This window comes from Geodermatophilus sp. SYSU D00779 (assembly GCF_054050595.1).
In genome coordinates this window covers 1-57,671 of the sequence record NZ_JBJGZQ010000031.1, presented here as the reverse complement: position 1 = coordinate 57,671, position 57,671 = coordinate 1, and the positions used below count along the sequence as shown (strand labels likewise).

Here is a 57,671-nt window from a genome sequence, read left to right as displayed (position 1 = left end):
GGTCCTCGGCGTCGACCTGGATGCAGCGCACCGGAACGCTCTCGACCGGACGCACGTCAGTGATGAAGCGGACGCCGCGGGCGGTGAAACTGCGTGCACCACGCTCCTTGTGCGCGAGCTTCTTCCGCTCGAGGCGGAAGACCTCGTCGTCGGTGCTGAAGGTCAGCGTGTAGCAGGTGGACGACGCCTCGCTGCGGCCCTTGACCGGCTTACGGGTCATCCGGACCCGGTACCCGAGGCTGGCGATGAGCTCGCGTGCGTCCTCGGCCAGCCGTTGGCTGGTCACCGCGAACTGGACGACGCCGCTCGGCGCCACCGTCCCGTCGGTGTCCAGGAGGCCGGCCAGCAAGGCGCGTCGCTGGGCCACCGAAGCCCGCAGGTACGCGGTCGGGATGTGCTTGTCGCCGAACACCCCGAGCGTGCGCAGGAGGCCCGGCACGGTGCCGTGGTGGTCCCGGCAGGACGGGCACTGCGCCAGGCCCGCGGAGGGACCACCGCAGTCCGGGCAGGTCGCCTGGCGACCGACACCCCCGCTGGCCCGCAGCCGGCCGCCGCACGTCTTGCCACAGGTCTGTACCTGCGACGTCTTCGGCAGGAAGAGCACGCCGCACATGGGGCACGGGCGGGCGGCGACGGCCGGCCGCGCCGGGAGCCGCAGCGAGTAACGCCGAGCGACGCCCGTCGGCTCGACGACGAGCCCGTCGGCCTCGATGTACACGGCGATCTCGGGGTCGTTGCTGGTGAAGTGCGCGGCACGGGAGGTGCCGTCGCCCAGCCACACGCCGAGTGCGTACGGCGGCAGGGGGAGGTCGGCCTCCGGCAGCTCCAGCGGCGCCGCGTTGGTCACCGAGTGGTTGAGCCGGGCGTCCTCGGTGGCGCAGCGGACGGTGCGGGCGATCGCCTCCGTCGTCCGGACCTCGGCGAAGGTGCGCTGGCTGCGGCAGCGGTTGTAGCCGGTCGCCGCCGCCTGGGCCGACTTCCGGCTGGCGCGGGTCTCGGTCAGCCACTGGTGCTGGGCGTCGGCCACGATCACCGAGCCGTCGGAGAAGTGCACCTCGTAGCAGGGGCGGCCGGACATCACCTCGGTGGCGGCCACGACCGTCGTCGGGCGGCCGTCGGAACCCATGACCTGGTCCCCGACGGCGACCTCGCCCATCGTCGTCCAGCCGGTCGGCGTGGCGATCGGGGTGTCGAGCGCCAGGGCCTTGCCGACACCGGGACGGGCCGCGATGACGACCATCTGGCCGGCCTGCAGGCCGTTGGTGAGCTCGTCGAGGTCGCGGATGCCGGTGGGCACGCCGCGGGCGGTGCCGCCGCGGGAGGCGATGGCGTCCAGCTCGTCCATCGTCGGCTGCAGGACGTCCTCGAGGCGCGAGTAGTCCTCGCTCATGCGCTTCTCGGTGACGTCGTAGATCTCCTGCTGGGCGCGGTCGACGATGTCGTCGACGTCGCCCTTGCCGCCGGCCGCGCCGTAACCCAGCTGGACGACGCGGGTACCGGCCTCGACCAGCCGCCGCAGCACCGCCTGCTCGGCGACGATCGCGGCGTAGTAGCCGGCGTTGGCCGCCGTCGGCGTCGACTGGATCAGCGTGTGCAGGTAGACCGCGCCACCCATCTTCGACAGCTGGTCGGTGCGGTTCAGCTCGGCGGCGACGGTGATCGCGTCGGCCGGCTCACCCCGCCCGTACAGGTCGAGGATGCAGTCGTAGATCACCTGGTGCGCCGGCCGGTAGAAGTCGTTGCCGTGCAGCACCTCGACGACGTCGGCGATCGCGTCCTTGCTCAGCAGCATGCCGCCGAGCACCGACTGCTCCGCCGCGACGTCCTGCGGCGGCTGCCGGTCGTACGCCGGCGCCGTCGGGGACGGGCGCTCGAAGTCGTCGGCCACCGCCACGGGGTCCTCCATCCACTCACGGCGCACCCGCGCACAGGCCCCGGCACGAAGCCGGGGCCTGGTGGGGGAAGCACCAGAACGCTGCACGCCTGACTCGAACGTGTGTTCGGGTCGTTCCTACCCCGGGGCACCGACAGTTCGGGCGGTCACGGGGCCGAGGAGGACGTTAGGAAGTGCGGACGGACCAGTCCAACACCGGTGTGGGCGCGCTTCTGCACAACTTGTGGACAAGTCGGTGGACACAGCCGTGTCGACATGTGGAGACAGCGGGGGACGGCGCGACGCCGTCCCCTGTATCCCGCCTCTGACCTGCGCGGAGACCACCCACCGGGTGTGGACGGGAGAAATCTGGAGAAATCCGGGTGTCGTCGTCCGGCGTGTCGAGTGCCTGGCCGCAGCCGTCCCAGCGGTCACACGTCCACAGGTCGACACACCCGCACGCGGCCGAGGTCACCGGCGGTCCGCGCCGGCGCGGCGGGGACGGCCGGGGACCCGAGACGCCGCGAGGGGCGCCGGACCGGAGTCCGACGCCCCTCGCGAGCGCTGCAGCGGTGCCGCGGCTGCTTCAGCCGGGGACGACCTCGATGGTCAGCTGCGAGGTGACCTCGGGGTGCACCCGCACGGTCACGGTGTGCTGGCCGGTGGTCTTGATGCTGCTGGGCAGCTCGACCCGGCGCCGGTCGAGCTCGGGGCCGCCGGCGGCGGTCACGGCGTTGACGACGTCGGCAGTGGTGATGCGGCCGAACAGGCGGCCACCCTCACCGGCGCGGGCCGGCACCCGGACGGTCATGCCCGACAGGCGCCCGGCCACGGCCTGCGCCTCCTCGAGCGAGCGCACCTCGCGGGCGGCACGCGCCCGGCGCAACGACTCGACCTGCTTCTCGGCACCCCGGGTGGCGACGATGGCCAGGCCGCGGGGCAGGAGGTAGTTGCGGGCGTAGCCGCCCTTGACCTCCACGGTGTCACCGGAGGACCCGAGACCGGTGACCTCCTGCGTCAGGATCAGCTTCTGGGTGCTCATGGTCAGCGCGCCGTGGAGGTGTAGGGCAGCAGGGCCATCTCACGGCTGTTCTTGACGGCCGTGGCGACGTCCCGCTGGTGCTGGCTGCAGTTGCCGCTCACGCGGCGGGCACGGATCTTGCCGCGGTCGGAGATGAACTTCCGCAGCAGGGTCGTGTCCTTGTAGTCGATGTAGGTCGCCTTGTCCTTGCAGAACTGGCAGACCTTCTTCTTGGGCTTGCGGACGGGGGGCTTGGCCACCGGGGTTCTCCAGATACGAGAGGTTCAGGGAGGTGTCGGCCCTCCTGCAGGGTCCCGCTGCGAGCCTGCGAGCAGTGGGGGGCAGGAGGGTCCTCTTTCAGAAGGGCGGCTCGTCGGACGGCGGGGCCGGGGTCGACCACGGGTCGCTGGACCCGCCGCCGCCACCGAAGCCGCCACCGCCACCGCCGCCGAAGCCGCCGCCGCCCTCACCGCGTGAGGCCTTGGTGACCTTCGCGGTGGCGTAGCGGAGCGAGGGGCCGATCTCGTCGACCTCGAGCTCGACGACGGTGCGCTTCTCGCCTTCCTTGGTCTCGAACGACCGCTGCTTGAGCCGGCCGGAGACGATCACCCGCGACCCGCGGGTCAGCGACTCGGCGACGTTCTCCGCCGCCTGCCGCCAGACGTTGCAGCGCAGGAAGAGCGCCTCGCCGTCCTTCCACTCCTGCGACTGACGGTCGAAGGTCCGCGGCGTGGAGGCCACGGTGAAGTTGGCGACCGCGGCGCCGGAGGGCGTGAAGCGCAGCTCCGGGTCCGACGTCAGGTTGCCGATGACGGTGATGACGGTCTCGCCGGCCATGCTCAGTGGACCTCGGGCCGCATCAGCTTCGTGCGCAGGACCGACTCGTTGAGGTTCAGCTGCCGGTCGAGCTCGGCCACCGCGGCGGGCGTGGCCTGGATGTCGACGACGGCGTAGATGCCCTCGACCTGCTTCTTGATCTCGTAGGCCAGCCGGCGGCGGCCCCAGATCTCGGTCTTCACGGTGCCACCGGCGTTGGTGACGACGGTGAGGAACCGCTCGAGGGAGGGAGCGATCGTGCGCTCCTCCAGGTCGGGGTCGAGGATGACCATCAGTTCGTAGTGACGCACGGAGAACCCCACCTCCTCTGGTCTGGGCGGCTGCAGTCGGTCTGCAGCAGGAGGGTCGTACACGCGTCGCGCGCCCCGCCCGGTGACGACCACCGGTGGAACGCGCTCCGCCGATGCTACCAGCGGCGAGCCGCCCGCCAGCCGCCGTCCACGAGGACGGCGCCCGTCGGCCTCCTGCGGGGTCCCGCCGCGAGCCCGCGAGCGGCGGGGGGCCGGGGGTCCTTCTAGGGTCGGCCGGGTGGCAGCTCACCCGATCGGCGTACACGTCGGCCCAGGTCTGACCCAGGACGGCGGGATGGACCACGGCGGCCCGCTGGCCCGGGCCGCGGAGATGGACGCCGACGGCGTGCAGGTCTTCCTGGGTGACCCGCAGGGGTGGAAGGCGCCGCGGCTGTCCGCCGACCAGCAGTCCGCCCTCTCGGGTGACCGCGCCGAGGACCTGTTCCTCGTCGTGCACGCGCCCTACGTCCTCAACGTGGCGTCGACGAACAACCGCATCCGCATCCCCAGCCGCAAGACGCTCGCCCAGCACGCCCAGGTCGCCGCGGCCATCGGCGCCCGCGGCATGGTCGTGCACGGCGGTCACGTGCTGGGGACCGACGACCCGGCCGCCGGTGTCGACAACTGGCGCAAGACCTTCTCCCGGCAGGCCGAGGAGGGCGGCTTCCCCCTCCCGCTGCTCGTCGAGAACACCGCCGGCGGCGGCAACGCCATGGCCCGCGACCTCGACGCCCTCGCCCGGTTGTGGGACGCCGTCGGCGAGTTCGGGGCCGGTTTCGTGCTCGACACCTGCCACGCGTGGGCCGCCGGCTGGGACCTGGCGACCGCGGTGGACGACGTCCGGGCGATCACCGGCCGCGTCGACCTGGTGCACCTGAACAACAGCCGCGACCCGCAGGGCTCCAGCCGCGACCGGCACGCCCCGCTGACCGAGGGCGAGATCCCGACCGAGCTGCTGGTGGAGGTGGCCCGGGCGGCGGACTGCCCGGTCGTGCTGGAGACCCCGGGCGACGCGGCCTCCCACGCCGCGGAGATCACCCTGCTGCGGGGTGCCCTGGCCTGACGCACCCGTCGTTCCACGTGGAGCACGGGGAGCTGGCGACGAGCGGCGCCGGCCGGGACACGGGCAGCGGCCCAGCTCACGTCGGGGACGGCACCTGGCTGCGGTGCGATCCGGAGGATCGCAGGGTCACCGCGTCATCGGCGCCGTCGAGCGGGCCTCCGGCCGGGTCGTCGACGCCGGGCCAGCTGGTGCGGACGACGTCGTCGTCCGGCCGCCGCACCTCGCGGGCGACGAGCACCATGAGCGCGACCAGGACGGCGTCGCGGACCAGGACGGCGGTGAAGAACCACTCCACCTCGACGCCGCGGTTGTCGGTGCCGAGGTAGTAGAGCATCGTCAGGACCCACACCAGGACCTCGCTGACCTGCCAGACCAGCAGCGAGCGCCACCGCGGCCGCGCCAGGACCGCCAGGGGCAGCAGCCACAGCGCGTACTGCGGGCTGTAGACCTTGTTGAGCAGCAGGAAGCCGGCCACCAGCAGGAAGGCCACCTGCGCCACCCGCGGCCGCACCGGGGCGGTGAGCACCAGCCAGGCGACCCAGGCGGCGAGCGCGAGCAGCAGCACGGCCACGACCGCGTTGAGCACCGAGGGCGTCTGGCCCTCGGCGAGCGGCCCGTCGAGCACCCGGTTGTCGGTGGCCGTGAGCAGGACGTTCCAGATCGACTCGGGGTTGGCCGGGCGCTGCCGGCTGAAGGCGAAGAACCAGCTCCAGTTCTCCGGCGCCGCCAGGGCCACCGGCAGGTTGACGGCGAGCCACGCGCCCGCCGCCGCGAGCGCCGTCCGCAGCCAGACCCGCAGCAGCCCGGCCCGCAGGCACAGCAGGAACAGCGCACCCAGCACGAGGACGGGGTAGAGCTTGGCGGCCACGCCGAGCCCGAGCAGCGCTCCGGCGAGCACCGGCCGCTGCCGGGCCCACGCCCACATCCCGAGGGTGGCGAGGGCGACGGCCAGCAGGTCCCAGTTGTTGAAGGCGTAGACCAGCAGCACCGGTGACAGCGCCACCATCGCGGTGTCCCACGGCCGCCGGCCGGTCAGCGGCAGGACGGCACGCACCACCACCAGCGCGCACAGCGACATCAGCAGCGCCGTGACGACGGTGTAGCTCTCCACCGGCGGGACCGCCGGGAGGACGCCGACCGTGGCGGCCAGCCGGTCGTACCAGCCCGAGAGCAGCGCGGCGAGCGCCATGACCGCGCCGGTGAGCACCGGGTACTCCACCCGCGCGTCGAGGTAGGGCAGCGCCCCCTCGCCCTGCCGGTAGAGACCGAACAGCGGGACGGGGTCGGAGTAGCAGAGGTGGGTGTACTGCAGCGATCCGGTCCAGTCGCCGTCGGCGCAGGGCGCCTGCTTGAGCCAGGCGAACGCCAGCACGGTCGAGGCGAACAGCAGGCAGACCCGCAGCGGGGTCCAGAACGGCGCCCGCCCGACGACCGCGTGCCGGCCCCAGGGTCCGCCCACCGCCTCGCTGGCCTGCGCCACGACCGGGTCGGTCCAGCTGGGGACGACGCGGTCGGGGCGGCCGTCCGGGGCCGGGGACGCCGCGGGCCCGTCCGCTGGTGCGGACGGGCCCGTGGGGATCGTGCTCATGCGGGCCAGTCTGCCCGCCGGGGGTCACCCGTTCTGCTGACCGTTGCTGCCGTTGGCGGTGCCGGTGCCGTTCGGGGGCTGGACGGGGGTGTTGCCCGGGACGAACGGTGGGGTGAACCCGCCCGTCGACTGCGGGGACGGCTGGGTCGTGGGGGTGGTCGTCGGGGTCGACGGCGTCGTCGGCGTGACCGGGGTCGACGGCGTGGGGGTCGCGGTCGGCGTCTGGGTCGGCTCCGCCCGCTGCGTCGGCGCGGCGGTGACCTGGGTCGGCGCCTGCGTCCGCGTCTCCGTCTGCGGCGCGGGCACGCCGTTGCCGGTGTCGCCGCGGATCAGCGCGCGGTCGGGCAGGTCCTCCTCCGGCGTCCCGTCCAGCACGTTGTCCATGAACTCCTGCCAGATGGCGCCCGGCAGGCCCGAGCCGTAGATGATCCGGCCGTTGACGTCCTCGATCGGCTGGGCGGGCGAGTCGTTGCCCATCCACACCGCGGTGGAGACCGACGGCGTGAAGCCCACCATCCAGGCGTCGGAGTTGTCCTCGCCCTGGCCCTGCGTACCGGTCTTGCTGGCCACCTCGCGGCCACCGTCGAGCGAGCGCCGCGAGTAGGCGGCGACGTCGGTCATCGCGTAGGTGACGTCGTTGACGACGTCCGCCTCGAAGACCTGGTCGCCGGCGTCGCCGTTGTAGTCGAGCAGGACCGCGCCCTCGCTGTCGGTCACCCGGGCGACGAAGTACGGCTCGTGCTCGACGCCGGTGGCCAGGGTGGCGAAGCCGTGCGCCTGGTCGATCGGGCGCATCTCGTACTGGCCGATGCCGATCGAGGCGCCGGTCCCGCCGGTCTGTGGGTCGGCCAGCGTGTTGCTGCCGGCGAGCACCCCGTAGGCCGGCTCGTCCGGCCAGGCCTCCGGCAGGCCGGTGGCCTCGAGGATGTTCTGCCGCACCCGCTCCGCGCCGACCTCGTAGGCCAGCCCGTAGTAGGTGGTGTTCAGCGAGCGGGTCAGCGCCTCCATGAGCGTGCAGGAGCCGCACGAGGCGCCGCCGGAGTTGCGGACCGGCAGGCCCGGGCGGTCCGGGAACTCCTGCGGCGAGGAGCCGTCGCGCCGGGCGTTGACGCTGATGCCGTCCTCGAGCGCGGTGGCCAGCACGTAGGGCTTGACCGACGAGCCGGGCTGGCGCAGCGCCTGCGCGTAGTCCACCGCGCCGTCACCGGCGCCGATCGGACCGCCGTAGTACGCGCGCACCGCGCCGGTGTTCGGGTCGATGGACACCAGCGCCTCGCGGAGGTTGTCCGGCTGGCCGTCCATCACGTCGTCGACGGCGGAGATGGCGGCGTCCTGGTAGCGCTTGTCGACCGTGGTGGTGATCCGCAGGCCGCCGGCCCGGATCTGCTGCTCGTCGTAGCCCTTGGCCTCCAGCTCGGCGATGGCGCGCTGGACGACCAGGCCCTCCGGCCCGTCGGGGATGCCCAGGTTGGAGCCGGTCCGCGGCAGCACCGGCGGGAAGACCGAGGCCTGCCGCTCCTGCTCGGTCAGCCAGCCCTCGTCGACCATCGCGTCGAGCACCAGGCCCCAGCGGTCCATCGAGCCCTCGGGGTTGGACTCGGGGTCGTAGGTGGAGGGGCTGCGGACCAGGACGGCGAGCACCGCGCCCTGCTGGGCGGTCAGCTGGCTGGCCGGCACACCGAAGTAGGTGTTGGCAGCGGACTCGATGCCGTAGGCACCGCGGCCGAAGTAGATGGTGTTGAGGTAGTTCTCGAGGATGTCGTCCTTCGCGTACTCGTTGTCGAGCTTGACGGCGAGGAAGAGCTCCTGGAACTTGCGGCTGAACGTCTGCTCCGAGGTCAGGAAGGCGTTCTTCACGTACTGCTGGGTGATGGTCGACCCACCCTGCGTCGAGCCGCCGGTGAGGTTGTTCCACGCGGCGCGCACGATGCCGGTGAAGGAGATCCCCGGGTCGGAGTAGAAGCTGCGGTTCTCGGCAGCGAGGATCGCCTCGCGCGCCGGCTCCGAGACCTCGGTCAGGTCGACGTTGGTGCGGTTGCCCCCGTCCACGCCGAGACGGGCCATCTCGGTGGTGCCGTCGGCGTAGTACACGACCGTCGTCTGCGCGTTCTGCACCGAGCTCGGGTCGGGCACCTCGGTGGTCGCGTAGACGACGCCCACGAAGACGCCGAGCAGCACGAGCATGCCGGCGAGGGCGGCGCCGAGGGCCTTCAGCCGGCGACGGCGGCGCTGCTTCGTGGTGCGGACGGCCTTGCCCGCCGGGCGGGTGCCCGTGGCGGCCGCGCCGGTGCGCGACGTCCCGGACGCGGCTCCGCCGCGTGTGGCCGTCGTCCGGCCCCCGCGGCCGGCCGGTGGGCGGCCACCGCGGCCTGCGGGCGGACGCCCGCCTCCACCGCCGCCACCGGCGGTGCGGCCGGACGGCGGACGGCGGACCGAGCCGCTGCGCGGCCCGACCGGTGAGGTCTCGTCGTGGGGAGGCACGCAGGGGCCCCTCTCTGGTTCGGGTCTCGGTGGGCGCACAGACATGACGCGTCCAGCACCCAGGGTGGCGGCTTCAGTACTGCGAGCGAGGACGACCCGCGGCGCAGCGACGCCCTGGTGTATCAACGACCACGTGGGGCACCCCGTGTTCCCCGTGTGACGCGTACTACTACTCGGTGGCCGCCCGCCGACGCGTGCGCCGCGGCTGGCGACCCGGGTCCGGCTCGGCCCCGAGGACGTACGAGCAGTCCAGGTGGTTCCACCCGCAGCCGCGGCACACCTGGACCGCGTAGACGGAGAACTCCTCCTGCGCCGCGTCCATCCGGGCGAGCTCGGCCTGCGTCTTCGCCTGGCCGGCCGTGGGGCCGAGGTGCTCGCCGTAGACGTAGCTCACCAGCGTGAGCTCCACCTTGCGGCACACCGGGCACACGACGTCGGTCGCCTCGCCGTGGTACTTCGCCGCCCGGGTGAGGTACGGACTGGCGTCGCAGACCTCGAACAGCCCCGTGCGGCCGGCGTACACGTCGGCGAGGACGGCTCGCCGCTGCAGCGCGTAGTCCACGACGGATCGACGTCCGGGCACGGCGTCAATGTACGCACCGGCGGGGACACCGGCAGGCCCCCGGCCGCGTGCAGAGGCCGTTCCGGTGCTCCCGACCGGTCCCGTGACGTGTCCGTCGATGTATCGTCCCGATACATCGATCCGCATGACGGCGAGGAGGCGACGTGCTCGAGTTCGCCATCCTCGGCCTGCTCCACCAGTCGCCGATGCACGGCTACGAGCTGCGCAAACAGCTCGCCCAGGTCCTCGGCGGTCTGCGCAGCATCTCCTACGGGTCGCTGTACCCCGCGCTCAAGCGGCTGCACGCGGCCGGCTATGTCACCACCGACGAGCCGGACCCGCGCGCCCTCCTGCCGGCGGACGCGCCACCGCTGACCGGCCGGCGGGGCAAGGTGGTCTACACGATCACCGCCGAGGGCAAGGAGCGCTTCCACGAGCTGGTGAGCCAGGCCGGCCCGGAGGCGTACGACGACGGCGGGCTCTTCGGCGTCCGCCTGGCGTTCTTCCGGCACACCGCCGCCGACGTGCGGCTGCGGATCCTCGAGGGCCGCCGCCGCACCGTCGAGCGGCAGCGCGAGGGCCTGCGGGCCTCGCTGAGCCGGACCCGCGAGCGGCTGGACCGCTACACCCTCGAGCTGCAGCGCCACGGTCTGGACTCGGTCGACCGCGAGGTCCGCTGGCTGGCCGAGCTCATCGACCGCGAGCTGGACGAGAGCCAGCGGCGTCGAGCCGACGGCGCCGCCCCCGGGGACCCCCCGGCACCTCCGGACGAGACGCCGCCGCAGCCCTGAGCGGTCCGTCCCCGACAGACCCGGCGGGAGAGCCCCGCGCCCGCCGCCCCCCAGCAGGACCGTCCGCGGTCCGTGTCCACCGACCGCACCCGGTCTGCGAAGAAGAAGGAGAACCCATGGGATCCGTCAAGGTCGCCATCGTCGGCGTCGGCAACTGCGCCGCCTCGCTCGTGCAGGGTGTCCACTACTACCGCGACGCCGACGAGACGACGTCGGTGCCGGGCCTGATGCACGTCCGCTTCGGCGAGTACCACGTCGGCGACGTGGAGTTCGTCGCGGCGTTCGACGTCGACGCCAAGAAGGTCGGCCGTGACCTCTCCGAGGCCATCGTCGCCAGCGAGAACAACACCATCACGATCTGCGACGTCCCGCCGCTGGGCGTGACCGTGCAGCGCGGCACCACCCTCGACGGCCTCGGCAAGTACTACCGGGCGACGATCGAGGAGTCCGACGAGGAGCCGGTGGACGTCGTCGCGGCGCTGCGCCGGTCCGGCGCCGACGTGCTGGTCTGCTACCTGCCCGTCGGGTCGCAGGAGGCCGCCGAGTTCTACGCGCAGTGCGCCCTGGACGCCGGCGTGGCCTTCGTCAACGCGCTGCCGGTCTTCATCGCCGGCACCCAGGAGTGGGCCGACAGGTTCACCGCTGCCGGGGTGCCGATCATCGGCGACGACATCAAGTCGCAGGTGGGCGCCACCATCACCCACCGCGTGCTGGCCAAGCTCTTCGAGGACCGCGGCGTGCAGCTCGACCGCACCATGCAGCTCAACGTCGGCGGCAACATGGACTTCAAGAACATGCTCGAGCGCGAGCGCCTGGAGTCCAAGAAGATCTCGAAGACCCAGGCCGTCACCAGCCAGGTCGACCGGGACATGGGCACCGACAACGTGCACATCGGCCCGTCGGACCACGTGCCGTGGCTGTCGGACCGCAAGTGGGCCTACGTGCGCCTCGAGGGCCGCGCGTTCGGCGACGTCCCGCTGAACCTGGAGTACAAGCTCGAGGTCTGGGACTCCCCGAACTCGGCCGGGATCATCATCGACGCCGTCCGCGCCGCGAAGATCGCCAAGGACCGCGGGATCGGCGGCCCGATCCTCTCCGCGTCGTCCTACTTCATGAAGAGCCCGCCGGTGCAGTACAGCGACAGCGAGGCCCGCGACGCCGTCGAGGCGTTCATCCGGGGTGACGTGGAGCGGTGACGGCCGCCCTGCAGGGGGGCCAGCCGGCCCCTCTGCAGGGTCCCGCCACGAGCCTGCGAGTGGCGGGGGGCAGAGGGGTCCTCCTGCGCGTGGGACGACGTCGGTGACCTGCCCGGATGCCTACGCTGACCGCATGCCCCCGCACCGCCGTCCGCTGCTCCCGGCGCTGGGGCTGACGGTGGCGCTGCTGGCCGGCTGCGCCGGCGCGGACGAGCGGGCGGAGGGCTCGCCGGTCACCGAGGAGGAGGCCGGCGTCCTCGCCGGGCTGCTGGCCGCGAACCACGACCACGGTGGCGCGGACTTCGTGGTCACCGCCCCCTACGGCGAGGACACCGTGCTCACCCTCACCGGGGAGGTGGACCTCGCCGACGGTGCCGGGCGCGCGCGGGCGGTCACGTCGTACGGCGACGGCCGCGCCGACGACACCCGCACGCTCTTCTTCACCGACGAGGAGCTGTGGTTCGGCGAGGTGCCCGGCCTGGCCGCCGCGCTGGTCGCGGAGGGGCTGCCGGAGGCCTCCTACGTGCGCCGTCCCGTGACCCTGGGGGAGCAGGCGCCGCTGGTCGACGTGCTCACCCAGGTGGTGCTCAACCTCTCCGCCGAGGAGCCGGACGACGCCGGCGACTTCCGCGGCGCGGGCTACACCTGGGAGGGCGACCGCTCGATCGACGGCGAGCTGACCCAGCTCTACGCCTCGGACGCCGGCTGGTCGGTCGCGGTCGACCGCTCCACCGACCTGCTGGTGCAGTACCGCACCCCGCTGCCGGGCCAGGAGTTCGAGGTGACCGTGACGCTGTCGGACCACGGCCCGCGGGAGATCACGCTGCCGGCCGAGGGGGAGTCCGTGGACGGCGCGGCGCACCCCGAGGTGGCGGCGACCGTCGGGCTGTAGGAGGACCACCCTTCCCCGCACGCCCCGCACGCTCGGCGCGGGTCCCTGAGGGGTGGCCGTTCCAGCACCTCACCGGGCCCGGACATGGGGGAGGGGGCGGCCTCTTCCCCAGACCGCCCCCTCCGACGACGTTCCTATCAGATACCGGGCGTCCGCGCACCCGGTGACGCGCGGATCAGTTCACGGTCGGGTCGGCCGGCGCCGTCGACAGCACCGCCAGGCGCCCGGTCTGGCGTCCCATCACCCGGCGCCACAGCTCCGGGCCGGCCAGCTCGCTCAGCACGTCGTCCGGGCGGCCCGGCACGCAGGCCCAGGCGCCCTCGGCGACCTCCACGGCCAGCTGGCCCGGTGACCAGCCCGCGTAGCCGGCGAACACCCTCAGGCCCCGCACCCGGCCGACCAGCTCGTCGGGGTCGGCGTCCAGGTCGACCAGGTGGACGTCGTCGGCGACCTGCCGCAGGCCGCAGTCCTCACCGGGGGTGCGGCAGACCGCCAGGCACAGCGCGGTGTCGGTCTCGCAGGGGCCGCCCACGTGGAACACGCCGGGGTCGACGGCGAGCTCGCACCAGCCGGGCAGCACGTCGCGGATCTCCACCTGGCTCGGCCGGCCCAGCACCACGCCGAGCGTGCCACTGTCGTTGTGGTCGAGCACGAAGACGACCGTGCCCGCGAAGGTGGGGTCGGTCAGGCTCGGCATCGCCACCAGCAGCGATCCGGGTCGGACGTCGTCCAGGGTGCCCGTCGAGAGCGCGGGGACCGCGTCCGGACGGCGTCGGCCCGTCGCGGGCCGGGCCGGCGGCCCCGACTCGGGATCGGGCGAGGACGGGGGAGTCATCGCTCCCAGTGTGCCCCACCTCCGGGCGGTGCGGCGGGAGTGGTCGCGCCCGCAACGGGTGCCGCTGCGGCCCGTCGTCCACCCTGCGGGGAGGGGTGGCCACCGTAGGGTGACCGGGTGCGGTACGCGGGGACGACCGTGCGCTCGCTGCTGGCCGGCCGCGACTTCCGCCGGCTGCTGGCCACCCGGCTCTCGGCCCAGTTCGGGGACGGCGTGCTGCAGGCCGCCCTCGCCGGGACGGTGCTGTTCAACCCGCAGCGGGCCGCCGACGCGGTGGCGGTCGCCGCCGGGTTCGCCGTCCTGCTGGTCCCGTACTCGCTGGTGGGCCCCTTCGCCGGCGTCTGGCTGGACCGGTGGCGCCGCCGGCAGGTGCTGGTGCACGCCGACCTGCTGCGGACCGGGCTGGTCGGCGTCCTGGCGCTGCTCGTGGCCGGCGGGTCGGGCGGCCTGCCGCTCCTGGTCGCCGGGCTGGTGCTGTTCTCGGTCGCCCGCTTCGTGCTGTCGGCGCTGTCGGCGGCGCTCCCGCACACCACCCCCGACCTGGTGCCGGCCAACGCGCTGTCGACGACGTCCGGCGCGGTGGCCACGGTGGTGGGTGGAGCGGCCGCGGTCGCGGTGCAGCAGGCCGCCGGCATCGCGGGGGACGCCGGGTACGCCCTGCTGACCCTCGGCGCGGCCGGCCCCTACCTGCTCGCCGCGGCGCTTGCCGCGGGCTTCCCGCCGGGGGCGCTCGGACCGGACGGGCGCACGACGACGTCGTCCGCCCGCCAGGTGGTCGCCGGCCTCGTGGCCGGCGTGCGGCACGTGCGGGCCCGCCCCCCGGCGGGGACCGCGCTGGCCGTCATCACCGTGCACCGGCTGTGCTTCGGGGTGCTGACCCTCGCGACGCTGCTGTTCTCCCGCGCCGCCGCACCGGCCGGCGCGGGGCTGGTCGGCGTCGGGGCGGCGGTCGCCGCGGGCGCGGTCGGCACGCTGCTGGCGGCCCTGGCGACGCCCGGGGCGGTGCGCCGTCTCGGGACGGCGCGGTGGGTGACCCTGCTGCTGGCGCTCGGCGGCGTCCTGCTGACGGCGCTGGGCCTGCCCTTTCTGCCGGTCACCGTGGTGCTGGCCGGCGCGGTGCTCGGCTTCCTCGGGCAGGGCGTCAAGATCTGCGTGGACGCCACCCTGCAGCGGGCGGTGGACGACGACGTGCGCGGCCGGGTGTTCTCGGTCTACGACATGCTCGTCAACGTCAGCTACGTCCTCGCCCTGCTCGTGGCGGCGTACCTGCTGCCGGCGGACGGCGTCTCCCCGCCCGCCGTGGTCGCCGTCGGCGCGGCCTACGTGCTCACCGCCCTGTACGCCGCCCGCTCCCCGCTGGCGCGCTGACCGGCCGGGGTCGTCAGAGCTCCGGGACGCAGGGCCCCCGGCCGAGGCGGGACAGGCCCGTGAGGTCCCCGGTGGCGTAGTCTGTGACGCCGCGCACGGTCTCGGGGTGGAGCAGCTGCGAGTCGTCGTCCACGTGGCCCAGGCCGACCAGGTGGGCCAGCTCGTGCAGCACGACCCCCGACGCGGTCGCGGGGCTGTCGGCCGTGATCTCGGGGAACTGGCCGGCGTCGAGGGAGACGGTGCCGGTGACGTAGACCCGCGGGCCGTCCCCGAGCGACACGGCCAGGCTGCCGGCCTCGCCGACGGTGTCGCCGGCCAGCGCGGGGTTCTCCCCCTCGGTCTGCCAGGCGACGAGGACCGGCGCCCAGCGGTCGCCGTAGCGGTCGGGCTGGAACGCCGCCCGCTCGGGGGTCGGCGCCTCGTCGCTCGGGCCGTCGTACACGAAGACCAGCCCGGTCACCTGGCTGACCCGGGCGACCGCCGCGTGGACCAGCTCCGCGCCACCCTCGGGGGAGCCGTCGGGCCGGATGGCGTAGTGGACGACCCGGCAAGGGTCGTAGGCCACCGGCGTGGTGCCGTCGGCCTGGGTGAGCGCGAACGCGTGGGGCCCACCCGCCGCGGGCGCCGGCGGGGCCTGCCCCCACGGGTCCGGTCGGGCGCCGGTACCCGGGGTGGGGCGGTCCGCCGGTGCCGCCGCGGTCGTCGGGACGCTGCGGTCCGGCCCCGCGTCGGACGGCGCCCTCGCGGCCGGGGACTCCCAGGGCCACGGCACGGTGCCGGCGAGGACCGCGGCCCCGAGGGCGCCGCCGACCACCAGCGGGACGGCGAGGAGGCTCCGCAGGCGCCGGCGTCGGCGTCGGGGCGGCTCGGGAGCGCGCCACGGGACGGCCGCGACCGGCAGGCCGAGCGCCTCGTCCACCACCCACTGCGGCGTGCGGCCGGTCGCGGAGGTGGGCAGGCCCGGGTCCGGGGCGCCGGGTCCCTGTTCGTGCACGATCCTCCTGTCGGCAGCCGGGGGCTCCGGCTGCAGCGGATCAGCCGTTGCGGGCGGCCCACCAGGCGCGCAGCTCGGCCTCGGCCTCGTCGGGGTCCAGCGGGCCGCGCTCGAGCCGCAGGTCCTTGAGGTACTTCCAGGCCTCGCCGACCTCGCGGCCGGGCGGGATGCCGAGGATCGCCATGATCGCGTTGCCGTCGAGGTCCGGGCGCACCCGCGCGAGGTCCTCGGCCGCCGAGAGCTCGGCGATCCGCCGCTCCAGCGAGTCGTACGTCGCCGACAGCGCCGCGGCCCGCCGCTTGTTGCGGGTCGTGCAGTCCGAGCGCACCAGCTTGTGCAGCCGGGGCAGCAGGTCTCCGGCGTCGGTGACGTACCGGCGGACGGCGGAGTCGGTCCACTCGCCGCGGCCGTAGCCGTGGAAGCGCAGGTGCAGGAAGGTCAGCCGGGCGACCGCCTCCACGACCTCCTTCGAGTAGCGCAGCGCCTGCAGCCGTCTGCGGACCAGCTTCGCGCCGACGACCTCGTGGTGGTGGAAGGAGACCCGCCCGCGCGGCTCGTGCCGGCGGGTGGCCGGCTTGCCGATGTCGTGCAGCAGCGCCGCCAGCCGCAGCACCAGGTCCGGCGACCCGGCCTGCGGATCCGCCTTCTCCAGCGCGATCGCCTGGTCCAGCACCGTCAGCGAGTGCGTGTAGACGTCCTTGTGCTGGTGGTGCTCGTCGATCTCCATGCGCAGCGCCGAGAGCTCGGGCAGGACGACGTCGGCCAGCCCGGTGGCGACGAACAACTCCAGCGCCGCCCGCGGCGCGTCCTGCAGCAGCGTCTTCGACAGCTCCACCTGGACCCGCTCGGGGGTGATCCGCGCCAGCTCGTCGGACATCGCCGTCATCGCCTCGACCACCTCGTCGACCGGCGTCAGGCCCAGCTGGGCGACGAACCGGACCGCGCGCAGCATCCGCAGCGGGTCGTCGGCGAAGGAGTCGGCGGCGGCGCCGGGGGTCCGCAGCCGCTTGGCCAGCAGGTCGCCGAGCCCGCCATAGGGGTCGGTGACGGTGCGGTCGGGACCCAGCGAGACGGCCATCGCGTTGACGGTGAAGTCGCGGCGGGCCAGGTCGTCGACGAGCGAGTCGCCCCACGCCACCTCGGGGTTGCGCGACTCCCGGTCGTAGCGGTCGGCGCGGAAGGTGGTGATCTCCAGCCGGACGCCGTCCACCTCGGCACCCACCGTGCCGAAGGTGATGCCGGTGTTCCACGTGGAACTGGCGAACCCGCGGAGCAGCCGCAGCACCTGCTCGGGCCGCGCGTCGGTGGTGACGTCGAGGTCCCCGGGCACGCGCGGCCTCCCGGACCCCGCGGCGATCAGCGCGTCGCGCACCGACCCGCCGACGAGGTGCACCTCGAAACCGGCGTCGGTGAAGCGCTGCCCCAGCCTGGTCAGGACGGGGGAGAGGTCGACGAGCTCGCGCACGGCCTCCTGGACGGCGGGTGGCACGGGCACGGCAGCTGCCGTCGTCGGACTGTTCACACTGGTCCGACTCCGCGCCCCGGTCCGCTCCTCGCTCGCTGGCGCTCGCTGCGATGCTCCCGGGGCTGTCGTCGGACGGGGGGGCTCACCGGACACGACGGTCCAGGGTAGTGCCGCGCCGAATGGACTCTGGTCCGGCTCCACGCTCCGGTCCGTTCCTCGCTGCGATGGTCCCGGAGCTGTCGCCGGACGCGCGCTACCCTCCTGGCATGGCTGGGACGGGCGGGCGAGGGCGCCCGGGCCGCCGGTTGCGGCGGGTCGACGAGACCTCCGCCGGGGGCCTGGTGGTGGCTGACGACCCCATCACGGGGCCGCGCGCCGCCCTCATCGGCCGCACCGACCGCCGCGGCCGGCTGCTCTGGTCGCTGCCCAAGGGCCACATCGAGGAGGGCGAGACCCCGGAGGACACCGCCGTCCGGGAGGTCGCCGAGGAGACCGGGATCATCGGCGAGGTCGTCGCCCCACTCGGCATCATCGACTTCTGGTTCGTCGCCGACGGTCGCCGGGTGCACAAGACCGTGCACCACTTCCTGCTGCGCGCCATCGGGGGAGCCCTGTCCGACGCCGACATCGAGGTGACCGAGGTCGCCTGGGTGCCCCTCGACGAGCTCGGCGCTCGGCTCGCCTACGCCGACGAGCGGGCCCTGGTGGAGCGGGCGCCCGCCCTCCTCGCCGACAGCGCGTGAGCGAGCTGGCGAGCTCACCGGCAGACACAGCAGGCGGCCCCGTGGCGACGAGCGCCGGCGAGGAGCTGTCGTGAGGCGGCGGTCGGTCGCCGGCCGGTCCGCCGCACGGGGTCACCGCCGCACGGTTCGGGGGACGACGGTCGCCGTCGCGCTCGCCGGGGTGCTCGGCGCCCCGCTCGTCGCGCTCACCCCGGTCGCGGCCGCCGCTCCCGGGGACCCCGCCGCGACCGAGGCGCCCGCCGACGACCGCCCGGTCACCGTCCGGCTCACCCGCCTGGACCCCCGCACGGTGCTGCCGGGCGCGACGGTCACCGTCGAGGGCGAGCTGACCAACACCGGCAGCGAGACGCTCACCGACCTCGACGTGCGGCTGCAGCGCGGTGAGCTGCTGGACTCCCGCGCCGAGCTGCACGCCGTCGACGGCGACCCCGACCTGACGGCCGCCGTCGCCACGCCGTTCCAGGACGTCGCCGGCGAGCTGCGCCCGGGGGACTCGGTCACCTTCACCCTCACCACGACCACCGACGCGCTGGCCATCGACCGCGACGGCGTCTACCCGGTGCTGCTCAACCTCAACGGCGTCGGTGCCGACGGGGAGCGTCGCCGGGTCGGCGAGCTGACCACGTACCTGGTGCAGCCGTCGGCGCTGCCGGCGACGCCGACCAGCGTCGCCTGGCTGTGGCCGCTGGTCGAGCGCACCCACCGCGACGCCTCCGGCGCGTTCCTCGACGACGGGCTGACCGCCGAGGTCGCGGCCGGTGGCCGGCTGGACCGCGCGCTGGCCACGGTGGAGCGGCTGCCCGAGGCCGTCCCGCCCGAGGGTGGGGAGCCGGCGCCGGTGGTCCAGGTGACCCTGGCCGTCGACCCGGCGCTGGTCGAGGAACTGCAGGTCATGGCCGACGGCCCCTACGCCGTCGCCGGGGACGAGGACGCCGGGTCGGGCAGCGACGAGGCCGCCGCCTGGCTGCAACGGTTGCGCGCCGTCGCCGCCGACCACCCGGTGGTCGCACTGCCCTACGGCGACGTCGACGCCGACTCCCTGACCGGCGCGGGCCTGGCCCCGGTGGTGAGGCGCAGCCTGCCGGGCAGCACCGAGGGGACGGCGCAGGACGCCCCCGACGCCCCCGCCGCACCACCGACCGGCGCACCGGCCGACGTCGAGGCCGACGGCACCGCCGGCGCGGACATCCTGCGCGAGGTCCTGGGCGTCGAGGCGCGCACCGACCTGGCCTGGGCGGTGGGCGGCGCGCTGCGCCCCGAGACGCTCGGCGCGCTGCGGGACGGCGGCATCCAGGAGGTCGTGCTCGCTCCCGGCGGGCTCACCGACGGCGCGGCCGCGCTCGGCCTCGAGGGCCCCGCCGCGGCCCGGACGACGGTGCCCACCGAGGACGGCGAGGTCCCGGCCCTGGTCGCCGACCCCGCGCTCGGCGACCTCGCCGGTGGCGCGGCGCGGGCCCCCGGGGGCAGCCGGGCCGCCGAGCAGCGCTCGATCGCCGAGCTCGCGCTGCTCGGCCTGCAGCCCGGCGGCGCGACCGCGCAGCAGAGCGTGCTGGTGGCCCCACCGCGGGAGGTCGACGCCGACCCCGCCGGCGTGAGCGCCGTGATGGCCGCCTCCGCGCAGTTCCCGTGGCTGCGGCCGGCCACCGTGGCCGAGCTCGGCGACGGTCCCAGCACCGACACCGGCGAGCTGGTGACCCCCGCGGACGTGGGCGGACTCGAGGCCGCGGGGCTGACCGACGTCGCCGCCGCGGTCTCGATCCGCGACCAGCTGGCCAGCGCCGTCGCCGGCGACCCGGACGCGGCGCTGGCGCGCTGGGACGCGGCGACCGCCCGCACCACCTCGGCCGCGTGGCGGGACGACCCCGCCGGCTTCACCGCGGCCGCCTCGGACCTGCGGACGACGGTGGACCGGCTGACCGAGCGGGTCACCCTGCTCTCCCCGGCCGCCGGCACCTACAGCCTCGCCTCCAGCGACGCCCCGCTGGTGCTCACCGTGAGCAACGACCTGCCCTTCGCCCTGCGCGTCCAGCTGCGGGTGCAGACCCGCGGCAACGCGCTCTCGGTCGGCGACCTCGGCGACCAGGTCCTCGGCCCCGAGCAGCGGACGACGTTGCAGGTGCCGACCCAGGTGCGCCAGTCCGGTCGCTTCGGCGTCACGGCCACGCTCACCACCCCGGACGGCGCACCGCTGGGCGACCCGGTGCGGCTGCAGGTGCAGAGCACCGCGTACGGGTCGATCTCGGTCGTCGTCACCATCGGCGCGGCGGCGCTGCTCGGGCTGCTCTTCCTGCGCCGGCTCGTGCGCTACCTGCTGCGCCGTCGCCGCGGCACCCCCGGCGACGAGGACGGCGACCTGCCCGGCGGCCCGGCGCCCGAGGGCGCGGCCGTCCCCCTGCCGCCCACGCGGAGCCCGGTGTGAGCGGGCGGGCGAGCTCACACGACGAGCACAGCAGCCCCGCGGACGCGGCCGCCGAGCGCCAGCGGGGCGGACTCGTGAGCGAGCGACGGGTGGGCGAGCAGCAGCGCCGGCCGCTGCCCCCCGTGCCGCCGCCCCCCGCGGCGCCGCGCCGGCCCGCACCCGAGCGCCCCCCGGCGCCGGAGGACGGCACCCGGCGCGAGCCGCCGCCCGCCGAACGCGCCCGTCGGGAGCCGCCGCCGGTCCGCGGTCCGGGGACACCGCCGGCCCGGCCGCTGCCCCCGCCGCCGTACCCCCAGGCCCCGCTCGGCGGACGGCCGCTGCCGCCGGTCCCGCCGCCGGCGCCCCGCGTCCGCGACCTGCCGCCGGTGCCGCCTCCGCGGCGTGCCTCGCGGTGGGTGCCCGGGCCCGACGACACCCAGCTGATCCCGGTGCTGCCCGCGGTGCCGCGCCGGGTGGACGAGACCGACGAGGAGGTCGAGGCCCGCGAGGGCCGGCCCGGCGCCAGCCGGGGCATCCTGCGCGCCGCCGGGACCATGGCGGTGGCCACGCTGGTCTCCCGCATCACCGGGCTGCTGCGCACGATGGTGCTCACCGCGGCGCTGGGCGTCGGGCTGGTCGGCGACGCCTACAACACCTCGAACACGCTGCCGAACATCGTCTACGAGCTGCTGCTGGGCGGGGTGCTGACCTCGGTCGTCGTCCCGCTGCTCGTGCGCGCCCAGGAGCGCGACGACGACGGCGGCGCGGCCTACGCCCAGCGGCTGGCCACGGTCGCCACCGTGGGGCTGGTCGTGGTCACCGGCCTGGCGATCCTGGCCGCACCCCTGCTGACCGCGCTGTACGGCCTGGACGAGGACCCCGACCAGTACCGGCTGGCGACCTGGCTGGCCCGCATCCTGCTCGTCGAGATCGTCTTCTACGGCCTCGGCGCCCTGGCGCAGGCGATCCTCAACTCGCGCGGGGTGTTCGGCCCGCCGGCCTGGGCGCCGGTGCTCAACAACGTCGTCGTCATCGCCACCGGCCTGCTCTTCCTCGCCGCCACCGGCCCCGGTCAGCTCACCCCGGTGACCATCACCGACGGCCAGGTGTGGCTCCTGGGCGCCGGCACCACGCTGGGCATCGCCGTCCAGGCGCTGGTGCTGCTGCCGCTGCTGCGCCGGGCCGGCGTCCCGCTGCGTCCCCGCTGGGGGCTCCGCGACACCGGCCTGGGCGAGGCGGCCAGGCTCGGCCTCTGGGTGATCGGCTACGTGGCGGTCAGCCAGATCGGCGTCGTCGTGGCCACCCGGATCGCCAACGCCGCCGGGCGCGCCGGCGGGCTCGGCTCGATCGGGTTCGCCAACGCCAGCCTGCTGTTCCAGATGCCCTACGGGATCATCGGTGTCGCGTTGCTGACCGCGCTGGTGCCGCGTTTGAGCCGGGCCGCCGCGCGCACCGACGTCCCCGGTGTGGTGCGCGACCTCTCCCTCGGCACCCGGCTGTCGGCCCTCGGCCTGCTGCCGGTCAGCGCCGCGCTGACCGTGCTCGGCCCGGCGCTGGCCGTCGTCGTCTTCGCCCGCGGCAACACCGGCGCCGACGAGGCCCGCGCCATCGGCGTCGCGCTCGCCGTGGGCGCGTTCGGGCTGCTGCCCATGGCGGTCACCCTGCTGCAGCTGCGGGTCTTCTACGCCATGAAGGACTCGCGCACCCCCACGCTGATCCAGGTGGGGATGGTCGCCGTCCGGGTGCCGCTGCTGCTGCTCGTGCCGGTCGTCGTCCCCCCGGGTCGGGTGGTGGCCGGGCTGATGCTGGTCACCAGTCTCACGTACGTGGCCGGCTGGGTGATCGGGCACGCGGTCCTGCGCCGGCGGCTCGGGACGCTGGAGACCCGCGCCACGCTGGGCCCGGTGCTGCGCACCGCCGCGGTCGCGGTCGTCGCCGGCCTGCTGGGCTGGCTGGCGGTGTCCCTGGCCGACGGTGCCCTGGGCCCGTCGGTGGCAGGGTCGCTCGGCACCGTGCTGCTGGGTACCGTGGTCATCGGCGTCGCGACCCTCGGAGGGCTCGTGCTCGCCCGCGTCCCCGAGGTCCAGGAGCCCCTGGCGGCCGTCCGGGCCAAGCTGGGGCGCAGGTGAGCGGCGTGACGCCGCCGCCGGGGCAACCCAGCCGCCGGCACGGAGGGGACAGGGGGCCGGGCGCACCGATGACGTCCACGATCACCGGCCTCCCCGACCGCTACCGCCCGCTCGACGAGGTCGGCCCCACCGAGACCACCGCCACCGGCGTCATCCACTGCTGGCGGGCCAAGGACCGGATCCTCAACCGCGACGTCGCCATCCGGGTGCACACCCCCGGCGGGCCGGCCGCCCGCGAGTGGATCACCCGCGCGCTCACCGCCGGCGGGCTGGCCACGCCCGCGCTGGCCATGGTCTACGACGCCGCCGAGGGCAGCGGGGACGGCGCGGCGCCCGGGGGCGCGGCCTACGTCGTCAACGAGTGGATCGAGGGTCGCACCCTCGCCGAGCGCCTGGCCGAGGGCCCGATGCCCGAGCGGGAGGCCCGCACCGTGCTGCGCCGGCTCGCCGAGGGCGTCGCCGCGGCGCACCGGGTGGGGCTGGCCGTCGGCGGGCTGACCCCGGAGACCGTCGTCCTGCGGCCCAACGGCCTGGTCGGGCTGCGCTCGGTGCCGGCCGCCAGCGGCACCGTCCAGGGGGACGTCGCCGCCCTCGGGGAGCTGCTCGAGTACTGCCTCACCGGTCGACGGCCGGGCACCGCAGCGGCCGGGCGGACGGCGGGGATGCCCCCGGACCTCGCCGCCCTGGTGCGCCGCGCCCGCTCCACCGAGCCCGGCGCGGGCCTGTCCAGCGTCGCGGCCATGGCCGCCCTGCTGGCCGAGCGCCCCCGCACCGGGCACACCGCCGAGCCGCAGCGCGCCCCGGACGAGTCGGACAGCGGGTGGCTGCGCCGGCTGCGGGAGCGCCGCGAGGAGGAACGTGCGGCCGGGGACGTGGCCGTCGACCCCGTGCCGACCCGCGACGCCTCCGGCGGCGCGTACCCGCCGTTGGACGCCCGCGGCCTGCCGCCCGTCCCCGGCCGCCGGGACGAGGACGACGAGGACGACCTGCTGCCGCTGTCGGACGACGACGACGGAGCGCGCCCGCGGGACGACGGGGGCGGGGACGCGCGCCGGCGCCGCCTGCTCGTCGTCGGGCTGCCGGTGGCGGCGCTGGCCGTGGTCATCGCGCTGGCGGTCTGGCTCGGCAACGTGATCTCGCCCGACGACCTCACCGGTGACCAGGCGCCCGTCCCCAGCGCACCGCCGTCCAGCGCGCCGCCCGCGCAGGAGACGGCCGACCCCGGGGACGGCCCCGCGGCCACCATCACCGACGCCCGCGTGTACGACCCGTTCGGCGACGGGGACCCGGACAACCCCGACGAGGTGCCGCTGTCGTTCGACGGCGACCCGTCCACCGCCTGGTCGACGGTGACCTACCGGGGGTCCGCGGCGTTCGGCAACCTCAAGGACGGCATCGGCGTCCTCTACGACCTCGGCTCCGAGCAGACCCTGACCGGCCTCGGCGTCACCGGCACCGCCGGCGCCACCGCGGAGGTCCGGGTCGGCGACCAGCGCGACGGCGACCTCGACTCCTACCGGGTGGTCGCGAGCGGCGAGCTCGGCGACTCGGCCGACCTGTCCTTCGACGAGCCGGCGACCACCCGGTACGTGCTGCTGTGGCTGACCGGACTGGCGCCGTCGGACGGCGGTTTCTCCGCCGAGGTCGCCGAGGTCACCCTCACGCCGGCCGGGTGAACCGCCCGGCCGACACCCTCCCGAGGGGGCCCTGACCGGGAATGCGGCACCTACGATCCTCGTTGTGCCGCCCGTGACGACAGACCACCCGACCCCCGGCCCCGCGGTGACCGCAGAGCACGTGGACCCCGCGATCCCGCCCGCCGAGCACGACGGCGTCCGCGACCTGATCATCATCGGGTCGGGCCCGGCCGGGTACACCGCCGCCATCTACGCCGCCCGCGCGAACCTGCACCCGCTGGTGTTCGAGGGCTCGCAGTTCGGCGGCGCGCTGATGACCACCACCGAGGTGGAGAACTTCCCCGGCTTCGCCGAGGGCGTCCAGGGCCCGCAGCTCATGGACGACATGCGCACCCAGGCCGAGCGGTTCGGTGCCGAGCTGGTCGCCCGCGACGTCACCGAGGTCGACCTCACCGCCGAGCCGAAGATCGTCAAGGTCGGCGACGAGGTGCACCGCGCGCACGCGGTCATCGTGGCCACCGGCTCGAAGTACCGGTACCTCGGCCTGGACAACGAGCAGCGGCTGCTCGGCCGCGGCGTCTCGGCCTGTGCCACCTGCGACGGCTTCTTCTTCCGCGACCAGGACATCGTCGTGGTCGGTGGCGGCGACTCGGCGATGGAGGAGGCCACCTTCCTCACCCGCTTCGCCAAGACGGTGACCGTCGTCCACCGGCGGGACGAGCTGCGCGCCTCGAAGATCATGCAGCAGCGCGCGCAGGACAACGAGAAGATCCGCTGGGCGCTGAACAAGCAGGTCATCGACGTGCTCGGTGACCAGACCGTCTCCGGCGTCAAGCTGACCGACGTCAGCACCGGCGCCACCGAGGAGCTGCCGGTCTCGGGTGTCTTCGTGGCGATCGGGCACGATCCGCGCAGCGAGCTGTTCGTCGGGCAGCTCAAGCTCGACGACGAGGGCTACGTGCAGGTCGAGCACCCCACCACGCGGACCAACATCGAGGGCGTCTTCGCCTGCGGTGACGTCGTCGACCACATCTACCGCCAGGCCATCACCTCGGCCGGCACCGGCGCCGCCGCGGCGATCGACGCCGAGCGCTGGCTGGCCGTCGCCTTCGGCGAGCGCTGACAGCGGACCACCCCTCCCCACACCTCGGAGGAGGACCCCGTCCTCCCCACCACTCGTGAGCTCGCGGCGGGCCCGGGGTGGGGCCGGCGGGCCCCCGGAGGCCGGCCGCTCCGGAACCCGCCACGCTCGCGGCGGGACCCTGCAGGCGGTCCGCCTGACCCGGGCATACATCCACCCGCTCGCCGGTTGACACCGGCGGCACTCGAGCCAGTCGAACCAAGGGAGAGACCATGGCAGGCAACACCGTGACGGTCACCGACGCGACCTTCGCCGACGACGTGCTGGGCAGCGACAAGCCCGTCCTCGTCGACTTCTGGGCCGAGTGGTGCGGGCCGTGCAAGATGGTCGCCCCCGTCCTCGAGGAGATCGCCGCCGAGCACGGCGACAAGCTGACGATCGCCAAGCTCAACATCGACGAGAACCCGCAGATCGCCCGCGACTACCAGGTCATGTCGATCCCGACCATGACGGTGTTCCAGGGCGGCAAGCCGGTGAAGAGCATCATCGGCGCCAAGCCGAAGGGCGCGATCCTCTCGGACCTCGCCGACTACCTGTAGGCCTCGTCCCGAGGCTCGCCCCGAGCGTGCGAGGGGGGAGGAGGACGAGGTCCTTTCTCCCGCAGGCTCGGCGCGGGCCCCTGGAGGGTGGCCGTTCCAGCAGGTCTCGAGGGCCTCCTCCGCCGGTCGGCGGAGGAGGCCCTCGCGCGTGCGGGGGCCCCATCGGGCCGCTCGGGCGCCCGGGGACCACAATCGACCCACGATGGCATCCGACAGCAGCATGCAGCCCCTGGGGCCGGGGGACCGTGGCCCCGCCGTGGCCGACGTGCACGCCGCCCTGCGTGCCCTCACCCTGCTGCCGGCGGGAGGAGCCGCGGAGGAGGCGTCGCTGGACCAGGCGGTCTACGACGCGGCCACCGAGCTCGCCGTCCGCCACTTCCAGCAGGTGCGCGGGCTCTCCGTCGACGGCCGCGTCGGCGAGGAGACCTACCGTGCCCTGTCCGAGGCGCGCTGGTCCCTCGGCGACCGGCTGCTGCACCACGACCCGGTCCGCCCCATGCGCGGGGACGACGTCACCAACCTGCAGGACCGGCTGCACGAGCTCGGCTACGACGCCGGCCCGGTGGACGGCGTCTTCGGCCCGGAGACCGAGAGGGGGCTGCGGGCCTTCCAGCGCGACTACGGCCTGACCTCCGACGGCACCTGCGGGCCGGCCACCCTGCGGGCACTGCGCCAGCTCGGCCGCAAGGTCACCGGCGGGCGCCCCCAGCTGCTGCGGCAGAGCGCCAGCTTCGTGGAGAGCGGCCCGCACCTCATCGGACGGCGGATCGTCGTCGACCCCGGCCACGGCGGCACCGACACCGGCTTCACCGCCGGCGAGACCACCGAGGCCGACCTGGTGCTCGACCTGGCCTCGCGCATCGAGGGCCGGCTCGCCGCCGCCGGTGCCACCGTCTACCTGACCCGCGGCCGCGACCAGGACCCGTCCCCGGCCGAGCGGACGGCGTTCGCCAACGACGCCCACGCCGACCTGTTCCTCTCGCTGCACACCGACGCGCACAGCTCGGAGCACGCCCGCGGGGTGTCCAGCTACTACTACGGCACCGGCTCGGGAGCCTCCTCGACCGTGGGCGAGCAGTTCGCCAACCTCGTGCGCCGCGAGGTCGTCGTCCGCACCGGCCTGCTCGACCTCGGCTCGCACCCCAAGACCTGGGACCTGCTGCGGATGAGCCGCATGCCCGCCGTCCGACTCGACGTCGGCTACCTGTCCCACCCGGTCGACCGGCTGCTGCTGCTCGACGCCCGGCTGCGCAGCACCGTCGCCAGCGCCGTCCTGGCCGCCGTCCAGCGGTTGTTCCTGCCGGCCGAGGCCGACCCGCCCACCGGGACCTTCATCCTGCCCGCGAAGCGCTAGCAGAGCGCGCCGCCCCGCGCGGCGGCGCGAGGAGTGGGCCGGACGGGGCTCGACGCCACAGGGGAGGCACCTGGTCGCGGTGTCGGCCGGTAGGCCGACGATGTCACCGTGACGGTTGGGTCCGTCCCGACCCGTGTCCCCGGCAGGTCCGCCCGCTCCGGTCCCTACACTCGGGATGTGGCCGATCTCCAGCCCGGAACGCCCCCGGGCCCCGGTGTGCACCACCCCGCTCCGCGCCACCCGCGGCTGGACCCGCTGGCAGACCGGTACGCAGCACGCACGCACGGGATGAAGACCTCGGAGATCCGGGCCCTCTTCTCCGTGGTGAGCCGCCCCGAGGTCGTCTCGCTGGCCGGTGGCATGCCCGCGGTCACCGCGCTGCCGCTGGACGCGGTCGGCTCGATGATCGGCGAGCTGGTGTCCGGGATGGGCGCGCAGACGCTGCAGTACGGCTCCGGTCAGGGTGACCCGCGGCTGCGCGAGCGGATCTGCGACGTCATGGCCCTCGAGGGCATCACCGACGCCTCGCCCAGCGAGGTCGTCGTCACCGTGGGCTCCCAGCAGGGGCTGGACCTGGTGACCCGCGTCTTCTGCGACCCCGGCGACGTCGTCCTCGCCGAGGGCCCGTCCTACGTCGGCGCGCTCGGTGTCTTCCAGGCGGCCGAGGCGCGCGTCCGGCACGTCCCGATGGACGACGACGGGCTGGTCCCCGAGGCGCTGGAACAGGCGCTGCTCGAGTGCCGCGCGGCCGGCGACCGGGTGAAGTTCCTCTACACCGTGCCGAACTACCACAACCCGGCCGGCGTCACGCTGTCCGAGCCGCGGCGGCAGGCGGTCATGGAGATCGCCGAGCGCTACGACCTGCTGGTGATCGAGGACAACCCCTACGGCCTGCTCGGCTTCGACCGCGAGCCGATGCGCGCGCTGCGGGCCCGGGACGACCGCCGGGTCATCTACCTCGGCTCGTTCTCGAAGACGTTCTCCCCGGGCCTGCGGGTTGGCTGGGTGCTCGCCCCGCTCGCCGTCCGGGAGAAGCTGGTGCTGGCCACCGAGGCGCAGGTGCTCTGCCCGCCCTCGCTGACCCAGTACGCCGTCGCCCGCTACCTGGACACCCAGCCGTGGCGCGAGCAGATCAAGCACTTCGTCGAGCTGTACCGGGAGCGGCGCGACGCCACGCTCGAGTCGCTCGACGCGCTGATGCCGCCGGGTACCACCTGGACCCGGCCCGACGGCGGCTTCTACGTGTGGCTGAAGCTGCCGCACGGCCTGGACGCCAAGCTCATGCAACCCCGCGCGGTCAACGCGCACGTGGCCTACGTGCCCGGCATCGGCTTCTACGCCGACGGGTCGGGACGCGAGTTCATGCGGCTGTCCTACTGCTACCCCGAGCCGGACCAGATCCGCGAGGGGGTCCGCCGGCTGGCCCGCGTCGTCGAGGCCGAGCTGGACCTGCACTCCACCTTCGACGGCGTGGACACCGGCACCTTCCGGGCCGTCCCGGGGCCGCACAGCGTCGATCCGTTCGTCGGCCCGGCCAACAGCGACCGATACGAGGACCACCCGTGACCGACCCCGCGTCCGCACCGACCGCCGGGCAGGAGGTCGCGGCGCACCCGCTGCGCGCCGTCGTCCTCGCCGGCGGGCTGAACGTCGAGCGGGAGGTCAGCCTCTCCTCCGGCACCCAGGTGGCCGAGGAGCTCGCCCGCGCCGGCGTGGAGGCCGAGCTGCGCGACGCCGACGCCGAGCTGCTCCCGGGCCTGGCCGCGGCGCCCGCGGACGCCGTCTTCATCGCGCTGCACGGCGCCACCGGTGAGGACGGCGCGCTGCGGGCGGTGCTGGACCTCGCCGGCGTCCCCTACGTCGGCTCGCCCGCCGCCGCCTGCCGGCTGGCCTGGGACAAGCCGGCCGCGAAGTCCGTCGTCCGCTCCGCCGGGGTGACCACCCCGGACTGGGTGGCCCTGCCGCACAGCACCTTCCGGGAGCTGGGCGCCGGTGCGGTGCTGGACCTCATCGTCGCCCGCCTCGGCCTGCCGCTCATGGTCAAGCCCGCCTCGGGCGGCTCCGCGCTGGGCGTGCAGAAGGTCAGCCGGGTCGAGGACCTGCCCGCCGCCATGGTCAGCTGCTTCGCGTACGGCGACACCGTGATGGTGGAGCGCTACGTCGACGGGGTGGAGGTGGCGCTGTCGGTGGTCGACCTCGGCGACGGTCCGCAGGCGCTCCCGGCGGTGGAGATCGCCCCCGAGTCGGGGGTCTTCGACTACACCGCGCGCTACACGCCCGGCCTCACCGAGTACCACGCGCCGGCGCGGGTGTCGGCCGAGGTGGCGGCCCGGGCGGCGGAGCTCGCGGTCCGGGTGCACGAGGTGCTCGGCCTGGCCGACCTCTCCCGCACCGACGCGATCGTCACGCCGGACGGCGAGGTGCACTTCCTCGAGGTGAACGTCTCGCCGGGGCTGACCGAGACCTCGATGTTCCCGATGGCGGTCGAGGCGGCCGGCTCCTCGCTCGGCGACGTCCTCGCCCGGCTGCTGACCCGGCGGGCCGCCACCACCCGCTGAGAAAGGACCCTCCTGCAGGGTCCCGCCACTCGCAGGCTCGCGGCGGGACCCTGCAGGAGGGCCACACCAGTCGCTCACCACAGAGGCCCGGTTCCGTCCGTGACGGAACCGGGCCTCTGTCCGTGATCACTCCTCGGGACGGCGTCCGGCGACGTCCGGGGCCATCTGGCCGATGATGCGCTGCAGGTCGTCGACGGAACCGAACTCGACGACGATGCGGCCCTTGGCCCGGCCGATCTGGATCTTCACCTTGGTCTCGAAGGCGTCCGAGAGCCGGCCCGCGAGGTCCTCCACGCCCGGCGCGTTGAACTTCCGCGGCCGCCGCTTGGCCGTGGGCTCCTCGGCAACCGCCAGCGCGACCGCCTCCTCCGTGGCCCGCACCGACATCCCCTCGGCGACGATGCGCGCGGCCAGCGCCTCCTGCTTCGCAGCGTCGGGCAGCCCGAGCAGCGCCCGGGCGTGGCCGGCGGAGATGACCCCGGCAGCGACGCGGGTCTGCACCTTCACCGGCAGCTTCAGCAGCCGGATGGTGTTGGTGACCTGGGAGCGGCTGCGGCCGATCCGGCTGGCGAGCTCCTCGTGGGTGGCGCCGAACTCCTCGAGCAGCTGCTGGTAGGCCGCGGCCTCCTCCAGCGGGTTGAGCTGGACCCGGTGGATGTTCTCCAGCAGGGCGTCGCGCAGCAGCGCGTCGTCCGTGGTGTCCCGGATGATCGCCGGCACGAACTTCAGGTCGGCAGCGCGGGCGGCACGCAGCCGGCGCTCGCCCATGATGAGCTCGTAGCCGCCTTCGGGGCGCTCGCGCACGACGATCGGCTGCAGCAGGCCGAACTCGCGGACGGAGTACGTGAGCTCCTCCAGCGCCTCGTCGTCGAAGACCTGACGGGGCTGCTTGGGGTTGGGGACGACGTCGACCACGGCGACCTCGCGCAGCTGCGCGCCGGGCACGCCGACCGCGGCCACTCCTGCCGACGACGCGGCCTGCGCGGCGACCGTGGCCGCGGCCTGGGCCGCCGGGGGGAGCAGGTGGACCGGGGGAGCGGGCGGCGGGGCCGGTGCGGCCTCGGGGTCAGCGGCCTGACCAGGACCGTCGTCCGCGACGGGCAGCGGGCTCTGCTCGTCCTCCGGGGCACTGGTGGGGATCAGGGCCGCCAGCCCACGGCCCAGACCGCCACGCTTGCTCATGCTCGCTCCTCAGGAGACGGGGGGACGGGGACGGTCGCCGCGTCGGTGTCGGGGAACGCCGTGCCCACGGGCGCGGCGACGGGTGTGCCAGGGGTCGGGCGCGAGGGCAGCGGCGACAGGGAGACGCCGCGGCGGGCGAGCTCGCGCGCGGCCTCGACGTAGCTGGTCGAGCCGCGGGACCCGGGGTCGTAGGTGACCACCGACTGGCCGTAGCCCGGAGCTTCCGAGACTCGCACGTTCCGCGGGATGACGGTGTCCAGCACCAGGCTGCCGAAGTGGTTGCGCACCTCCTCGGCGACCTGGTCGGCGAGCTTCGTCCGCCCGTCGTACATCGTGAGCAGGATGGTCCGGACGGCGATCCCCGGGTTGAGGTGCCGGCGGACCAGGTCGATGTTGTTGAGCAGCTGCCCCAGGCCCTCGAGCGCGTAGTACTCGCACTGGATGGGGATCAGCACCTCGTCGCCGGCCACGAGCGCGTTCAGCGTGAGCAGCCCCAGGGACGGCGGGCAGTCGATGAGCACGTAGTGCGGGCGCTGCTCCGGCGGGAGCTCCTGCAGGTAGGTCTCGATCGCCCGGCGCAGCCGGTACTCGCGGGCGACGACGGAGACCAGCTCGATCTCGGCACCGGCCAGGTCGATGGTCGCCGGCACGCAGGAGAGCAGCGGCGTGGCCGTCGTCGGGTGCACCACCTCGGCGAGCGAGCTGTCGCCGACCAGGGCGTCGTAGACCGACGGCGTCCCCACGCTGTGGTCCACACCGAGGGCCGTGCTGGTGTTGCCCTGCGGGTCGAGGTCGATGACCAGCGTCCGCAGGCCGTACAGCGCCAGGGCGACCCCGAGGTTCACCGACGAGGTGGTCTTGCCGACGCCGCCCTTCTGGTTGGCGATGGTGATGACCCGGATGCGACCCGGCGCGGGGAACGGCTCCTGGTCGGCCGCGTGCAGGACCTGGGTCGCCCGCAGCGCCTCCATCGCGATGGGGCTGTCGAACTCGACGGCGGAGGCCGACTGCTCGGCCGTGAGACTGCTCCGCAGCCGCTGGCCCGGGTCGGTCATCTGAGGTCCTTCCTGCCGGTCCGTTTCACGTGGAACAGACGCGGGAAGTCGTACGGGGTTCCACGTGGAACGCGCGTCACCGCGTCCCTCGCGTCATCACCACCACGGTAGTGGCAGCCTCCCCTAGCCCCGCACCGACAGCCCGTGCGTGGATCTCCCGCATCCCGGCCGCCTCCAGTTCGGGTAGCAGCGACGGCAGCTCCTCCAGCGCGCGGGACCCGACGAGGGCGACCAGCTGGGCGCCCGGGCGCAGCAGCCCGCGGCACCACGCCACGAGCCGGGGGAGGGCCGCCACGGCCCGCGCCGTGACGACGTCCACCGACCCGACCGCGGCGCGCACCGAGCGCTCCTCCGCCCGGCCGCGCACGACGCGCCACGGGGCGCCCAGGTCGGCGACGACCTCCTCGAGGAACTCCACCCGGCGGGCCATCGGCTCGAGGAGGGTCAGCCGCAGGTCCGGCCGGGCCAGCGCCAGGGGGATCCCGGGCAGACCGGCACCGCTGCCGACGTCGACCACCCGGGCGTCGGCCGGGACGGCGTCGGCGACCGCGGCGCTGTTGAGGACGTGCCGCTCCCACAGCCGGGGCACCTCCCGCGGGCCGATCAGCCCGCGGGTGACGCCGTCGGTGGCCAACCGGGCGACGTAGCGCTCGGCGTCGGCCAGCGCCGGACCGAACACCGAGCGGGCGACCTCCGGGGCCGGTGGGACGGCTGGGGCGCCCGTGTCGGACGAGGCGGGCTCGGTCACCGATCCGGCAGCACCACGACGCGACGGTTGGGCTCCTCACCCTCCGACTCGCTGTGCACGCCGGCGACCCCGGCGATGACGTCGTGCACGACCTTGCGCTCGAACGGGTTCATCGCCGACAGCCGCTCCGGCTGCCCGCTGCTCGCGACGCGGCGCGCGGTCTCGGCCGCCAGCGAGGTGAGGTCGGCCCGGCGCCGGGCGCGGAACCCGCTGATGTCGAGCATGAGGCGGCTGCGGACGCCGGTGGACTGGGCCACGGCGAGCCGGGTGAGCTCCTGCAGCGCCTCCAGGACGGCGCCGTCGGGACCGACGAGGTCCTTGAGGTCGCCGCCGACGATCGCCACCGAGGCCCGGTCGCCCTCGACGTCGAGGTCGATGTCGCCGTCCACGTCGAGGATGTCGAGCAGCCGCTCGAGGTAGTCGCCGGCGACGTCGCCCTCGCGGACCAGCAGGTCGTCGGTGCCCCCGTCGTCCCCGACCGGGTCCGCCGGCTCGATGGCGGCGTCGGCGCCGTCCTCGTCCGGGTCGGGCAGGTCCGGCTGCGCCGGGACGGCGGCGTCGGCGGGCGGGCTCAGGACCGCGCCGGAGGTGGCCTCGCTGGTGGGGGCGGCCGGCTCGGTGGGGTGCTGTGGGGCGCTCATGGCGTGTCCTCCAGTCGTGCGGGCGTCCGGGGTCGGCCCCGGTGGTCGTTCACCGGCGCGGGCGCCCGCAGGGGCGCCGCACGCGCCGGCTCAGCGGCGCTTGCGCTTGCCGCGGTTGGCCGGTCCCTGGCTGCCGCGCGCACCGCCGGTGCGTGGGCGGCCCCCCGAGGAGCGGGCGGCGGCCGACGAGCCGCCGGAGCTCGCGGCGGTGGCTCCCGTCGTGGTGGGGGCGTCGTCGGCCGTGGTGTCGTGCGCCGTGGTGTCGCCGGCCGTGGTGTCGCCGGTCGGGTTGGCCGTGTCGACCGTCGAGGCCGGGGCGGCGGTGCGGCCGCTCTTGGGACGGACCGGCTTGGCGCCGGGCCGGGGGGCCAGCGCCTTGGGGTCGACGGCGGGCTTCTCCGCGGCGGCCTTGGCCTTGGCGGCGTCGGAGCCGGGCGGCGGCATCTTGCGCAGGATGAAGTACTGCTGGCCCAGCGTCCACAGGTTGTTGGTGAACCAGTAGAGGAGGACCCCGATCGGGAAGAGGAAGCCGGAGACGAACAGGCCGATCGGCATGACGTAGAGCAGCATCTTCTGCACCATCGCGGCCTGGCCCTCGACCGGCCCGGAGCGGCGCATGATCTGCTTCTGCGTGAAGAACGTCGTGAAGCTCATGATCAGGATGAGCAGGAACGCGACGACCCGGATCTGGCCGTAGCCGCCGGTGATCCCGAGGATCGCCTCCTCCTTGGCCCCGCTCATGAAGAACGAAGAGGAGATCGGCGCCCCGAAGAACGGCGCTCGGGCGGCCTCGTCGGTGAGCTGGGCGTCCCAGCTGTAGAGGCCCTGCGCGTCGGGGGCGAGCCGCCGCAGCACGTGGAACAGCGACAGGAAGATCGGGATCTGCGGCAGGATCGGCAGGCAGCCGGCCAGCGGGCTGACGTTCCGCTCCTTCTGCAGCTTCTGCATCGCCACCGCGAAGCCCTGCCGGTCGCTGCCGTACTGCTTGCGCAACCGCGTGATCTCCGGCTGGAGCTCCTGCATCGCCCGCTGCGACTTCACCTGCTTGACGAACAGCGGGAAGAGGATCACCCGGACGGTGACCACGAGGAAGACGATCGACAGCGCCCAGGCCAGGCCCGACAGGCCCGTCCCTGCCTCGGGGTCGTCGAAGACGAGGCTCCACAGCGAGTGCCACCGGGCCAGGACCCACGAGATGGCGGTGTACAGCCAGTCAAGCAACGGGGGACTCCTCCTGCGGGGCCCGGCGGGGTGCCGACGGGACGGGTCGGTCGGGTGCGGGCGCGGTCGAGCGGGCCGGCGGCACCAGGTCGAGGCCACCAGGGTGCCAGGGGGCGCACTTGAGCAGCCGTCGCAGGGCCAGCCAGCTCCCGCGGCCGGCGCCGTGGACGGCGATCGCCTCGGCGGCGTAGGCGCTGCAGGTGGGCTGGAAGCGGCACCGCGGGGGGAACGCCGGGCTGATCGCCCGCTGGTAGAAGCCGACGACGGCCAGCAGCGCCCGGGCGACCGGACGTCGTCCGTCGCGGGCGGCCGGCGGGTCGGCGGTCACGGGGTGCGGACCCGGAGGACGCGGTCGAGCCCGGCGGTCAGGTCGCGGCGCAGGTCCGCCGAGCTGGCGGTGGCCGCCTCTGGCCGCGCGCGGACCACCAGGTCTGCGGTGGGGGGCAGGCGGTCGAGCTGGTCGTGCACCACCGCCCGCAGCCGCCGGGTCACCCGGTGACGGACGACGGAGTTGCCCACGGCCTTGCCCACCACGAAGCCGGCCCGTGGACCGCCGACCGTCCCGGCGCCGCCGGGAGTCGGGGTCACGGGCCGTTCGGGGAGGTAGTGGAGCACCATGGTCGGCCGTCCGGCACGCCTGCCGGACCGGACGACCGCGGTGAACTCCGGACGCCGGCGCAGGCGTGCCTGCGCGGGCAGCACCTCAGGCGGAGAGCTTCTCGCGACCCTTGCGCCGACGGCCGGCGATGATCGCCCGGCCCGCGCGGGTGCGCATCCGCAGCCGGAAGCCGTGGGTCTTGGACCGGCGGCGGTTGTTCGGCTGGAACGTGCGCTTGCTCACGAGGTACTCCCACTACACGACATCGACGGGGCACGTCCACCGGGAGGCGGGCGCGCGACAGGGACGGGCACACGGCGGGAGCCGGTTCCCCGTCCACGGATCTCCCACCAGCATAGCCGAGGGAGCGCGGAGACCGGCGGCCCGGCCGGACACCGACTCCCCAGGGTCTCCCATCGGGAGGGACGACGCGTGGTGCCGCGCCACGGACGGTCCGCGACACGCCCCGCGGCGCGCCGAGAGCTGTCCCCGACCTCGTTGCCGGGCTGTGGACGAGGCTGTTAGCGTCGCCGTCGCTCCACACCGGACACCGACGTCCGGCACAGGGGCTGCCCCGCTGGTGTCGACCGACCACCACGCACTCCGGACAACCGCGACGACTCCCCTCTGACCAGCGGCGACACCCCCAGCCCGGCGGAACACGCGGGAGCCGGTGCGCATGTGTCGCCGATCGTGCACAGCCTGTGGACACCGGTGTGGACTCCGTGTGTCCGGATGTCCACAGTGGGGGACCGACCGGGGGACGACGGACCCGGCGACGGGCGGCCGCCGCGGGGCCGACGACACACGGGAACCTGGGAGGACGAGGGCCATGGCCGATGCCACGGTGGACCTGGCGACGGTCTGGGACCAGATCCGCGAGCGGCTGGCGACGAGCCTGTCCCCGCAGCAGAACGCGATGCTGAACCTCACCCGCCCGGTGGGCGTCTTCGAGGACACCGCGGTGCTGTCGGCGCCCAACGAGTTCACCCAGACCGTGCTGGAGTCCCGGATGCGCCGGGTGCTGGCCGAGGCGCTGTCGGAGCACCTCGGCCGCGACATCCGCGTCGCCGTCCAGGTGGAGGACAGCCCGGTCGAGCCGCCGGCCGCACCCGCGCCCGAGGTGCCGACCCGCCGTCCGTGGTCGGTGGTCGAGGCGCAGCGGGCCGAGGAGGACCGGGAGACCCGCGACCGCGCCGACGACGGGCGCAGCGCGTTCGGCGTGCGTGCCGACGTCCGGCCCGCCTGGGAGGACGACGGCAGGAGCGCCGCCCCCAGGCCGCCCGAGCGGGAGCCGGAGGAGTGGGCCCCCACCGACTGGAGCCCGCCGGCCCGGCGTCCGACCGGCCGCGGCACCCGCGCCGCCGAGCGCGACTGGGGCGGCACCGACCTCGACGAGGACGGCGTGGCCGTGCTGCCCTTCGACCTCGACACCGGCGACGACGACGGCGGCGTCCCCGAGCCGCCCGCGCCGCCGTCCCGGAGCCGGCGCGGCGGGTCCCGCGGCGGAGGGGACGCCGTCCCGCTGTTCGGTGACCGCCGGGCCCCGGCCGGCGCGCAGGACCCGGGGCTGAACCCCAAGTACGTCTTCGACAGTTTCGTCATCGGCAACAGCAACCGGTTCGCCCACGCGGCGGCCGTCGCGGTCGCCGAGGCGCCGGCCCGCGCCTACAACCCGCTGTTCATCTACGGCGACTCGGGGCTGGGCAAGACGCACCTGCTGCACGCCATCGGCCACTACGCGGCGCGGATGTTCCCCAACGTCCGGGTGCGCTACGTGAGCACCGAGGAGTTCACCAACGAGTTCATCAACCTGGTGCACTCCGGGCGGGCGGAGGACTTCCGCCGCCGCTACCGGGACATCGACTTCCTGCTCATCGACGACATCCAGTTCCTGGAGCGCGCCGAGCGGACGCAGGAGGAGTTCTTCCACACCTTCAACACGCTGCACAACGCCAGCAAGCAGATCGTCATCACGTCCGACCGGGCGCCGAAGAAGCTGACGACGCTCGAGGACCGGTTGCGCACGCGGTTCGAGTGGGGGCTGATCACCGACGTCCAGGCGCCGGACCTGGAGACCCGCATCGCGATCCTGCGCAAGAAGGCCTACGGCGAGCGGTTGCAGGTGCCCGACCCGGTGCTGGAGTTCATCGCCAGCAAGGTGCAGACCAACATCCGCGAGCTCGAGGGCGCGCTCATCCGGGTCACCGCGTTCGCGTCGCTGAACAAGCAGCAGGTCGACCTGCCGCTGGCCGAGCTGGTGCTCAAGGACCTGATCAGCGACGAGCAGGGCCCGCAGATCACCGCGGCGATCATCATGGCCGCCACCGCCGAGTACTTCTCCGTGACGATGGAGGAGCTGCAGGGCTCCAACCGCAGCCGCACGCTCGTCAACGCCCGCCAGATCGCCATGTACCTGTGCCGGGAGCTCACCGAGCTGTCCCTGCCGCGGATCGGGGCCTCCTTCGGCGGCAAGGACCACACCACGGTCATGCACGCCGTCAAGAAGATCACCAACCTGATGAGCGAGCGGCGGGCGACGTACACGCAGGTCACCGAGCTGACGGCCCGGATCAAGAGCCGCGCCCGGTCGTAGGGGACGACATCGCCCGCTGCGCGTCGCCCCGCGCTGATGACACCGTCGTCCCCCGGACGACACCGCGGTCACGTGTCGTCCCCTGGCCGACCCGCGCTGCTGCCCGCTCGCACCGGGTCGGACCCTGGCCGCTCGGCGCAGGTGGCGTGGCACCACAGCCGGGCACGGTGCGTCCGGTGGACAGATGCCTCGGTCGTCCACCTCGGTGTCCCCAGAGGGCCGCTGCGTGTCCACAGTCCTGTGGGTGGGCGGACCGTCGTCGTCCCCGCGTCAGGCGTGCTGTGCAGGTCACTCGCACCGGTGACGCGGGTCGACACGTCGACGAGTTGTCCCCAGCGATGTGCACAGGTTGGGGAGATCTCTCCTCGCCCGCTCACCCCCGGTCACGACGTGCCAGAGATGCCCACCGCTCCATCCACCCCTGGGGATGCCGCCCGTTGACGTCCTGACCTGCGGGTCCACCCGATCGGGGCCGTCGGACGCCGGTCGCCGCGGCGCCGGGCACCCGGACCTGGGTACGGACTGGGGACGGACGCTGGGGGAACCAGGGGACAGGACGTGGAGAGACGGCGGCCGGTGTGGGTGGACGTCGAGATGTCCACGTGTCGACACGGGAGTCCGCCTCACCGCCCACAGTCGGCCAACATGTCGACTCGGGCGCTGAGCTGCACGGACGGCGTCGATCCCCAGGATCCACACCGGTGATGACGAAGATGAGGGAGATAGATCGAGGATTTCTCGAACCACACTCTGGGTGGGGAAGCTCCGCTGCCAGTGACCTGACCGAGGACAGCGGTTACCTCCATGTCCCTCCCAGAGGGCACGATGAGCACCGCACCACGAGGACACCGACGACAGCTGGGGTGGATCAGGTCATGAAGTTCCGGGTGGCACGTGAGGTGCTCGCCGATGCCGTCGCGTGGACGGCGCGCAGCCTGCCGCCACGGCCGTCGGTGCCGGTGCTGGCCGGGATCATGCTCGAGGTCGACGGCAGCCAGTTGTCGGTGTCCGGCTTCGACTACGAGGTCTCCGCCCGCGCCGAGGTGGACGTGCAGGCCTCCGAGAGCGGCCGGGTGCTCGTGCCCGGCCGGCTGCTCGCCGAGATCACCCGCGCACTGCCACCGCACCCGGTCGACCTCACCGCCGAGGGCCCGCGCCTGTCGATCTCCTGCGGGAACGCGCGCTTCAGCCTGCCGACGCTGCCGGTCGAGGACTACCCGTCCCTGCCGGCCATGCCGTCGTCGGCCGGCGTCGTCGACAGCGACGTCTTCGCCGAGGCGGTCGGCCAGGTCGCCGTCGCCGCCGGCCGGGACGACACCCTCCCCATGCTCACCGGCGTCCGGCTGGAGATCGAGGACGACCTGGTGACGCTGGCGGCGACCGACCGCTACCGCCTCGCCGTCCGCGAGTTCGCCTGGCGACCGGAGACCCCGGGTCTGACCGCGGCGGTGCTGGTGCCCGCGCGCACGCTGGCCGACGCGGCGAAGACGCTGACCAGCGGGCCGGAGATCACGCTCTCGCTGTCCTCCGGCGGCTCCGGGGAGGGCATCCTGGGGCTCTCCGGCAAGGACCGGCAGACCACCACCCGGCTCCTCGACGCCGAGTTCGTCAAGTACCGGGCGATCATGCCCAACGAGTCGGCCAGCAACGCCACGCTGCCGGTCGGGCTGTTCACCGACGCCGCCAAGCGCGTCGCGCTGGTCGCCGAGCGGGGCACGCCGCTGCGCTGCGAGTTCACCCCCGGCCAGGTCACCCTGCGCGCCGGTGGCACCGACGACGAGGGCCAGGCCGAGGAGCGCTGCGACGTCGAGTTCGAGGGGGAGCCGCTGACCATCGGCTTCAACCCGACGTTCCTGCTCGACGGGCTGGCCGCGGTGCACACGCCGCGCGCGCGGATGGACTTCACCAGCCCGCTCAAGCCCGCCGTCCTCTCCGGGGTGCCCGAGCCGGCGACCGACGACGAGGCGGCCTCCCGGCCGGCCGAGCGGCCGGGCAGCTACCGGTACCTGATCATGCCGGTGCGGCTGCCGGGATGAGTCGAAGGGCCCTCCTGCCCCCCACCACTCGCGAGTTCGCGGCGGGACCCGGCAGGAGGGCCGTTCCAGCGGTTGCCGACGGGGCCCGGGCGGCAGCGCCCGGCCGGACCGAGCACGATGGACGGCGGAGACGAGCCGGCCCGCCGACGGGCCGGCCGGACCACTGCGAGGAGAGGACTGCGTCGTGCAGCTGGGGCTGATCGGGCTGGGCAAGATGGGCGGCAACATGGCCGAGCGGCTGCGCCGCGCCGGTCACGAGGTCGTCGGCTTCGACCACCACCCGGAGAAGCGGGACGTCGAGAGCCTGCCGGCGCTGAAGGAGGCGCTGTCGGCGCCGCGGGTGGTCTGGGTGATGGTCCCGGCGGGGGAGCCGACCCGGGCGACGGTCAAGGACCTCGCCGAGCTGCTCGAGCCCGGTGACGTGATCGTCGACGGCGGCAACTCCAAGTACACCGACGACCAGGTCCACGACGTGATGTGCCGCGAGAAGGGCATCGGCTACGTGGACGCCGGCGTCTCCGGCGGGGTGTGGGGCCTGGAGAACGGCTACGCGCTGATGGTGGGCGGCACCAAGGAGGACGTGGCCAAGGTCCAGCCGGTGTTCGACGCGCTCAAGCCGCCGGCGCCCAAGGACGAGTCCGGTCAGGAGCTGCCGGGCGCGGGCTTCGTGCACGCCGGGCCGGTCGGCGCCGGGCACTTCTCCAAGATGGTCCACAACGGCATCGAGTACGCGATGATGCAGGCCTACGGCGAGGGCTACGAGCTGCTGGCCGCCGTCGACCTGATCGAGGACGTCCCCGGCGTCGTGAAGTCCTGGACCCAGGGCACCGTCATCCGCTCCTGGCTGCTGGACCTGCTGGTGCGCGCGCTCGAGGAGGACCCGGCCCTCGAGAAGATCAGCGGCTACGCCGAGGACTCCGGCGAGGGCCGGTGGACCGTCGAGCAGGCCATCGAGAACGCCGTCCCCATGCCGGCGATCGCCGCCTCGCTGTTCGCGCGCTTCTCCTCGCGGCAGGAGGACTCGCCGACCATGAAGGCCGTCGCGGCGCTGCGCCAGCAGTTCGGCGGCCACGCGGTGCACGCCGTCCGCGAGCAGGAGGTCGAACGCCCCGCATGATGGAGGACCCCCCCGCCCCCCTCCACCCGCGAGCGCGCCGGCCCCGTCCCGGGTCCCGCCCGGAGCCTGCGAAGGGTCCGGAGGCCTCGGTGCAGGGCCCCACTGCGAGCCCGCGAGTGGTGGGGGGCAGGGAGGTCCTCCTGGGGGTCCTCCTGCTGCAGGGGGGCCGTTCCAGCACCTCGCCGCGGGGATGCTGAGGTGTACCTGCGCCACCTCCAGCTGGGCTCGTTCCGCAACTGGGACCGGGTGGACCTGGCCCTGCGCCCGGGGCCGACGGTCTTCGTCGGCCGCAACGGCGAGGGCAAGACCAACCTCGTCGAGGCGGTCGGCTACCTGGCCACGATGGGCAGCCACCGGGTCGCCGGTGATGCGCCGCTGGTCCGGCAGGGCGCATCCCAGGCGGTGGTCCGCGCGGCGCTGCGCCGGGAGGACCGCGAGCTGCTGGTCGAGATCGAGATCAACCCGGGGAGGGCCAACCGGGTGCGGGTCAACCGGGCGCCGCTGGCGCGGCCCCGGGAGCTGCTCGGGCTGGTGAAGTCCGTGCTGTTCGCGCCCGAGGACCTGGTGCTCGTCCGCGGCGACCCCGCCGAGCGGCGGCGGTTCCTCGACGACCTGCTGGTCAGCCGCACCCCGCGGCTGGCCGGCGTGCGCGGCGACTACGACCGGGTGCTCAAGCAGCGCAACGCCCTGCTCAAGACCGCCCGGATGGCCCGCGGCAACGCGCTGGCCACGCTCGACGTCTGGGACGGGCACCTCGTCGACCTCGGCGGGCAGCTGCTGGCCGCGCGGCTGCGGCTGGTCGCCGACCTGGCCCCGCACGTGACCCGCGCCTACGCCGGGGTCGCGGGCGCGGACGCCGCCGTCGCCGCGCTCGGCTACGCCAGCACCGTGCCGCTGGCCGGGGACGGGACGCCGGTCCCGGAGGGGTCGACGCTGCCCACGGCCGGGGAGCTCTCGGCCGCGCTGCGCGAGCGGGTGGCCGAGCGCCGCAACGACGAGGTCGACCGCGGCATGACGCTGGTCGGCCCGCACCGCGACGACCTGGTCATCTCGCTGGGGTCGATGCCGGCGAAGGGCTTCGCCAGCCACGGGGAGTCCTGGTCGCTGGCCCTGGCACTGAAGCTGGGCTGCTTCGCGCTGCTGCGGGCCGACGGCGACGAGCCGATCCTCGTGCTCGACGACGTCTTCGCCACCCTCGACGCCGACCGCCGCGCGGCGCTGGCGGCCGTAGCCCGCTCGGCGGAGCAGTCCCTGGTCACCGCGGCGGTGCTGGACGACGTCCCGCCGGAGCTGCGCAGCACCGTGGTGCAGGTCGCCGGCGGGCAGGCGGTACCGCTCGACCCGGAGGCCGCCGAGGATGGGGCCGTGCGGGAGGAGGTCACGTGACCGAGCTGGCGAGGTCGCACGGGGGAACAGCACCGCCGGGCACGGGGACGACCAGCGCCGGCGAGGAGGAGCCGTGACCGAGGAGCGGTCGGCGCGGCCCAGTGACATCGCGCGCGCGGCGCTGGAGGCGGCGCGCGCGGCCTCGGCGTCCCGGCCGCGCCCCACCCGGCGGCGGATCGCCGGGCCGAAGCGCAGCTGGAGCGGGCCCCGCCCGGGGGACGACGACCCGCAGCCGCTGGCCCGGCTGGTGGACAACCTCGTCAAGACCCAGGACTGGACCGAGCACACCAGGGTCGGTGCGGTCTTCGGCCGCTGGTCGGCACTGGTCGGGCCCGAGATCGCCGCCCACTGCACGCCGCAGACGCTCACCGAGGGCGAGCTGCTGGTGGTCGCGGAGTCCACGGCGTGGGCCACCCAGCTGCGACTCCTGGCGCCGACGATCCTCGCCAAGCTGCACGCCACGGTCGGCGGGGACGTCGTGAGCCGGCTGCGCGTTGTCGGTCCGACGGCCCCGAGCTGGAAGAAGGGCCCCCGGTCGGTCCGCGGACGCGGGCCGCGGGACACGTACGGATAGGGGTCGCCGCCCGGGGTGGTGGCTCCGGGAGGACGGTGCACATGGGCATGGGGCAGATGGAGACGAGGCAGCGATGAGCAGCCCGCGCGACCGCGACGGTTTCGAGGAGCGCCCCGACGAGGGCAGCGGCTGGCGCGAGCCCGGCCACCTCGGCGGGGACGGCGGGCAGCCCCCGGCCGACCGGCCCGAGCAGCCACCCGCCGACCAGCCGCCGGCCGACCGGACGGGCGCGGGGAGCGGTGGGAGCACCGCCTGGCAGCCGCCGGGCTGGGACCTGCCGCCCGCCGCCCCCGACCGCCCGGCGCAGTCCCCGGCCGCCGGCCCGCAGACGGCGGGCGAGCAGCCCACCCGCGGTGGCCTCTTCGGCAGCCGGCGGCCCCGGCAGCCCGGTGAGCTCGAGCAGGTCTTCGCCTACCAGGGCGACGCCGTCGGCGCGCAGGCCTGGGCGGTGCAGCAGGGCTGGGCCATCTCCGACGGCACCGCGCCGGAGGACGCCGTCCTCGCCGAGCTGGTGCGCACCGCGCCGGTCCGGGCGACGAAGGACCACCGGCCCGCCGGGGTCATGCGCGGCCGCTACGGCACGCTCGACCTGGTCGCCTTCGACGTGCTCTACGCGTCCGGCCGCTACGCCGTCCCCGAGTACGCGGTCACCGCCGCCCCGGTGCTGGGCGCGCTGCCGCCGCTGCGGCTGTCGCCGGCCCGCTTCTGGAAGCACCGCACCGGCGGGTTGGTCCAGGTGCCCAGCGGCGACCCCGCCTTCGACACCCGCTGGGTGCTGCTCGCCGCCGAGGACGGCCCGGCCGCCCGCGCGCTGGTCGGCGACGCCACGGTGCGCGGGCTGCTGCTGGGCACCGACGACGGCGACGAGTTCTGGACGCTGCCAGGGGCCGACGGGGGTGGGTTGGCGGGTGGCTACCTCGCCGCGATCCGTCCCGACGGGCACCGGCCGCAGCTGATCGAGCACCACGCCCGGCTGCTGACCGCGCTGGTCGGCGCCCTCGCCCCGGCCCTCTGAGCCGCGCGCGGCCGTGGCCGAGGAGAGCACCTCCGCGGAGACCGCGGCTCGCGCGACGCTGCGGCAGCTGTGGCCCCTGGTCCGGCCGCACCGCCGCCCGCTGGCCGCGGCCGCCGTCCTGTCGCTGGTCGCGGCCGCCGGCGCGCTGGCCCAGCCGGCGCTGGTCGCCCGGGTCATCGAGGCCGTGGGGGCCGGCCGGGCGTTGTTGCCCGCCGTCGGCCTGCTCGTCGTCGTCCTGCTGGCGTCCTCGGCGCTGGGTGCGGTGCAGGAGTACCTGCTGCAGCGCACCGCCGAGGGCGTCGTGCTCTCCACCCGGCGGACGCTGGCCGACCGGCTGCTGCGGCTGCCGATCGCCGAGTACGACCGGCGGCGCACCGGCGACCTGATGTCGCGGGTCGGCGCGGACACCACCCTGCTGCGCGCCACGGTGACCTCCGGGGTCGTCGAGGTCGCCGGCTCCGCGGTGGTCGCGGTGGGCGCGGTCGTGGCGATGGCGCTGGTCGACGGGTGGCTGCTGCTGGTCACCGTGGGCTCGGTCGCCGTCGGGCTGGCGGTGGTCGTCTCGGTCGCCCGTGGCGTGCAGCGGCTCTCCCGCCAGGCGCAGGAGGAGGTCGGCGCGATGACCGCCGCGGTGGAGCGGGCGCTGTCGGCGGTGCGCACCATCCGGGCCAGTGGTGCGACCGCGCGGGAGGTGGCCGTGGTCGCGGCCAGCGCCGGCCGGGCGTACCAGGCCGGCGTGCGGGTGGCCAGGCTGCAGGCGCTGGTCAGCCCGGCCGGGTCGATCGCGGTCCAGGGCGCGTTCCTCGCCGTCCTCGGCCTGGGCGGCTACCGGGTGGCGACGGGCTCCATCGCCGTCGCCGACCTGGTCGCGTTCATCCTGTACCTGTTCCTGCTGGTCATGCCGCTGGGCCAGGCGATCGGGGCGTGGACCCAGCTGCAGAGCGGGCTGGGCGCGCTGGCGCGGGTGCAGGAGGTGCTCGCGCTCGAGCCGGAGGACGACGCGCGGCCCGAGCGGGGTGGGGCGCTCGTCGCCGTCCCCGCGTCGCCGCCGTCCGCGGAGGTCCCGCTGCTCGAGCTGGACGACGTGTCGTTCCGCTACCCGGACGGCACCGACGTTCTGCACGGGGTCTCGCTGAGCGTGCCGGCCGGTGGCCGGGTGGCGCTGGTCGGGCCGTCGGGGGCTGGCAAGTCGACCGTGCTGGCGCTGGTCGAGGGCTTCTACCCGCTGACCGGCGGGGCGGTGCGGTGGGCCGGCACCGACGTGCGCGACCTGCCGCGGGCGGGCCTGCGGGCACGGCTGGGCTACGTCGAGCAGGAGGCGCCGGTGCTGGCCGGGTCGGTGCGCGACAACCTGCTGCTGGCCGCACCGCACGCGACCGACCTCGAGCTGTGGGCGGTGGTGGCCGACGTCGGGCTCACCGACGTGGTGCAGCGCTCGCCGCGCGGGCTCGACGTCCCGGTGGGGGACGACGGCGTGCTGCTGTCCGGCGGTGAGCGGCAGCGGCTGGCGATCGCGCGGTCGCTGCTGGCCCGCCCGGCGCTGCTGCTGCTCGACGAGCCGACCGCCAGCCTCGACGCCCGCAACGAGGCGCTGCTGCGCGACACCCTGGCCGCCGCGTCCGCCGACCGGGCGCTGCTGGTGGTCGCGCACCGGTTGTCGACCGTGCTCGACTGCGACCGGATCGTCGTCCTCGACGCCGGGCGGGTGGTCGCGAGCGGCACCCACCAGGAGCTGGTGGAGACCAGTCCCCTCTACCGCGAGCTGGCGGCCGCCCAGCTGCTGGTGTAACGCGATGACCGGCTCACCTGGTCACCGCGGTTCCTGGCTCACCACCCGTGCCGGGCCAGGAACCGGAACGGTCAGCTCAGCTGATCGTCGAGGTCGTGCCTCACGCCGCGCGGGCGCGTCTCTGGCCCGCGGCGGCGGCCGTCCCCTCCTCCGCGGCGCGGCAGATGTTGCGCACCATCCCGCCGAAGATCGGGCCGTGGAAGGGCACCAGCACCCACCAGTAGAGGTTGCCGAAGAGCCCGTTCGGCTTGAAGGTCGCCCGTTGCCGCAGCCGGCTGCGTCCGTCCTCCTGTTCCACGTGGAACTCCAGCCAGGCCAGCCCGGGCAGCCGCATCTCGGCGCGCAGCCGCAGCAGCCGGCCCTCCTCGAGCGCCTCGACCCGCCAGAAGTCCAGGGCGTCGCCGACGTAGAGGTCCGACGGCGACCGGCGTCCCCGGCGCAGGCCGACCCCGCCGACGGCCCGGTCCAGCCAGCCGCGCACCTCCCAGGCCAGCGGGAACGAGTACCAGCCGGTCTCCCCGCCGATCCCCTCGACCACCCGCCACAGCGCCTCCGGTGAGGCGGAGGTCTCCCGGGTCTTCTCGTCGAGGTAGAGGGTGCCGCCGGCCCAGTGGGGGTCGGTGGGCAGCGGGTCCGACGGCACCCCGGGTGTGGACGCCGAGGACCAGCGGGTGGCCACGGTCCGGTCCTTGACCCGCTGGATCGCCAGTCGCACCGCCTCGTCGAAGCCGAGCAGCCCCTCCGGCGGATCCGGGACGTACTGCGCGATGTCGTGCTCGGCGCAGACGACGGTGTTGCGCAGCGACTCCACCAGCGGACGGGCGATCGACGCCGGCACGGGCGTGACGACGCCGACCCAGTGGCTCGACAGGCCCGGGCTGAGCACCGGGACGGGCAGGATCCGCCGCCTGGGCAGCCGGGCCACCGCGGCGAAGCGCTGCATCATCTCCAGGTAGGTCATGACGTCGGGGCCGCCGATGTCGAAGCACCGGTGCACGTCGGCCGGCAGCGTCGCGCAGCCGACCAGGTAGCGCAGCACGTCGCGGATGGCGATCGGCTGGATCCGGCTGTGCACCCAGCGCGGCGTGACCATGACCGGTAGCCGCTCGGTCAGGTAGCGCAGCATCTCGAAGGACGCCGACCCCGAGCCGAGCACCACCGCGGCCCGCAGGACGACGGTCGGGACGCCGGAGCCGAGCAGGATCTCGGCGACCTCGGCACGCGAGCGCAGGTGCGGGGAGAGCTCCTCGCCCTGGGGCTCCAGGCCGCCGAGGTAGACCAGCCGGCCCACGCCGGCCTCCCGCGCGGCGCGCGCCATCACCCGTGCCGTCCGCCGGTCGGTCTCCTCGAACTCCTTGCCGGTGCCCAGCGCGTGGACCAGGTAGTAGACGACGTCGACCCCGGCGCAGGCCGCCGCGACCGCCTCGGCGTCGCCCGCGTCGGCCCGGGCGATCTCGACCTGACCGGCCCACGGGTGGTCGCGCAGCCGCTCCGGCGATCGGGTCATCACCCGCACCCGGTGCCCGGCGGCGAGCAGCTCGGGCACGAGCCGCCCGCCGATGTAGCCGGTGGCCCCGGTGACGAGGCAGGTCGTCGCCGTCGGGGTGGAGGTGGTGCCGTCGGTCTCGGCCATGTCCCGAGTGTCCGGCGAGAACGCCCCGCCCGCTCGGGTCGCGGACCACCCCCGCACCCGCCACGCTGGGCGCACGTCCTGGAGACCAACGGCGGTCCCGTCCACCGGCACGAGTCGAGCAGGGGGTCCCCCATGGCCGACACCACCGCAGCACCGGACCGCACCGAGGACGGTCAACCCACCCTCAAGCGGGTCATGGGACCCGGGTTGCTGCTGCTGTTCATCGTCGGCGACATCCTGGGCACCGGGATCTACGCGCTCACCGGGCAGGTCGCGGCCCAGGTGGGCGGTGTGGTCTGGTTGCCGTTCCTCGTCGCCTTCCTCGTCGCGCTGGTCACCGCCTTCAGCTACCTGGAGCTGGTGACGAAGTACCCGCAGGCGGCCGGGGCGGCGCTCTACACGCACAAGGCGTTCGGCATCCACTTCGTCACGTTCCTGGTCGCCTTCGCGGTGATGAGCAGCGGCATCACCTCGGCGTCGACGGCGGCGCGGGCGTTCAGCGCCAACTTCGCCGACGTGTTCGGCCTCAGCCTGGGTGAGGGCGTCGGCATCACCCTCATCGGCCTGGGGTTCATGGCGCTGGTCGCGCTGGTCAACCTCCGCGGCGTGGGCGAGAGCGTGAAGACCAACGTGCTGCTCACCTGCGTGGAGCTGACCGGTCTGCTCATCGTCATCGGGGTCGGCGTCTGGGCGCTGGGTCTGGGGGAGGGGGACTTCTCCCGGGTGACCGAGTTCGACACCGGCGAGCGCTCGGTGCTCGGCGGGGTCATCGCCGCCACCGGCCTGGCCTTCTTCGCGATGGTCGGCTTCGAGGACTCGGTCAACATGGCCGAGGAGTGCAAGGAGCCGCGGCGGATCTTCCCCAAGGTGCTGCTGGCCGGGCTCTGCCTGACCGGGCTGATCTACGTGCTCGTGTCGATCTCGGCGATCGCGCTGGTGCCGGCCGACCAGCTCAGCGAGGGCGACACCCCGCTGCTGCAGGTGGTGGAGGCGGGCGCCCCGGGTTTCCCGATCGGCGTCTTCGGGGTCATCACGATGTTCGCCGTCGCCAACTCCGCGCTGATCAACATGCTCATGGCCAGCCGGCTGGTCTACGGGATGAGCCGCCAGCACGTGCTGCCCCCGCTGCTCGGCCGGGTCCACCACCGCCGCCGCACCCCGACCACGGCGATCCTCTTCACCACCGCGCTCGCCTTCGGCCTGATCACCTTCGTCGGGGCGGTGCCCGCCCTCGGCGGCACCACGGCGCTGCTGCTGCTCATGGTGTTCACCGTCGTCAACGTGGCCGTCCTGGTGCTGCGCCGCGACCGCGTCGAGGCCGACCACTTCCGCACGCCGACCGTGCTCCCGGTCGTGGGCGCGCTCGCCTGCGCGTACCTCGCGACGCCGTGGGCCGGGCGGCCCACGGAGCAGTACCGGATCGCGGGGGTCCTGCTCGCGATCGGCGTCGTCCTCTGGGGCGTCACCGTGCTGATCAACCGGCGCACGGGCCCCGCCGTGCCGCCGCTGGACCCCGAGCGGTTCACCAAGGGCGGCCCGGTCAACTGAGGAGGGACCACCCTCCTCCACGCCTCGCACGCTCGGCGCGGGACCCTGAGGGTGGCCGCCGTCCTCCGGCCTCCCCGCACGGTCCCGCCGCCGGACCCGTCCGGGGGCTCGCCCCCAGCTCGCGGGGGACGAGGAGGACGGAGTCCTCCTCCGGTGGGGGCACAGAGGTCCTCCCCGGGGCCGTCCTGGGCGGGGGCACCCAGCGCCCCGGGGACGGCGTGTCGGGCCCGGGGCCAACACCTGTGGTGGCAGACGTGCTGCGAGTGGCGCAGACACGACGTGAGGGCCGGGACGACGGCATTCCTGTCGTACCACCCGGTATCCTGGAGGGCAGAAACCGCCAGCATCCGGCTGAGAGCCGTTCTGCGCCCCTGTCCACGATCGGGGGCGCTTGCCGCCGGGTGCGCGACAGAAGGGCCACACGTGGTCGCTCGACCGAAGACCGACGCCCAGGCTGACGCCTACTCCGGCAGCTCTATCACCGTCCTCGAGGGTCTCGAGGCGGTCCGCAAGCGCCCTGGCATGTACATCGGCTCGACCGGTGAGCGGGGCCTGCACCACATGGTCTGGGAGGTCGTCGACAACGCCGTCGACGAGGCCCTGGCCGGCTACTGCGACACGGTGCGGGTCACCCTGCTCCCCGACGGCGGCGTCCGGGTGGAGGACAACGGCCGCGGCATCCCGGTCGACATGCACCCGGTCGAGAAGCGCCCGACCGTCGAGGTCGTCATGACCATCCTGCACGCGGGCGGCAAGTTCGACGGCAAGAGCTACGGCGTCTCCGGTGGTCTGCACGGCGTCGGCGTCACCGTCGTCAACGCGCTGTCCAGCGAGCTCGACGTGCGCATCTGGCGCGACGGCACCGAGTGGCACCAGCACTACGCCGAGGCCAAGCCCGGCCCGCTGGAGAAGATCGGCCCGACGAAGAAGCGCGGCACCCAGATCACCTTCTGGGCCGATCCGAACATCTTCGAGACGACGAGCTACTCGTTCGACACCATCAGCCGTCGCCTGCAGGAGATGGCCTTCCTCAACGCCGGCCTGAAGATCGTCCTGCGTGACGAGCGCCCGGGGCACGGCAAGGCCGAGACCGGCATGGCCGAGGAGGTGTCGCTCGCCGAGGAGGCCCCGGCCCCGGACGCCGAGACGCCGGCGTTCGAGCCGACCGAGGTCACGTACTTCTACGAGGGCGGCCTCACGGACTACGTCGCCTACCTGAACCGGTCCAAGACCCCGATCCACCGCTCGGTCATCGGCTTCTCCGCCGACGGCACCGGCAAGAACGACACGGCGATGTCGGTGGACATCGCGATGCAGTGGTCCGAGGCGTACTCGGAGTCGGTGCACACCTTCGCCAACATCATCAACACCCACGAGGGCGGCACCCACGAGGAGGGCTTCCGCGCGGCGCTGACCTCCATCGTCAACCGCTACGCCGAGGAGAAGAAGCTCTTCAAGGGCAAGGACGAGAAGCTCACGGGTGAGGACATCCGCGAGGGCCTGGCGGCGATCGTCTCGGTGAAGATCGGCGATCCGCAGTTCGAGGGCCAGACCAAGACCAAGCTCGGCAACACCGAGGTCAAGGGCTTCGTGCAGCGGGTCTGCAACGAGCAGCTCGGGCACTGGTTCGAGGCCAACCCGACCGAGGCCAAGCAGATCATCACCAAGGCCAGCTCGGCCGCGCGTGCCCGTCGCGCCGCCCAGCAGGCCCGCCAGCTGGCCCGGAAGAACCCGCTGAACTCGACCGGCCTGCCCGGCAAGCTGGCCGACTGCCGCTCGACCGACCCGCGCAACTCCGAGGTCTACATCGTCGAGGGCGACTCGGCCGGCGGCTCGGCCAAGTCCGGCCGCGACTCGATGTTCCAGGCGATCCTGCCGATCCGCGGCAAGATCATCAACGTCGAGAAGGCGCGCATCGACCGGGTCCTCAAGAACACCGAGGTCCAGTCGATGATCACGGCCTTCGGCACCGGCATCCACGACGAGTTCGACCTGTCGAAGCTGCGCTACCACAAGATCGTGCTGATGGCCGACGCCGACGTCGACGGCCAGCACATCCGCACCCTGCTGCTGACCCTGCTGTTCCGCTTCATGCGGCCGCTGGTCGAGGCCGGGCACGTCTACCTGGCCCAGCCGCCGCTGTACAAGATCAAGTGGGGCGGCAAGGTCGGTGACGAGTACGTCTACACCGACAAGGAGAAGGAAGCCGTCCTCCGGGCCGGCGCCGAGGCCGGCCGCAAGATCAAGGACGACGCGATCCAGCGGTTCAAGGGCCTCGGTGAGATGAACGCGACCGAGCTCTGGGAGACCACGATGAACCCGGAGACGCGGATCCTGCTGCAGGTCACCCTCGAGGACGCCGCGACCGCCGACGAGCTGTTCAGCGTGCTCATGGGCGAGGACGTCGACGCCCGCCGCAGCTTCATCACCCGCAACGCCAAGGACGTCCGCTTCCTCGACGTCTGAGGAAGGACCCCCTCGCCCCCCACCGCTCGCAGGCTCGCGGCGGGGGCCCTGCGAGGGGGCCGGCCGTCCCCCTCCTGCGCACCCATCCGTGGAGACCTGAAACGTGACCGAGACACCCGCCCGCGACCGCATCGAGCCGGTCGACCTCCAGCAGGAGATGCAGCGCAGCTACATCGACTACGCGATGTCGGTCATCGTCGGCCGCGCGCTGCCGGAGGTCCGCGACGGCCTCAAGCCGGTGCACCGCCGCGTGCTGTACGCCATGTACGACCAGGGCTTCCGCCCCGACCGGAGCTACGTCAAGTGTGCCCGCGTCGTCGGCGAGGTCATGGGTAACTACCACCCGCACGGCGACTCGGCGATCTACGACGCCCTCGTGCGGCTGGCCCAGCCGTGGTCGATGCGCTACCCGCTGATCGACGGCCAGGGCAACTTCGGCTCCCCGGGCAACGACCCCGCGGCGGCCATGCGCTACACCGAGGCCCGGCTGACGCCGCTGGCCATGGAGATGCTGGCGAACATCGACGAGGAGACCGTCGACTTCCAGCCCAACTACGACGGCAAGAACCAGGAGCCCCTGGTCCTGCCCGGGCGCATCCCCAACCTGCTGATCAACGGCTCGGCCGGCATCGCCGTCGGCATGGCCACCAACATGCCCCCGCACAACCTGCGCGAGGTGGCCTCCGCGGTCTTCTGGGTGCTCGAGCACCCGGACGCCGAACCGGAGGAGGCCCTCAACGCCTGCATGCAGCGCGTCCTCGGCCCCGACTTCCCGACCGCCGGCCTCATCGTCGGCCGCGAGGGCATCGAGGAGGCCTACCGCACCGGCCGCGGCTCGGTGCGCATGCGGGCCGTCGTCACCGTCGAGGAGGACGCCAGGGGCCGGGTGCAGCTGGTCGTCACCGAGCTGCCGTACCAGGTCAACCCGGACAACCTGGCCGAGGCGATCGCCGAGGCCGTCCGCGACGGCCGGCTGCAGGGGATCAGCGAGATCGCCGACGAGTCCAGCGACCGCGTGGGCCGCCGACTGGTCATCACCCTGCGCCGCGACGCCGTCGCCAAGGTCGTGCTGAACAACCTCTACAAGCACACCCAGCTGCAGACCTCGTTCGGCTGCAACATGCTCTCGATCGTCGACGGCGTCCCCCGGACGCTGCGGCTCGACGAGCTGATCCGCTACTTCGTGCTGCACCAGATCGAGGTCATCCAGCGGCGGACCCGCTACCGGCTGCGCAAGGCCGAGGAGCGTGCGCACATCCTGCGTGGTCTGGCCAAGGCCCTCGACCAGCTCGACGCCGTCATCGCCCTCATCCGGTCCAGCGAGTCCGCCGACGCGGCACGCAGCGGCCTGATGGAGCTGCTGGACATCGACGAGATCCAGGCGACCGCGATCCTGGACATGCAGCTGCGCCGGCTGGCCGCCCTCGAGCGGCAGCGGATCATGGACGAGCTGGCCGAGATCGAGGCCCGCATCGCCGACCTGCAGGCCATCCTCGACTCGCCCGAGCGGCAGCGGCAGATCATCCACGACGAGCTCGCCGAGATCGTGGAGAAGTACGGCGACGACCGGCGCACGAAGTTCGTGCCCAACGACGGTGACGTCTCCATGGAGGACCTCATCGCCGAGGAGGAGGTCGTCGTCACCATCACCCGCACCGGCTACGCCAAGCGGACCAAGAGCGACCTCTACCGGTCGCAGCGCCGTGGCGGCAAGGGCGTGATGGGTGCGGCGTTGAAGCAGGACGACATCGTCGACCACTTCTTCGTGGGCTCCACCCACGACTGGATCCTCTTCTTCACCAACAAGGGCCGCGTCTACCGGGCCAAGGCCTACGAGCTGCCCGAGGCCAACCGCACCGCCCGCGGCGCGCACGTGGCCAACATCCTGGCGTTCCAGCCCGACGAGCGGATCGCCCAGGTCATGCAGATCAAGGACTACGACGTCGCGCCGTACCTGGTCCTGGCCACGGCCAACGGGCAGGTGAAGAAGACCCGGCTGAACGACTTCGACTCCCCGCGCAGCGGCGGTGTCATCGCGATCAACCTGCGCGACGGCGACGAGCTGGTGGGCGCCGCGCTCATCGACCCCGACCAGGACCTGCTGCTGGTCACCCGCAAGGCGATGTCGATCCGCTTCAAGGCCGACGACGCCACGCTGCGGCCGATGGGCCGGGCCACCGAGGGCGTCCGCGGCATCTCGCTGTCCGACGACGACTCGCTGCTGTCGATGATCGTGGTCGAGGAGGGCGTCGACGTCCTCGTCGCCACCGAGCGCGGCTTCGCCAAGCGGACCGGGATCGAGAACTACCCGGCCCAGGGCCGCGGCGGCAAGGGCGTGCTCACCGCCGACCCGAAGGCCCGCAAGGGCAACCTGGTCGGGGCCCTGTCGGTCCGGCTCGGCGACGAGCTCTACGCCATCACCTCCGGCGGCGGCGTCATCCGGACCCCGGTCAACGGCGTCCGCCACAACAAGGACCGCGCCACCATGGGTGTCAAGCTCATGAACTTGCCGGAGGACGTGTCGATCGTGGCGATCGCGCGTACGACGGACAACGACGAGCCTGCCGCCTAGTCTGTGGACGACGACGGTGGAGGCGGGGTCTCCGGCCCCCGGGCCGGCGACCCCGCCTCCGTCGTCCCAGCCATGATCGGCGCCCAGGCGCTCCCGGCCTCGCGCCGGGCACACCGGGTGCGAGGCAGCGGCGAGGGCCGCTGGGGAACGGGAGACTCGCATGAGCGACCGGACGCAGGGTTCGGTGCGCACCGGGGAGACCACCCCGGCACAGGGGACGGCGACCGGTCAGCAGCCCGCGGCTGACGGCAAGCCCTCGGTGGGGTCGACGCAGACCATCCCCGGCGCGAACACCGCCCGGACGAAGGCCGTCGCCGCGGACAGCGAGGCCCCGGCCGCGGCCGGCCCGGCGTCGGGCACGCAGACCGCAGTCCCCCCGGCCACCGGCGCCCAGCCCGCCGCAGGCGCTCAGCCCAGCACCGGCGCTCAGTCGGCCACGGGTGCTCAGTCGGCCACGGGTGCTCAGGCGGCCGCCGGTGCTCAGGCGGCCACGGGTGCTCAGTCGGCCGCCGGTGCCGCGAAGGCATCCTCGGGTGGCGGCAAGACTGCCCGTGGCCCGCGTCGCGCCCGGCTGCAGCTGCGGCACATCGACACGTTCTCCGCGCTGAAGATCTCGCTGGTCCTGTCCATCGCGATGTTCTTCATCTGGATGGTCGCCGTGGGCCTGCTCTACGGCATCCTCTCCGGCCTGGGTGTCTTCGAGACCCTCAACGACCTGTTCGGCCAGCTCGGCAGCGCCTCGGGTGGCGATGCGGGTGGCGATGGCGGCAGCGAGGTCATCACCCCGGGCATCGTCTTCGGTGGCGCCGCGGTCATCGGGGCGATCAACATCGTGCTGATGACCGCGCTGTGCACCGTCGCGGCGTTCATCTACAACATGTGCTCCGACCTGGTCGGCGGCCTCGAGGTCACCCTCTCCGAGCGCGACTGAGGAAGGACCCCTGCAGGGGCCGCCGTCCCTCGCCCCCGGCGAGCACGTCAGGCGCCCTCTCAGCACGCTGAGAGGGCGCCTGACGTGTCTCGCGGCCCCGGACCGCCACGCCGGGTGACCCCCCTGCGGACGGCGCGGTGGGGCCAGGTACGCTGGTCGAGGTCCACGGGCCTGTAGCTCAGGCGGTTAGAGCGCATCCCTGATAAGGATGAGGCCGGAGGTTCAAGTCCTCCCAGGCCCACCCGTGATCCGGAGCCACCGGCCCACCCCGTCCCCGGGGTCGGGCCCCGGCCCCCTCCCGAGGAGGGGGACTCCCCTCGAGGAGGTACCCCGCGTGCTGAGGAAGCTGGTCTTCGCGGCAGCCGCCGCCGGAGCCCTCGCCGCCGTCCGCCGGCGCTCGTCCGGCAGGGCGGAGGCCGACCTCTGGGCCGAGGCCACCCGCGGCCCGCAGGGGGTCAGCACGCCCACCACCCGCTGACCCGCCGGGAGGCCCCACCTCCCACCCCGGGGACGTAGCTCAATTGGCAGAGCACCGCCTTTGCAAGGCGGGGGTTAGGGGTTCGATTCCCCTCGTCTCCACCCACTCCCCAGGACCTCCGGCACTGGACGTCGCGCCGCTTCCCGCGTATCGGTCGGCCAGGCCGCTGGCCCACCGGCTCAGGGCGGGCCAGGGCCCCGCCCTGAGGAGGAGCCATGGCTCGGAAGACCATCGACTGCCGGACGATGCCGAGCGAGAGCAACTGCACCGTGCAGATCTCCGGCGAGGAGGACGAGGTCCTCGAGCTCGCCGTCCAGCACGCGGTGTCGGTGCACGGCCACGCGGACGACCGGGAGTTGCGCGACGGGCTGCGTGCCGCGCTGCGGGACGAGGAGGCCCTCCACCTGGAGGAGGGCGCCTTCGTCCAGCTGATCGAGTTCCACGCCCGGGACCTCGACGGGGTCCGGGCGCTCGGCGAGGAGTGGCGGGAGCGGATGGGCCGCGAGACGACGGCTCGCTGGGCCGTGTTCACGGCGGATCGCGACCGGGCCGGCACCTACCTCCAGTTCGTGGCGTTCCCCGACCACGCATCCGCGATGCGCAACTCCGAGCACCCGGTGACCACGGAGATCTCGAAGCGGATGCAGGAGGTCACCGAGGGGGAGGCGAGCTTCCGCGACCTCGACGTCGTCCACCTCATGCGCATCTGACCGCAGTGCCGGCCGTCCGCTCCCCGTGCCTCGCGGGGAGCGGGCCAGTGGGAGAGTGGACGTCGTGACTGAAGCGACTCCTGCCCGCCGCGCCGTCCTGCACACCAACCACGGCGACATCACCGTCGACCTGTTCCCCGACCACGCACCCAAGACGGTCGCGAACTTCGCCGACCTCGCCGAGGGCCGCCGGGAGTGGACCCACCCGCAGACCCGCGCGAAGACCACCGACCGCCTCTACGACGGCACCGTCTTCCACCGGATCATCGACGGCTTCATGATCCAGGGCGGTGACCCGCTGGGTCAGGGCATCGGCGGTCCGGGCTACCAGTTCGGCGACGAGATCCACCCCGACCTGGCCTTCACCAAGCCCTACCTGCTGGCCATGGCCAACGCCGGGCCCGGCACCAACGGCTCCCAGTTCTTCATCACCGTCGCGCCGACCACCTGGCTGACCGGCAAGCACACCATCTTCGGCGAGGTGGCCGACCAGGCCAGCCGGGACGTCGTCGACCGCATCGCCAAGGTGCGGACCGGCCGTGGCGACCGCCCGGTGGAGGACGTCGTCCTGCAGTCGGTCGAGGTGCAGCGCAGCTGACCACCAGCCCGGACGACGGGGGCGCCGGCCAGCCGCAGCCGGCGCCCCCGCCACCCAGTTGCTACCGGCACCCGGACCGGCCCACCCGCATCGCCTGCACCCGCTGCGGCCGACCCATCTGCCCGGAGTGCATGACCCCCGCATCGGTCGGCTTCCAGTGCCCGGACGACGTCCGGGCCGGCAACGCCGGTGTGCGCCGTGCCCGCCAGGCCCCGCTGCTGCAGCGGGCCGGACGGCGCTTCGGCGCGGTCACGGTCACGCTCATCGCGCTCAACCTGGTGGTCTTCGTGGTCACCGCGGTCTCCGCCGGCCTGGCCGGTGCCAACCCGCTGGACAACCAGTTCTCGCCGCTGTTCGTGCAGCTGGCGCAGATCCCGGTCCTCGTCGAGCTGGGCGAGGACTGGCGGCTGGTCACCGCGGCCTTCCTGCACATCGGGATCCTGCACCTGGTGCTCAACATGCTGGCGCTGCTCGTCTTCGGCTCGGAGCTCGAACGCCAGCTGGGCCGGTGGCGCTACCTCGCCGTGTACCTCGTCTCCCTGCTCGGCGGAGCGGTCGCGCTGCAGCTGTTCGGTGAGCCGGGGCGCCCGGTCGCCGGGGCCTCGGCCGCGATCTACGGCCTGCTCGGCGGGCTCGCCGTGGTCATGATCGCCCGCCGGGAGGACCTCCGCGGCCTGCTCACCCTGCTGGCGATCAACGTGCTCATCAGCTTCCTGCCCGGCGTCTCCCTGCTGGGGCACCTGGGCGGCCTGGTGGCCGGCTTCGTCGCCACCGGGGTGGTCGTGCTGGCCCGTCGGCGCACCGAGCTGCAGGTGCTGGGCCTGATGCTGCTGACGGCGGCGCTCGTGGTGGTCGCGCTGACCGTCCCCACCCTCGTCGTCCTCGGTCAGGGCGTCTAGGTGTACTGAGCCAGGACGTTGGTAGCGGCGTGAGGGGTTGAGCGAGGGAGAACCTCCGAGTGGGGTGTGGCTTGTCGAAGGCCCACATCCACCCGGAGGTCCTCGTGACCCACGCTAATGCCC

49 protein-coding genes and 2 tRNA genes (1 of these 51 running past the window's edge) are annotated in these 57,671 nt (G+C 74.1%); 31 read left to right on the top strand and 20 right to left on the bottom strand.

Features of this window, described 5'->3' with window-relative positions; translation table 11 throughout:
- From dnaB to rpsF, 5 genes are all read right to left on the bottom strand, one after another.
- Positions 1–1,906, bottom strand: the 5' portion of a protein-coding gene (gene dnaB, locus ACI79G_RS21265; protein ID WP_456883041.1) for a replicative DNA helicase. The gene continues 722 nt to the left of window position 1, outside the view; only the first 1,906 of its 2,628 coding nucleotides appear in the window; its start codon is at positions 1,904–1,906; the stop codon falls past the left edge of the window.
- A 553-nt stretch (positions 1,907–2,459) separates the two neighbouring features.
- The gene (rplI, locus tag ACI79G_RS21260) at positions 2,460–2,915 is read right to left on the bottom strand and encodes a 50S ribosomal protein L9 (protein WP_091220928.1); all 456 of its coding nucleotides are present in this window, start codon (positions 2,913–2,915) and stop codon (positions 2,460–2,462) included.
- Positions 2,916–2,917: 2 nt separating this feature from the next.
- Positions 2,918–3,154, bottom strand: coding sequence for a 30S ribosomal protein S18 (gene rpsR / locus ACI79G_RS21255; protein ID WP_012951016.1), 237 nt, complete (start codon positions 3,152–3,154; stop codon positions 2,918–2,920).
- Positions 3,155–3,251: 97 nt separating this feature from the next.
- Entirely contained in the window at positions 3,252–3,731 is a 480-nt protein-coding gene (locus ACI79G_RS21250) for a single-stranded DNA-binding protein (protein WP_012951017.1), read from the bottom strand.
- A gap of 2 nt (positions 3,732–3,733) precedes the next feature.
- A complete protein-coding gene (gene rpsF, locus ACI79G_RS21245; protein WP_456883040.1) occupies positions 3,734–4,021 on the bottom strand; it encodes a 30S ribosomal protein S6 in 288 nt (95 codons plus the stop codon).
- 238 nt (positions 4,022–4,259) lie between these two features.
- On the opposite strand from rpsF, the gene ACI79G_RS21240 reads away from it, so the two are divergent.
- Complete coding sequence (locus ACI79G_RS21240) at positions 4,260–5,084, top strand: deoxyribonuclease IV (RefSeq protein ID WP_456883039.1); 825 nt, start codon at positions 4,260–4,262, stop codon at positions 5,082–5,084.
- A gap of 76 nt (positions 5,085–5,160) precedes the next feature.
- Here the strand turns inward: ACI79G_RS21240 and ACI79G_RS21235 are convergent, their stop codons facing one another.
- The 3 genes from ACI79G_RS21235 to ACI79G_RS21225 all read right to left on the bottom strand — a co-directional run bounded on the left by ACI79G_RS21235 (position 5,161) and on the right by ACI79G_RS21225 (position 9,736).
- A complete protein-coding gene (locus tag ACI79G_RS21235) occupies positions 5,161–6,672 on the bottom strand; it encodes a glycosyltransferase family 87 protein (RefSeq protein ID WP_456883038.1) in 1,512 nt (503 codons plus the stop codon).
- A 24-nt stretch (positions 6,673–6,696) separates the two neighbouring features.
- The gene (locus ACI79G_RS21230) at positions 6,697–9,153 is read right to left on the bottom strand and encodes a transglycosylase domain-containing protein (RefSeq protein WP_456883037.1); all 2,457 of its coding nucleotides are present in this window, start codon (positions 9,151–9,153) and stop codon (positions 6,697–6,699) included.
- Between the two features lie 169 nt (positions 9,154–9,322).
- Positions 9,323–9,736, bottom strand: coding sequence for a DUF5318 family protein (locus tag ACI79G_RS21225; RefSeq protein ID WP_217636172.1), 414 nt, complete (start codon positions 9,734–9,736; stop codon positions 9,323–9,325).
- Between the two features lie 143 nt (positions 9,737–9,879).
- Between ACI79G_RS21225 and ACI79G_RS21220 the strand changes: the two genes are divergently transcribed.
- The 3 genes from ACI79G_RS21220 to ACI79G_RS21210 all read left to right on the top strand — a co-directional run bounded on the left by ACI79G_RS21220 (position 9,880) and on the right by ACI79G_RS21210 (position 12,594).
- Complete coding sequence (locus ACI79G_RS21220) at positions 9,880–10,506, top strand: PadR family transcriptional regulator (protein ID WP_456883036.1); 627 nt, start codon at positions 9,880–9,882, stop codon at positions 10,504–10,506.
- A gap of 116 nt (positions 10,507–10,622) precedes the next feature.
- On the top strand, positions 10,623–11,702 hold the full coding sequence (locus tag ACI79G_RS21215; protein WP_456883035.1) for an inositol-3-phosphate synthase: 1,080 nt from the start codon (positions 10,623–10,625) through the stop codon (positions 11,700–11,702).
- Between the two features lie 133 nt (positions 11,703–11,835).
- A complete protein-coding gene (locus ACI79G_RS21210) occupies positions 11,836–12,594 on the top strand; it encodes a hypothetical protein (RefSeq protein WP_456883034.1) in 759 nt (252 codons plus the stop codon).
- Between the two features lie 175 nt (positions 12,595–12,769).
- Here ACI79G_RS21210 and ACI79G_RS21205 read toward each other — a convergent pair whose 3' ends face one another.
- Entirely contained in the window at positions 12,770–13,429 is a 660-nt protein-coding gene (locus ACI79G_RS21205; RefSeq protein ID WP_456883033.1) for a YqgE/AlgH family protein, read from the bottom strand.
- Positions 13,430–13,546: 117 nt separating this feature from the next.
- Here ACI79G_RS21205 and ACI79G_RS21200 point away from each other — a divergent pair, with 117 nt between their 5' ends.
- Positions 13,547–14,797 (top strand): MFS transporter, encoded by a 1,251-nt coding sequence (locus tag ACI79G_RS21200; RefSeq protein ID WP_456883032.1) that lies wholly within the window; start codon positions 13,547–13,549, stop codon positions 14,795–14,797.
- A 13-nt stretch (positions 14,798–14,810) separates the two neighbouring features.
- Here the strand turns inward: ACI79G_RS21200 and ACI79G_RS21195 are convergent, their stop codons facing one another.
- Positions 14,811–15,791: a peptidase gene (locus ACI79G_RS21195; RefSeq protein WP_456883031.1), complete on the bottom strand. Its 981-nt coding sequence runs from the start codon at positions 15,789–15,791 to the stop codon at positions 14,811–14,813.
- Positions 15,792–15,831: 40 nt separating this feature from the next.
- On the bottom strand, positions 15,832–17,256 hold the full coding sequence (locus ACI79G_RS21190) for a CCA tRNA nucleotidyltransferase (RefSeq protein WP_456883030.1): 1,425 nt from the start codon (positions 17,254–17,256) through the stop codon (positions 15,832–15,834).
- Positions 17,257–17,522: 266 nt separating this feature from the next.
- Between ACI79G_RS21190 and ACI79G_RS21185 the strand changes: the two genes are divergently transcribed.
- From ACI79G_RS21185 to ACI79G_RS21145, 9 genes are all read left to right on the top strand, one after another.
- The gene (locus ACI79G_RS21185) at positions 17,523–17,999 is read left to right on the top strand and encodes an NUDIX hydrolase (protein ID WP_091220955.1); all 477 of its coding nucleotides are present in this window, start codon (positions 17,523–17,525) and stop codon (positions 17,997–17,999) included.
- 70 nt (positions 18,000–18,069) lie between these two features.
- On the top strand, positions 18,070–20,418 hold the full coding sequence (locus ACI79G_RS21180; RefSeq protein WP_456883029.1) for a DUF6049 family protein: 2,349 nt from the start codon (positions 18,070–18,072) through the stop codon (positions 20,416–20,418).
- 74 nt (positions 20,419–20,492) lie between these two features.
- The gene (gene murJ, locus ACI79G_RS21175) at positions 20,493–22,526 is read left to right on the top strand and encodes a murein biosynthesis integral membrane protein MurJ (RefSeq protein ID WP_456883028.1); all 2,034 of its coding nucleotides are present in this window, start codon (positions 20,493–20,495) and stop codon (positions 22,524–22,526) included.
- Positions 22,527–22,594: 68 nt separating this feature from the next.
- The gene (locus ACI79G_RS21170) at positions 22,595–24,202 is read left to right on the top strand and encodes a hypothetical protein (RefSeq protein WP_456883027.1); all 1,608 of its coding nucleotides are present in this window, start codon (positions 22,595–22,597) and stop codon (positions 24,200–24,202) included.
- A 106-nt stretch (positions 24,203–24,308) separates the two neighbouring features.
- Positions 24,309–25,286 carry a thioredoxin-disulfide reductase gene (gene trxB / locus ACI79G_RS21165; RefSeq protein ID WP_456883026.1) on the top strand — a complete coding sequence of 326 codons (978 nt, stop codon included), beginning with the start codon at positions 24,309–24,311 and terminating at the stop codon, positions 25,284–25,286.
- A 230-nt stretch (positions 25,287–25,516) separates the two neighbouring features.
- Positions 25,517–25,843 carry a thioredoxin gene (gene trxA, locus ACI79G_RS21160; RefSeq protein ID WP_448621954.1) on the top strand — a complete coding sequence of 109 codons (327 nt, stop codon included), beginning with the start codon at positions 25,517–25,519 and terminating at the stop codon, positions 25,841–25,843.
- 202 nt (positions 25,844–26,045) lie between these two features.
- Positions 26,046–27,197, top strand: a complete 1,152-nt coding sequence (locus ACI79G_RS21155; RefSeq protein WP_245700489.1) for an N-acetylmuramoyl-L-alanine amidase — start codon at positions 26,046–26,048, stop codon at positions 27,195–27,197.
- Positions 27,198–27,485: 288 nt separating this feature from the next.
- Positions 27,486–28,763, top strand: coding sequence for an aminotransferase-like domain-containing protein (locus tag ACI79G_RS21150; protein ID WP_456883025.1), 1,278 nt, complete (start codon positions 27,486–27,488; stop codon positions 28,761–28,763).
- Complete coding sequence (locus ACI79G_RS21145; protein ID WP_456883024.1) at positions 28,760–29,755, top strand: D-alanine--D-alanine ligase family protein; 996 nt, start codon at positions 28,760–28,762, stop codon at positions 29,753–29,755. Before ACI79G_RS21150 ends, ACI79G_RS21145 begins: the two co-directional genes overlap by 4 nt.
- Positions 29,756–29,881: 126 nt before the next feature.
- On the opposite strand, the gene ACI79G_RS21140 is transcribed toward ACI79G_RS21145, so the two are convergent.
- The 8 genes from ACI79G_RS21140 to rpmH all read right to left on the bottom strand — a co-directional run bounded on the left by ACI79G_RS21140 (position 29,882) and on the right by rpmH (position 35,443).
- Positions 29,882–30,937 (bottom strand): ParB/RepB/Spo0J family partition protein, encoded by a 1,056-nt coding sequence (locus ACI79G_RS21140; RefSeq protein WP_456883023.1) that lies wholly within the window; start codon positions 30,935–30,937, stop codon positions 29,882–29,884.
- Entirely contained in the window at positions 30,934–31,992 is a 1,059-nt protein-coding gene (locus ACI79G_RS21135) for a ParA family protein (RefSeq protein ID WP_456883022.1), read from the bottom strand. The genes ACI79G_RS21140 and ACI79G_RS21135 overlap by 4 nt, the downstream gene beginning before the upstream one ends.
- Before the next feature lie 76 nt (positions 31,993–32,068).
- The gene (gene rsmG, locus ACI79G_RS21130) at positions 32,069–32,740 is read right to left on the bottom strand and encodes a 16S rRNA (guanine(527)-N(7))-methyltransferase RsmG (RefSeq protein ID WP_456883021.1); all 672 of its coding nucleotides are present in this window, start codon (positions 32,738–32,740) and stop codon (positions 32,069–32,071) included.
- Positions 32,737–33,381: a Jag family protein gene (locus tag ACI79G_RS21125; RefSeq protein ID WP_456883020.1), complete on the bottom strand. Its 645-nt coding sequence runs from the start codon at positions 33,379–33,381 to the stop codon at positions 32,737–32,739. The genes rsmG and ACI79G_RS21125 overlap by 4 nt, the downstream gene beginning before the upstream one ends.
- A 90-nt stretch (positions 33,382–33,471) precedes the next feature.
- The gene (yidC, locus tag ACI79G_RS21120) at positions 33,472–34,602 is read right to left on the bottom strand and encodes a membrane protein insertase YidC (RefSeq protein ID WP_456883019.1); all 1,131 of its coding nucleotides are present in this window, start codon (positions 34,600–34,602) and stop codon (positions 33,472–33,474) included.
- Positions 34,595–34,930 carry a membrane protein insertion efficiency factor YidD gene (yidD, locus tag ACI79G_RS21115; protein WP_456883018.1) on the bottom strand — a complete coding sequence of 112 codons (336 nt, stop codon included), beginning with the start codon at positions 34,928–34,930 and terminating at the stop codon, positions 34,595–34,597. Before yidD ends, yidC begins: the two co-directional genes overlap by 8 nt.
- A complete protein-coding gene (gene rnpA / locus ACI79G_RS21110) occupies positions 34,927–35,304 on the bottom strand; it encodes a ribonuclease P protein component (RefSeq protein WP_456883017.1) in 378 nt (125 codons plus the stop codon). Before rnpA ends, yidD begins: the two co-directional genes overlap by 4 nt.
- Before the next feature lies 1 nt (position 35,305).
- Positions 35,306–35,443 carry a 50S ribosomal protein L34 gene (gene rpmH, locus ACI79G_RS21105; protein WP_089305879.1) on the bottom strand — a complete coding sequence of 46 codons (138 nt, stop codon included), beginning with the start codon at positions 35,441–35,443 and terminating at the stop codon, positions 35,306–35,308.
- A gap of 589 nt (positions 35,444–36,032) precedes the next feature.
- Between rpmH and dnaA the strand changes: the two genes are divergently transcribed.
- The 7 genes from dnaA to ACI79G_RS21070 all read left to right on the top strand — a co-directional run bounded on the left by dnaA (position 36,033) and on the right by ACI79G_RS21070 (position 45,713).
- Positions 36,033–37,796, top strand: coding sequence for a chromosomal replication initiator protein DnaA (gene dnaA / locus ACI79G_RS21100; RefSeq protein ID WP_456883016.1), 1,764 nt, complete (start codon positions 36,033–36,035; stop codon positions 37,794–37,796).
- Positions 37,797–38,671: 875 nt separating this feature from the next.
- Positions 38,672–39,832: a DNA polymerase III subunit beta gene (gene dnaN / locus ACI79G_RS21095; protein ID WP_456883015.1), complete on the top strand. Its 1,161-nt coding sequence runs from the start codon at positions 38,672–38,674 to the stop codon at positions 39,830–39,832.
- 184 nt (positions 39,833–40,016) lie between these two features.
- Positions 40,017–40,949 (top strand): phosphogluconate dehydrogenase (NAD(+)-dependent, decarboxylating), encoded by a 933-nt coding sequence (gnd, locus tag ACI79G_RS21090; RefSeq protein ID WP_456883014.1) that lies wholly within the window; start codon positions 40,017–40,019, stop codon positions 40,947–40,949.
- Positions 40,950–41,147: 198 nt separating this feature from the next.
- Positions 41,148–42,335: a DNA replication/repair protein RecF gene (gene recF, locus ACI79G_RS21085; protein ID WP_456883013.1), complete on the top strand. Its 1,188-nt coding sequence runs from the start codon at positions 41,148–41,150 to the stop codon at positions 42,333–42,335.
- Positions 42,336–42,408: 73 nt separating this feature from the next.
- Positions 42,409–42,909 carry a DciA family protein gene (locus ACI79G_RS21080; protein WP_456883012.1) on the top strand — a complete coding sequence of 167 codons (501 nt, stop codon included), beginning with the start codon at positions 42,409–42,411 and terminating at the stop codon, positions 42,907–42,909.
- A gap of 73 nt (positions 42,910–42,982) precedes the next feature.
- A complete protein-coding gene (locus tag ACI79G_RS21075) occupies positions 42,983–43,924 on the top strand; it encodes a hypothetical protein (protein WP_456883011.1) in 942 nt (313 codons plus the stop codon).
- Positions 43,925–43,937: 13 nt separating this feature from the next.
- Complete coding sequence (locus ACI79G_RS21070; RefSeq protein ID WP_456883010.1) at positions 43,938–45,713, top strand: ABC transporter ATP-binding protein; 1,776 nt, start codon at positions 43,938–43,940, stop codon at positions 45,711–45,713.
- Between the two features lie 100 nt (positions 45,714–45,813).
- Here ACI79G_RS21070 and ACI79G_RS21065 read toward each other — a convergent pair whose 3' ends face one another.
- Positions 45,814–47,346 (bottom strand): SDR family oxidoreductase, encoded by a 1,533-nt coding sequence (locus ACI79G_RS21065; RefSeq protein WP_456883009.1) that lies wholly within the window; start codon positions 47,344–47,346, stop codon positions 45,814–45,816.
- A gap of 132 nt (positions 47,347–47,478) precedes the next feature.
- On the opposite strand from ACI79G_RS21065, the gene ACI79G_RS21060 reads away from it, so the two are divergent.
- The 10 genes from ACI79G_RS21060 to ACI79G_RS21015 all read left to right on the top strand — a co-directional run bounded on the left by ACI79G_RS21060 (position 47,479) and on the right by ACI79G_RS21015 (position 57,548).
- The gene (locus ACI79G_RS21060) at positions 47,479–48,894 is read left to right on the top strand and encodes an APC family permease (protein WP_456883008.1); all 1,416 of its coding nucleotides are present in this window, start codon (positions 47,479–47,481) and stop codon (positions 48,892–48,894) included.
- Between the two features lie 423 nt (positions 48,895–49,317).
- Entirely contained in the window at positions 49,318–51,360 is a 2,043-nt protein-coding gene (gyrB, locus tag ACI79G_RS21055; protein WP_456883007.1) for a DNA topoisomerase (ATP-hydrolyzing) subunit B, read from the top strand.
- Between the two features lie 103 nt (positions 51,361–51,463).
- On the top strand, positions 51,464–53,932 hold the full coding sequence (gene gyrA, locus ACI79G_RS21050) for a DNA gyrase subunit A (RefSeq protein ID WP_456883006.1): 2,469 nt from the start codon (positions 51,464–51,466) through the stop codon (positions 53,930–53,932).
- Between the two features lie 160 nt (positions 53,933–54,092).
- Entirely contained in the window at positions 54,093–54,863 is a 771-nt protein-coding gene (locus ACI79G_RS21045; RefSeq protein ID WP_456883005.1) for a DUF3566 domain-containing protein, read from the top strand.
- Positions 54,864–55,030: 167 nt separating this feature from the next.
- Positions 55,031–55,104, top strand: a tRNA-Ile gene (locus tag ACI79G_RS21040).
- Positions 55,105–55,197: 93 nt separating this feature from the next.
- On the top strand, positions 55,198–55,341 hold the full coding sequence (locus ACI79G_RS21035; protein WP_448621931.1) for a DLW-39 family protein: 144 nt from the start codon (positions 55,198–55,200) through the stop codon (positions 55,339–55,341).
- 28 nt (positions 55,342–55,369) lie between these two features.
- Positions 55,370–55,442: transfer RNA gene (locus ACI79G_RS21030), tRNA-Ala, on the top strand.
- Between the two features lie 114 nt (positions 55,443–55,556).
- Positions 55,557–56,051 (top strand): DUF1059 domain-containing protein, encoded by a 495-nt coding sequence (locus tag ACI79G_RS21025; protein WP_456883004.1) that lies wholly within the window; start codon positions 55,557–55,559, stop codon positions 56,049–56,051.
- 64 nt (positions 56,052–56,115) lie between these two features.
- The gene (locus ACI79G_RS21020; RefSeq protein ID WP_091221429.1) at positions 56,116–56,649 is read left to right on the top strand and encodes a peptidylprolyl isomerase; all 534 of its coding nucleotides are present in this window, start codon (positions 56,116–56,118) and stop codon (positions 56,647–56,649) included.
- A gap of 131 nt (positions 56,650–56,780) precedes the next feature.
- The gene (locus ACI79G_RS21015; protein WP_456883003.1) at positions 56,781–57,548 is read left to right on the top strand and encodes a rhomboid family intramembrane serine protease; all 768 of its coding nucleotides are present in this window, start codon (positions 56,781–56,783) and stop codon (positions 57,546–57,548) included.
- Positions 57,549–57,671 lie beyond the last annotated feature (123 nt).

What these genes read in the sequence shown, in the direction of transcription:
- ACI79G_RS21125 (WP_456883020.1), bottom strand. Translation starts at nt 33,381, where the DNA reads ATGAGCGCCCCACAGCACCCCACCGAGCCGGCCGCCCCCACCAGCGAG.
- ACI79G_RS21170 (WP_456883027.1), top strand. Translation starts at nt 22,595, where the DNA reads ATGACGTCCACGATCACCGGCCTCCCCGACCGCTACCGCCCGCTCGAC.
- ACI79G_RS21065 (WP_456883009.1), bottom strand. Translation starts at nt 47,346, where the DNA reads ATGGCCGAGACCGACGGCACCACCTCCACCCCGACGGCGACGACCTGC.
- ACI79G_RS21210 (WP_456883034.1), top strand. Translation starts at nt 11,836, where the DNA reads ATGCCCCCGCACCGCCGTCCGCTGCTCCCGGCGCTGGGGCTGACGGTG.
- ACI79G_RS21215 (WP_456883035.1), top strand. Translation starts at nt 10,623, where the DNA reads ATGGGATCCGTCAAGGTCGCCATCGTCGGCGTCGGCAACTGCGCCGCC.
- trxA (WP_448621954.1), top strand. Translation starts at nt 25,517, where the DNA reads ATGGCAGGCAACACCGTGACGGTCACCGACGCGACCTTCGCCGACGAC.
- ACI79G_RS21150 (WP_456883025.1), top strand. Translation starts at nt 27,486, where the DNA reads ATGAAGACCTCGGAGATCCGGGCCCTCTTCTCCGTGGTGAGCCGCCCC.
- dnaN (WP_456883015.1), top strand. Translation starts at nt 38,672, where the DNA reads ATGAAGTTCCGGGTGGCACGTGAGGTGCTCGCCGATGCCGTCGCGTGG.
- ACI79G_RS21025 (WP_456883004.1), top strand. Translation starts at nt 55,557, where the DNA reads ATGGCTCGGAAGACCATCGACTGCCGGACGATGCCGAGCGAGAGCAAC.
- ACI79G_RS21015 (WP_456883003.1), top strand. Translation starts at nt 56,781, where the DNA reads ATGACCCCCGCATCGGTCGGCTTCCAGTGCCCGGACGACGTCCGGGCC.
- ACI79G_RS21045 (WP_456883005.1), top strand. Translation starts at nt 54,093, where the DNA reads ATGAGCGACCGGACGCAGGGTTCGGTGCGCACCGGGGAGACCACCCCG.
- ACI79G_RS21185 (WP_091220955.1), top strand. Translation starts at nt 17,523, where the DNA reads ATGGCTGGGACGGGCGGGCGAGGGCGCCCGGGCCGCCGGTTGCGGCGG.
- ACI79G_RS21135 (WP_456883022.1), bottom strand. Translation starts at nt 31,992, where the DNA reads ATGACCGACCCGGGCCAGCGGCTGCGGAGCAGTCTCACGGCCGAGCAG.
- rplI (WP_091220928.1), bottom strand. Translation starts at nt 2,915, where the DNA reads ATGAGCACCCAGAAGCTGATCCTGACGCAGGAGGTCACCGGTCTCGGG.
- dnaA (WP_456883016.1), top strand. Translation starts at nt 36,033, where the DNA reads ATGGCCGATGCCACGGTGGACCTGGCGACGGTCTGGGACCAGATCCGC.
- ACI79G_RS21250 (WP_012951017.1), bottom strand. Translation starts at nt 3,731, where the DNA reads ATGGCCGGCGAGACCGTCATCACCGTCATCGGCAACCTGACGTCGGAC.
- ACI79G_RS21205 (WP_456883033.1), bottom strand. Translation starts at nt 13,429, where the DNA reads ATGACTCCCCCGTCCTCGCCCGATCCCGAGTCGGGGCCGCCGGCCCGG.
- ACI79G_RS21155 (WP_245700489.1), top strand. Translation starts at nt 26,046, where the DNA reads ATGGCATCCGACAGCAGCATGCAGCCCCTGGGGCCGGGGGACCGTGGC.
- ACI79G_RS21235 (WP_456883038.1), bottom strand. Translation starts at nt 6,672, where the DNA reads ATGAGCACGATCCCCACGGGCCCGTCCGCACCAGCGGACGGGCCCGCG.
- ACI79G_RS21060 (WP_456883008.1), top strand. Translation starts at nt 47,479, where the DNA reads ATGGCCGACACCACCGCAGCACCGGACCGCACCGAGGACGGTCAACCC.
- ACI79G_RS21140 (WP_456883023.1), bottom strand. Translation starts at nt 30,937, where the DNA reads ATGAGCAAGCGTGGCGGTCTGGGCCGTGGGCTGGCGGCCCTGATCCCC.
- ACI79G_RS21075 (WP_456883011.1), top strand. Translation starts at nt 42,983, where the DNA reads ATGAGCAGCCCGCGCGACCGCGACGGTTTCGAGGAGCGCCCCGACGAG.